The organism is Pantoea sp. GM_Pan_4 (assembly GCF_026541005.1).
GTDB lineage: Bacteria > Pseudomonadota > Gammaproteobacteria > Enterobacterales > Enterobacteriaceae > Pantoea > Pantoea dispersa.
On record NZ_JALNUZ010000014.1, the window covers coordinates 57,672 to 113,298 of the forward strand.

The following is a 55,627-nucleotide window of genomic DNA, read 5'->3' on the forward strand; positions in this document are numbered from 1 at the left end:
TTCACGCTCCAGCGTCATGGTGGCAGGCAGCACGATATCCGCATGGCGCGCGCTGGCGGTCCACGCGGTCTCGTGCACAATCAGCGTATCCAGCTGGCAAAACGCCTGCCGCAGCCGCGCCAGATCCTGATGATGATGGAACGGATTGCCGCCCGCCCAGTAGGCCAGACGGATGTGCGGATAGGTCAGACGCCGGCCGTTGTAATCAAACTGCGTGCCGGGATGCAGCAGCATATCGGCGATGCGCGCCACCGGAATCAGCCGGTCAATACCGTTCCTGCCCTGCGGCAGCGCCGGGAAACTCACCAGATTATGATGCTTACCGTAATGGCCGAGTGCGCCGAGCGCATAGGTGTATCCACCGCCCGGCAGCCCCGGCTGTCCCAGCGCGGCCGCCAGCACCAGCCCCAGCCATACCGGTTGCTCACCGTGTTCCGCGCGCTGCAACGCGTGCGCCACGGTAACCAGCACGCGCTTGCCGTGCAGCTGGCGGGCAAAATCGGTGATTGTTGCCGCGCTGACGCCACAAATCTCAGCCGCCCACTGCGCGTCGCGTCGCGTACCGTCCTCTTCGCCGCGAATATAGGCGACCATTTGCTGCCAGCCGACGGTGTAACGCGCGAGGAAAGCCTCATCGGTGCGCTGCTCGTCAATCAGCACCGACAGCAGACCGAGAATGAAGGCCGCATCGGTACCGGGGCGCAGCGCCAGCCACTCTCCCTGCGCCTCATCGGGCAGATCGCTCTGCAACGGGCTCACCGAAATAAAGCGTGCGCCGCGCTCTGCCGCCTGCTGCATAAAGCCGCGTTCGGTATGTTCGCTCAGACCACCGCTTGCCACCTGCGAGTTTTTCAGCGCCAGGCCGCCGAACGCCAGCACGATCTCGCTATGCCGGGCGATCTCTTCCCAGCTGACGCCGCGGCGGGCGATCTCATTCATGTCGCCAACGATATGCGGTAACAGCACCGAAGCCGAACCGGAACTGTAGCTGTTCACCGAGCGCACATAGCCACCCATCACCGTGTTAAGAAAGCGGTGCACCTGGCTCTGCGCGTGATGAAAACGGCCGGCACTTGACCAGCCATATGAGCCACCAAAAATGCCTTCCGGCCCATACGCATCACCGACGCGCTGCAGTTCGCGCGCCACCAGCGTGTAAGCCTGCTCCCAGCTCACCGCCACATAGTCGTCATTACCGCGACGTGGATCCGCGCCGGGCCCATTTTCCAGCCAGCCACGGCGCACCATCGGTTGCGCCACGCGCGCCGGGTGATGCAGGACATTGTGAAAGTTTTGCAGCAGCGGGCTGGGATCGGGATCGCCGTGAAACGGTTCGATGGTCAGCCGATCGCCCTGCTGGCGGGCAGTAAAAGCACCCCAGTGGGCGCTGTGCATCACCGGTTTTTGCGTCATCATGCTTCCTGGAGTCAAAAATGAAAAACGGTGCTTACAGCACCGTTGCAATAAAGTTTCTTACCCGTCCGTTTTCCGGATCGTCGAGCACCTGCTGCGTCGGCCCCGCCGCCACAATCCGCCCGCCTTCCATAAACACGATGTTATCGGCCACCTCGCGCGCAAAACCGATCTCGTGTGTCACGATCACCATGGTGATGCCGGAGTGCGCCAGCTGTTTGATCACCTGCAGCACTTCACCCACCAGTTCCGGATCGAGCGCAGACGTGGGCTCATCAAACAGCATCACGCCGGGATCCATCGCCAGCGCACGGGCGATCGCCACGCGCTGCTGCTGACCACCGGAGAGATTCTGCGGCCACTCTTCTTCGCGCCCGGCCAGCCCCACCTGCTTAAGCAGCGACAGCGCTTTGCTGGTCGCCTGCTGGCGGCTCTGTTTTTTCACCCGCATCGGCGCATCGACAATGTTTTGCAGTACGGTGCGGTGCGGGAACAGGTTGAACTGCTGAAACACCATGCCGATTTCGGCACGCTGACGCGCAATCTCGCTGCTGCTCAGCTCGTGCAGCGCATGGCCTTTCTGCTTGTAACCAATGATCTCGCCACCGATACGAATCGTGCCGCCATCCAGTTTTTCCAGATGATTAATGCAGCGCAACAGCGTCGATTTGCCTGAGCCGGACGGTCCGAGGATCACCGTCACCGAGCCAGCCGGGATATCAAGATTAACTTCATCCAGAATGGTGACGCCGGAAAAACGTTTGGTCACCTTACGTAAGGCGATCGCTTCAGCCATTGCTTACGCTCCTTTCGGCTTTAGGCGCGGAGAAACCGGGCAGCGACTTGAGCAAACTGCGCTTTTCACGGCGCGTGACGCCACGGCCAAAGTAGCGCTCGACGTAGAACTGACCAACCGACAGTACCGAAGTCATCAGCAGATACCACAGCGTCGCCACCAGCAGCAGCGGGATCACTTCATAGGTGCGCTGATAGATGATTTGCGCCGAAAACAGCACATCCTGCAGGGAGATCACCGATACCACCGCCGTGGTTTTCAGCTGGCCGATGATTTCGTTACCGGCAGGCGGCATGATGGCGCGCATCGCCTGCGGCAGTACGGTATGGCGGAAAATCTGCGCCGGACGGTAACCCAGCGCACGGGCGGCTTCCAGCTGGCCGTTGCCAACGCTCTGAATCCCGGCGCGCACGATCTCAGCCGCATAGGCGGACTGATGCATCACCAGCGCGATCACCGCCGCGCTGAACGGGCTGACCAGCGCATTAGACTGGGTACTCCAGATCTCACCCAGACCCGGCAGCGACAGCGAAATGGTCGGGTACAGCGCCGCGATGTTGTACCACAGGAACAGCTGTACCAGCATCGGCACGCCGCGGAAAAACCAGGTATAGAACCAGCTGACGCCGACCAGCACCGGGTTGGATGACAGGCGCATCAGCGCCAGCACCGTGCCAAAGGCGAAGCCCAGCACCACCGAAATCGCGGTCAGCTGCAGCGTCATCAGCACGCCCTGCAGGATCGACTCGCCGGTGAAGTTTTCCGCAATCACGCCCCATTCGAAGCGCGGATTGTTGATCATCGAATGCGCCATCGCCACCACGCACAACAGCACCACCAGCGCACTGAGCCAGCGTCCGTAGTAGCGTTTACCGACGATTTTCAGATCGTCGGTGTGGTCGTGAAAGTCACTCATTGAAAGATATCCTGATTACGTTTTGACTCTTTAACCGCGCCAAAGCCGATACCCCAGTTATCGAGGATCTTCTGGTAGCTGCCATCTTTAATCAGCGAGTTCAGTGCTGCCTGTACGGCAGGTTCAAGCGCGGAATCTTTCGGGAAGGCGACCGATACCGGCGCATCATGTACGGTGATTTCGCCGCTCATGGTCAGCGGTTTGATCACTTTCACCTGCCACAGCAGGCCTTCGTACGGGCCGAGGAACATCGGCACACGCCCGCTGACCACGGCCTGAACACCCGCCGGGCGATCCGGGAACACTGACACTTTAATCGGTTTTTTCCCGGCCGCTTCACAGGCTTTGCTGGCCTCTTCCAGACGGGTCACCTGGGTGGTGCCGGAACCGGCGCCGACTTCTTTACCGCACACCTCGTCGAGGGTTTTGAACGGCGCGACGTTGGCGTCTTTCCGCGAAATAATGCCGAGACGGCTGGCGTCGTAGTAACTCACGAAGTCGATAATTTTGGCGCGCGCCGGCGTGGCGTTGATGTTGGACAAGGCCACATCGTAGCGGCCGGTTTTCAGTCCCGGAATGATGTTGTCGAAGCCGCCGGTGTCACGCCACTGCACCTGAATGCCGAGACGCTCACCGACCGCGTTCATGATGTCAATTTCACGGCCGGCCAGCGTTTTGTTGTCTTCTTTATAGAAGGTGGTGGGCGGCGTGTTGGGGTTGGTTCCTGCCACAATATAGCCGCGCTTCGCCACGTCGGCGGGCACCAGGCTTTTCAGCGCGGCATCAGCCTGTACATGCAGTGAGCTGTCGGTTGGGACGGATTGTTCGGCGGCAAACGCGGTGTGCGCACTGAGAGCGAGTGCGAAAAGGGTGATACCTTTTGCGAATTTCACTGGAACCTTTCTCCTGATATTTAAAATGTTTCCCGGCAGGGAAAAGGCGTCGAGGTAGCGATGTATTTTTCCCTTTGCCCATGTCGCGTAAAGCCGCGTGGCGCAAAGGATTGTCATCCTCAAAACGTCCCGCAGCCATTCTCAGGAAGATAGGCAGCGATCACAAATGCGAAAAACAGATATCTATTGCCGAAATCCGGCAATAGGGTTCTTTGCTGGCCTGAATGCGGCCCTGTCGCCGCGCAAAAATCAGATTGTTATCGCAAATCAGGCACCTGCTAATGCTGCCATGCTGAATGATTTGCTTATTAGCCATAACGTTCCCGTCTAAGCATCTATGTTGCCCTCTTGACAAAAACTGACAAAAAAGCGGCACGGTGAGGCGATTTACGCAGGAATGTAAAGAAGTTGCACACCAATATACAATGCAAACCATTCTCATTATCATGCGCATTTGCTTACAAATGTTAACGCATCAGGGAGATGATATAAGTGAATGTAACTGTATGTGGCAAAAAGCGTCCGGTCGCACTGTGCCTGGCAGGCCTGTTAACCTCACCGGTGTTTGCCGCTGAACCCACGGAGAAGCTGGCCGACGATGAGTCGATGATTGTGACGGCAGAGCAGGAGCTGAAGCAGCAGCCGGGAGTTTCCACCATTACCGCTGAAGACATCAAAAAAAGTCCGCCCGTTAACGACCTCGCGGACATCATCCGCAAAATGCCCGGCGTTAACCTCACCGGTAACGGCGCCAGCGGCAGCCGCGGTAACAACCGCCAGATCGACATTCGCGGCATGGGCCCGGAAAACACCTTAGTGCTGATCGATGGCGTGCCGGTCACCTCCCGTAACTCGGTGCGCTACAGCTGGCGCGGTGAGCGCGACTCACGCGGAGATACCAACTGGGTACCGCCGGAAATGGTGGAACGCATTGAGGTGATACGCGGTCCGGCCGCTGCCCGTTATGGCTCCGGTGCCGCTGGCGGTGTGGTCAACATTATTACCAAACGCCCCACCAATGACTGGCACGGTTCGCTGTCGCTGTTCACTAACCAGCCAGAAGATGACAAGGAAGGCGCCACCCGCCGCGCAAACTTCAACCTCAGCGGTCCGCTGGCCGGTGAGGCACTCACCATGCGGCTGTACGGCAACCTGAACAAAACGGATGCCGACGCCTTCGACATCAATACCGCGCAAAATGGATCTTACGCCGCCGGACGCGAAGGGGTGCGTAACAAAGACATCAACGGCGTGCTGTCGTGGAAAATCACCCCGACGCAGATTGTCGATTTCAGCTATGGCTACAGTCGCCAGGGCAATATTTATGCCGGCGACACGCAAAACAGCAACAGCAATGCCAGCGCCAACGGGCTGGTGGAAGCGCTGTACGGCAGCGAAACCAACCGCCTGTATCGTCAGAACTACGGAGTGGTGCACAACGGCATCTGGGACTGGGGCACCTCTAAGCTTAACTTTAGCTATGAGAAAACCAACAATACCCGTCTGAAAGAAGGTTCCGGCGGCAGCACCGAAGGGATGATCAACAGCGATACGTACGCTACCAGCCGGCTGGAGAGCTATCGCGCCGGCGGCGAGATCAATTTCCCGCTGCAGCTGCTGGTCGATCAAACCGTTACGCTGGGTGCTGAGTGGAATCGCGATGAGCTTAACGATCCGGCATCGGTCCAGGCCACCAGCGCACCGGGCGTCGATTTCGGCGGCGTTTCCAGCGACGGTTCGCAGCGTGACAGTAAAAACAGCGCCACCATCAGCTCGCTCTATTTCGAAGACAACATCGCCGCCACCGACTCCACCGAAGTGATTCCCGGCCTGCGCTTCGACTATCACGATCAGTTTGGCGCTAACTGGAGCCCGAGCCTCAACCTGTCGCAGGGCCTCGGTGATTACTTCACGCTGAAAGCCGGTATTGCGCGCGCCTTTAAAGCGCCAAACCTGTATCAGTCCACTGAGGGTTATATCCTGTCGACGCGCGGCAACGGTTGTCCGATTGGCCTGTCACGCTGTTACCTGCTGGGCAGCAAAGACCTCGATCCCGAGATCAGCGTGAATAAAGAAGTGGGCATCGAGTTCAGTAATCAGGGCTATGTCGCGGGCATCACCTGGTTCCGCAATGATTACAAAAACAAAATCATCTCCGGCACCACGCCGGTGGCTTCAACCGGCTCGTATAACCTGCTGCGCTGGGAAAACGGCGGCAAGGCGATCGTCGAAGGGCTGGAAGGCAATCTGAGCATCCCGCTGATCGCCGACACGCTGGAGTGGCGCACCAATGCCACCTATATGTTCCGCTCGGAGAGCAAAAAAACCGGCAACCCGCTGACGGTAATTCCTGAATTTACCATCAACTCGCAGCTGGAGTGGCAGGCGACCGAGGCGCTCAGCGCCAACATCAACTGGACGCAATACGGTCGACAGAAGCCACGCCAGTATGCGGAAACCAGTCTCGAGGCCAGCCGTGGTCTGTCGCAGCGTGAAATCAGCCCGTATTCCATTGTCGGGCTGAACCTCAACTACGACATCACTAAAAACCTGAGCGCCAACGCCGGTATCAACAACCTGTTTGACAAGCGCGTTTATCGCGAAAATGCCGGGGCATCGACCTATAACGAACCGGGCCGCGCCTGGTACGCCGGTGTCACGATGTCGTTCTGAGGAATGGACGCGATTGGTTAGAGCGAGCGAACTTAGCTGAGGGGTTTAAGCACCGCCGCCTGTGTGGCTGGCCTGCGCGCCAGCCGGATGCTCAACAGCGCGCCGGCCGCCAGACAGATCGACATACACACTATCGCCACGATGAAGGCATGGGTAATCTCTCCCGGCCCCTTGCCCGTGCCCAGCACGGCATAAAAGATCCCGCCGATAATGGCCACGCTCAGCGCCGTGCTCAGTTGCAAGGTGGAGCTGGCGATACCGGCAATCATCCCGGCCCAGGCGGGTGCCACGCGTCCGGTGACGATGTGCATCAGCGTCGGCAGCGCCAGCCCCTGGCCAAACCCCACCACAAACAGTCCCAGAGCCAGCGGCAGCGCCGCTGGTGACATCCCAACCGGCGTGCTGGCCATCAGCCACGCCAGGCCCAGCAGGCCGACCACTTCCAGCACCATCCCAGTGGCGTTAACGTAAGGCCCAATCAGCCGTCGCGCAGAAGGCGTGGATAACGGCCCCAGCAGAAAACCCGCACCAAAGGGCAGAAAGATCAGCCCGGCGCTCAGTACGCCCTGATGCAGCGCGCCCTGTAAATAGATCGAGAACAGCAGGAAGAATACGCCAATCGAGTAGAACAGCAGCGCCAGCAGCAGGGACAGCCCCAGCCCCGGCACGCTGAAAATCGCCGGATCGATCAGCGGATCGCCGCCCTGCTTTGCCAGCCGGCTTTCATAGCGCCAGAACAGAGTGCCCAGCACCGGCACCAGCAGCAGCGATAGCCAGGCCCACAGCGGCCAGCCCGCTTCTCGCCCTTCAATCAGCGGCACGATCAGCAGACCCAGCGTCATTATCGACAGTCCCATTCCGCCAAAATCCAGCTTGCGCGCGTGCTGAGCACGCGTCTCTTTAATCAACGGGATGCCAAACAGCACCACCAGCAGCGCCACCGGCAGATTGACCAGGAAAATGGCGCGCCAGCCGCTATTGAACAGGTTGAGTGAGATCAGGATGCCGCCCAGCGCCTGGCCAATCACCGAGGCCAGACCAAATACCGCGCCGTACAGGCTCAGCGCGCGCGATTTCTCCGCCTCCGGGAAAATCGCCTGAATCGAGGCCAGCGCCTGCGGTGCCATAATCGCTGCAGTGATGCCCTGCAGCACGCGGCCAGCGATCAGCGCACCCGGTGACCAGGCAAAGCCACACAGCGCAGAAGCCGCTGCAAAACCGGTCAGGCCAACGAAGAACATGCGCCCGCGGCCAAACAGATCGCCGAGGCGACCGCCGGTGATCAGCGTGACGGCATAAAACCCGGCATAGGACGAGATGACAAATTGCTCCGCCGAGCCGGACGTGGCCAAATCGCTCTGAATCGACGGCAGCGCCACATTAACAATAAAGAAGTCCAGCGGGGGTAAAAATGCGCCTGTCAGCAGGACGATAAACATCGCCCAGCGGCGTGGCTCGGGATTTAACGCGTGCGGATCGGACATCACAACACCTCACTAAGGAACCGATTGGTTCCAATATGGATAAAAAAATTAGTCGAGCAGACGCATTGTGCAGTCCACTACGGCATTCATTTCAGCTTCCGTTGCCCCGGTTTTACCGAGGATGCGCATCCCTTCAATCTGGCAAACCAGTAAGCGGGCCAGCACCTGCTCATCACGCTCGGGCAGTTCTCCGCTCAGCTGACCACGCACCAGTGTTGCCGCATACAGCTGCTGCAAACGCCGGAACATGCGCCCCGTGCGTTCGGCAATCTGTTCATCATGCGCGGCCATCTCGGTGGTGAGTGAAACCACCAGACAACCGCGCCGCCCTCTCTCGCCGCTGGAGAGCGCGGCATAACGCAGCAGCGAGGCACGAATCGCCGCTTTAACCACGCCGGGCTGCGCCAGAATATCCGAGGTGGCTTTCAGACCTTCGGTCATGTAGATATCCAGCGCGGCCAGCAGCAGCCCTTTTTTATCGCCGAACGCCTTGTAGAGACTGCCGCGCGATAAACCGGTCCCGGCGATCAAATCCGGTAGCGACGCCGCTTCATAGCCGCGATCCCAGAAAACGTGCATGGCGCTGCGGGCGGCCTCTTCCAGCTCGAACTCGCGCGGGCGACCGATGACGGTCAGGTTCTTCATCACTGCCCTCCACTGCAATTATAAACCAACTGGTTCCTATCTTAGCCGCAATGCAGTGGCTATTGCAAGTCAGCCGCACCCCCTTCACGGCGCGGCCGCTTACGCATGGATAGTCAGGGTTAAGTGATGCGTTACACAAAAAACTGACGTAACGCGTCGGCCAGCGCCTGCGGTTGCTCATCCGGGATAAAGTGACCACAGTGCGCAAGACGAATCCCGCTGACATCGGCCGCAAAAGTGCGCAGCGGCTGTGCCATATCAGCAATTGAGCCCTGATCGGCGCTTACCGCCAGCAGCGGGATCGCCAGTTTGCCCCGGGTTTGCAACAACTGACGATTCTGCTCCGCCGAGGTGCTGACCTCACGGTACGCCGCCATGCCGGCGCGCAGCGCGCCGTTTTGCTGCAGCAGCCGCACATATTCCGCCATTTCTTCGTCACCAAACACCATCGGGCTGGCTGCCTTGCGCTGCAAAAACCACTGCAGATAGAGCGCTTCACGACCGGCGATCAGCGCTTCCGGCAGATCCGGCAACAGGTGAAAAGCAAAATGCCAGGTTTTCCAAGCTTTGTCCGGCGTCGCAGGCAGCGCATCCGGCAGCGTCACGCCGGGAATGCCGGCATCCAGCAGCGCCAGTTTGCTGATGGCATCACCGTGCAGCATCGCCAGCGGCCAGGCAACCCAGGCACCCACGTCATGCGCGGCCAGGTAGTAACGCTCAACCCCTAACTGCTGCAACAATCCCTGCACGCTGTGCGCCAGCGAGGTGGTGTCATAACCGCTGGCAGGCTTGTCGGAGTCGCCCTGGCCGGGCAGATCCGGCGCAATGATGAAATAGTCTGCCGCCAGCTGCGCCATCACCTTACGCCAGGCAAACCAGCTCTGCGGAAAGCCCGCCAGCAGTACCAGCACTGGTCCCTGCGCATTGCCGCCGCTGACGTAGTGCAGCCGCACGCCCGCGACCGTGGCGTAAGCATGGTTAAACTGCGGCAGGTGATCGACGGGCTGTGACCAGCGCGGCGCGGTGTTCAGGGCAGGCAGTGACATAAGCGTTCTCCGGTTATTTTGGTAAAGAGCATTTCCTTATTTGATGCGATTCTGCGCTACCGCGCCGTTAACGCAGACTCATTAAGGAAATGTTTATTTCCTTAATATTAACGACAGCCACGCGCGCCTTGCAAGCGAGTCTGTGAAATAGATCCGGAAGCGAACGGCGGAGTGAATCGTCCCGCCGCCGCGCCTGAGTGATGTGCGGTTAGCCCGCCTTCTTCGCCGTGGGTTTCAGCGATCGATTGAGATCCTGAATGCGTTTCATGGTTTTAACCGTGCGTGCCGAACTGGCGGAGGCCACCGCCAGAATCAGCATTTCGAGGCACACCAGCACCGTACCGTGCAGCGGCATGCGACCATTTTCACCGCCGCGCGGCACGTTAATCACCACATCCGCCTGCTGCGCAAACGCCGAATCCAGCGCGTGGGTCAGCAGAATCACCGGCATACCCAGCCGCTGCGCCTCTTTCAGCGTCGTCATGCCCTCACGGTGCGCCGATTTCTGCGCCATCATGATCAGTACATCGCCGCGCTGTAGCGTTATCAGCTGTTCTGCCAGCGCAATCCCGGCACGGTTAAGCGTCACCGCCGGCAGGCCGATGCGCCGGAACAGTCGCGCGCTGTACTCCGCCAGAATGCCGGAAGCGTTGATGCCAAACAGCGCCACCTGACGCGCTTCCAGCAGCAGTGTCACCGCAGCCGCCACCGCCTGACGGTTGACCGGTTCTGCCAGTACTTCGCAGGCGCGCTGATGGCCGCCCAGCACAAAATCGATGCCGGAGTTGATGTCACACGACAGTTCGCTGATGGTCGCGCTCATCTTCTCTTCCGAGTTTTGCGCCGGACCAAACCACGCTGCCAGCGTGGTTTTCAGATCGCGCAAACCGGCAAAGCCCAGCGCCTGAACGGTGCGCACCACGGTGGCGTCAGAGGTTTGGGTGGCCTGGGCGATATCCAATGCAGTCGCGTCTAATATAGCCTCACGATGTTCGTGGATATATCGCGCCACCGTTTGCAGGCTGGCCGATAATGTCGTGACGCGCGCACGGTAGCGTTCACCGAATACATCCACCCGATTTTTAATGTTATTTGCCGCCATTATGTTGCCTGTTAGTAATATCGCATCGTTGTGAACCGCGTCGGCAGGCCGGCTTGTAGTAAAAATTTGCGCCGCTACCGCTGAACACTCCCTTCTCGCCTGGCTTAACCCGGCCAGCCTCAAACCACAAAAAAGCATAATTAACTGATTGTAAATGATTTTCCTGACTGATCCGGTTTAAAATCCCCTGCCGCGTTCTGCTGTAGTATCCACACCATCATTTACGTTTACTACTACATTTTTTCATGTTTGAATGATTCTCAATTACATCTCAGCCGCCTTTTTCCGCTGACTGATGGCATAACAATGCCGGGCCGCGAATGTCCTGTTCGTCACCGGCAGCATTTTACTGATAGCTTCGTTGCGCGGAATAAATAATCCCGCAATTACACCAGGTTTATATTCGATGCAGAACAACTCACCGCGGGCGGTTAAATTATTGTGCCATCCGGCTATCCTTGCCGCTATTTACGGCGTAACGGCACTCAGCAGTACTGACAGCCTTGCCGCTGAACAAAACAGCACCCTCACCGTGACGGCGCAGCAGCAAAACAGTGACGACGGCTATAGCGCCACCAGCAGTTCGGTCGCCAGTAAAACGCCGGTGTCGCGCCTCAATGAAGCCCAATCGGTGAGCGTGGTGACGCAACAGCAGCTGGAGGATTATCAGGCCGCCAGCCTCGCCGACGCGCTGCGCTTTGTCAGCGGCGTAAGCGAAGGTAATACGCTGGCAGGTACCGAAGATGGCTTTGTACGGCGCGGCTTTGGCAGCAACTCGGATGGTTCCATCTATCGTGATGGCGTGCGCAGCAGCCAGGGGTTGAATTTCGACGCCACCACCGAACGTGTCGAGGTGCTGAAGGGCTCGGCTTCGCTGCTGTACGGTATCCAGAATCCCGGTGGCGTGATCAATATTGTGAGCAAAAAGCCGCAATACACCTGGCACACCAAAGTCAGCGGTCGCGCGGCCAGCGAAGGCGGCGGCGCGGGCACGCTGGACGTCACCGGCCCGCTCGGCAACGGTTTTGCTTTTCGCCTGATTGCTGAAAAGCAAAGTCAGGATTACTGGCGCAATTTCGGCAGCGATAAACACACCTTAATCGCCCCCTCGCTACAGTGGTATGGCGAGCAGGCCAGCTTCCTCATCAGCTACGAAGATTATCAGTACGATATTCCTTACGATCGCGGCACGGCGTTTGTTAACGGTCAACCGGTGGCGATTGGCTATAAAGATCGCCTTGACGATAAAGCTAACCATGCGTGGGGCCACAATAAAACCCTGAACGCGCACTACGACTGGCAGTTTAATGAGGCATGGAGCACGCGCCTGACTTTTGGCTGGAACCAGCGTCAGTACGACAACAACGAAGTGCGGGTCACGGCGCTCAATCCTGCCACCGGCGTGGTGACGCGCCGCGCCGATGCCAACCGCGGCTTCAACCATAAAACCAAATACGTAGCATGGGATGTGATCGGTTCGCCGCAGCTGTTTGGCATGACGCACGATGTGGTGTTCGGCACCGATTATGAAATGAACCAGACTTACCGTGCGCACCAGTATCAGGGCAAAGCGAACACCGCCTTCAACCTGTACGATCCGCAATACGATATGCTGGCACCGATCACCAACAGCAGCAGTGAAAACAGCGCCAACGCCAACCTGCTTAACCGCCTGCACAGTCGCTCGGTATACGCCAAAGACAGCATTTCGCTCACCGACGACTGGATTGCGGTGCTGGGCGGACGCTATCAGCACTATGAACAGCGCGCGTCAAAGGGCTTCGATCCGGTGGTGCAAACGCTGGACAGCGAGGGCAACAAGTTCCTGCCGCAGGCCGGGTTGATTTACAAACTGACGCCGGATGTCTCACTGTACAGCAGCGTGAGCAAATCCTTCACGCCGTCGACTGACGTCGACGATGACGGCAACGTCGGCAAGCCTGAACAGGGCACCACATGGGAAGTGGGCAGCAAGTGGCAGATTTCGCCCCGGCTGTTTGCCAGCGTAGCGCTGTACCGCATCGACGAACGCGATATGTCGCTTAATATCAACGGCACCACGCGCGCCATCAATAAAGCGCGTTCGAGCGGCGCTGAATTTGAGCTCAATGGTGAAGTGCTACCGGGCTGGGATCTGAGCGCCAACTACAGCTACGATAAAGCCGAAATCGTCGACGATGGCGTCAATCCGGCGAACAATGGCAACCGCCTGCAGAATGCACCGCGTCACGCCGGGGCGCTTTACCTGAGCCATAACCTGACGCTGAACGGCATTCCCGGTGACTTCCGCGTCGGCGGCGGTGCGCGCTACGTTGGCTCACGCGCCGGCGATCCGGAGAACAGCTTTACGCTGCCGGATTATGTGGTCGCCGACAGCTTTATCGCCTGGAATAATCAGCTGTTTGGCGAGAAAACCCAGCTGAAGCTTAACCTGAATAACCTGTTCAATAAGCACTACTACACCTCCAGCGGCGGCAACCTGCGCGTGCGCGAAGGGGAAACCCGTAACCTGATGGTCGAGGCCAGCGTTGAATTCTGATCGAGCGAAAAAGCCGCTGACGTGGCGAGCCTGGCTGGCTGCCCTCCTGCTGCTGGCGTTCAGCACCAGCGCGCTGGCCAGGGTGATCACCGATATTGACGGCAATCGGGTGGAGATTCCCGATAATCCGCAGCGCATCGTGCTGGGTGAGAGCCGCATGCTGTATACCCTGGCACTGCTGGCGCCGGATGACCCGTTCCGCCACATCGTCGGCTGGCCGCGCGATCTGCAAAAGTATGACAGCCAGACGTGGAACAGTTTTGCGCAGCGGTTTCCGCAGATGCTGAACATCCCGACGCTCGGATCGGGCGGCCCTCAGGCGATCAATCCGGAGCAGATTCTCGCCCTGCGACCGGACGTGGTCATTCTGCCGAGTCTGGCGCGCTACGATGATGCCGATCTGAGGCTGGTCAGCATCCTGAATGCTGCGCATATTCCGGTAGTGAAGATCGATCTGCGCGTACATCTGTTAAAGAACACCCGGCGCAGCGTAGAGATTTTTGGTGAGGTGCTGAATCAGCAGGCGCGCGCGGCGGCGTTCAACCGCTTTTACAGTGCGCATCTGCAGGTGATCGAGGAACGGCTGGCGCGCTATCACGGGCCGAAACCCACGGTGCTGTTGCAGTTGCATCTGGGACGGCGCAACGAGTGCTGCGTGACGGCGATTAACGGCAGTCTGGGCGAGCTGCTCAACGCCGCCGGCGGCGACAATATTGCTGGCAAAACCCAGCACGGCGTGTTTGGCCGTTTGAGTGAGGAGCAGGTGATCGCAGCCCAGCCTGAATATTACTTTGCCACCGGCTTTGGCGATAACGCCAGCGCAGGCCTGCTGCGCCTCGGACCGGACGTCGCGCCCGACGCGGTGCTAAGCAGTTTCCGCCAGCTCAGCGCAGCAGAACGGCTTGCGCGAGCTGAAAGCGATTCGCAACGGCCATGCGGCGGTCATCTGGATGAATTTTTATCTCAGCCCGTGGCACATTGCGGTGACCGAGTTCATGGCAAAAACGCTATATCCGCAGCTGTTCGCCGACATCGATCCGCAGCAGACGCTGGAAACCCTGTTCCGTGATTTCCTGCCGATCCCCTATCGCGGCACGCTGTTTATGCGCATTCCGGCGGTGGATTAACCGTGCTGTTCACCCTGATATTTCTGTGCAGCCATTCCGGTGCGCATGAATGCGCACCCTACAGATGACCTCAGATCCGATGCCGGTATTCATTAATGGCCCCCGGGAATGGTCCCTGTAGGGTCGCCATTTATGGCGACCGCTGCGCTGCCTGCGGCTGGCGCTTAAACACCCAGAACGCCCAGCTGTGGTACAGCAACGTCAGCGGCAACACAATCAATAAACCCGTCACCACAAACCCCTGCGTCACCGGCGAGGAGGCCTGCTGGTGCATCTCCAGCTGCCACGGCAGCAACCACGGATAAAGCCCGCACGCCAGCGCCGCGACCACCACGCCCGTCTGCACCAGCGTGATCATCAATAACGCCACCATCGCTTCCCGCCACAGCGTAAGCAGCTGCAGCAGCCACAGCGCAGGCAACAGGCTCAGCAACACTTTTCCCGGCCAGCGCTGCCAGCTCTGCTGCCACAGCGCCGGCTCCAGCAGCAGCACGGCAATAAAGCAGGCCAGCGTCACCACCCACCACAGCATGGCCAGCGCCCGCGCCCGCTCTACCACCGGCTCGCCAATGCGCCAGCACAGCCAGCAGCAGCCCAGCAGCAGATCAACCGCCACCAGCCCGAGGCCGCACAGTAGCGGCACCAGCGAAAAATCAATCACAATCCCGCTGGGCGGACGCGACACCAGCATCAACCCGCTCATCCAGCCTGGCAGAAACGCCGCCAGCAGCGAGCTGACCATCAGCAGCCGGTCCAGCCAGCGTCGCCCGGTCTCGTCAGGCTGACCGCGATACGCCAGCGCCAGCCCGCGCAAAAACAGCGCCAGCAGGAAGAGAAACAGCGGCACCTTCAGCGTCTGTAGCAGCAGACTGTACAGCGGCGGAAACAGCGCCAGCATGCCGCCTGCCAGCAACACCAGCCAGGTTTCATTGGCATCCCACAGCGGCAGCAGGCTATGCACCATCCACTGCCGTTCTTCTGGCTGGTCGAAACTGTACAGTAGCATCCCCACGCCGCTATCCGTGCCATCCAGCGCCAGATACATCAGCAGGGCAAACAGCAGGAGCACAGCAGAAAGTTCGACCAACATCCTCACCCTCCTCAGGCTGGCGTCTGTATGGTTTCCGCTACCGCCGTCGCCTGCGGATCCGGCAGCGGCGCCGCCAGGTGGCGCAGCAGATAACCCAGGCCAAAGGCAAAACTCAGTGCGTAAATCACCACCACCGACACGAAAATGGCGACGCTGCTGCCGAGGGACATTGGCGCCAGGCTGTCGGCGGTACGCAGCATGCCGTATACTGTCCACGGCTGCCGGCCAACCTCCGTCACCACCCAGCCCGCCAGCAGCGCAATAAAGCCAGCCGGTGACATCAGCGCCAGCAGACGCAGCACGCGCCGCGACTGATCAAGGCGACCGCGCCAGCGCTGCACATTGCCCGCCAGGCTGCTCAGCAGCATCAGCAGCGCCAGTCCCACCATCAGGCGAAAGGCAAAAAACACCGGCAGCACCGGCGGCAGGCTGTCGCGCGGAAACTCACGCAGGCTTTTGATGTGGCCGCTGAGGTTATGGCGCAGGTAGAGCGAACCGATAGCCGGGATCGCCAGCTCGGCGTGATTCCGCTGCTGCGCCTGATCGGGCAGCGCAAACAGCCGCAGCGGCTCGCCCTCCCCTGGCGCAGGCGGCTGCCAGCTGCCCTCGATGGCCGCCAGTTTGGCGGGCTGATAGTCACGGGTGTTTTCGCCGTGCAAATCGCCCACCACCATCTGCAGCGGCAGGATGCACAGCGACACCGTCAGCGCGCTGCGCAGCATCAGCCGGCTGGCGGCCTCGCCAGCATTACGCAGCAGGCGCCACGCCGCGACACCACCCAGCAAAAACGCCACGCTGATCCACGAGGCCAGCAGCATGTGCGCCAGCCGCCAGCCAAACGAGGGCGCGGAAATCAAACTCCAGGCGCTGTCCGGCGTGAACTGGCCGGCGTCGTTGAGCGTAAAACCGCGCGGCGTTTGCATCCAGGAGTTAGCGGCGAGGATCCAGAAAGCGCTAAAAATCGCGCCGAGCGCCACCAGACAGGTAATGGCGAAATGCACGCCGGGTTTCACCCGATCGATGCCAAACAGCATCACGCCGGTCAGCGCCGACTCGAGGAAAAAAGCGATCAGCACTTCATACAGCATCAGCGGACCGATAATGCCGCCCGCTTTGCTGGCAAACACCGACCAGTGGGTGCCGAACTGAAACTCCATGATCACGCCGGAGACGGTGCCAATCGCCACGGTGAGCGCGAATACCTTGATCCAGAAGTGCAGCGCCTGATGCGCTTCCGGCCGTCTGCCCCACAGCCAGCGCGCTTCAAACCACACCAGAAACGGGGCCAGCCCCAGCGTCAGCGCTGCCAGGGTAATGTGCATGCCCATTGTCAGGGCAAACTGACCGCGCGCGATCAGCAGCACCCACTCCTGGCTACTCACGGCTCGGCTTACCGCTGTAGCGGGTTATCGGCTTCTCCTCATCACCCTGCATTGCGCGCGCGAAGGTTTCCAGCGCCGCCAGCAGTGGCCGGATGCCCTGCCACAGCGCCTCATCATTCAGCAGTTTGAGCACGCCGCTGACGCCCGGCGCGCTTTTTTCCTGCTGCGCCGTGTCGCTGGCCGGCTTCATCGCCAGCAGGGCATCGCGCAGCGCCAGCAGCAAATGGTTGAAACGCTCCGGCGGTACGGTACTGAGGGTCATAAACAGCAGCGACAGGTTCTGAACCGCATTCTGCGTGCCGGGCCGGTTAAGCCCGGCGGCGACGATTTTGCCGATGTCATTGTTGGCTTTTACCATGTCATTAGCCAGGCGCAGGAAACCGTGCTGATGCAGATTCTCCAGCAGTTCGTTCAGCGCTTCCTGCGCGCTGGGTTCGGTGCGCGTCGGAGTGGGTTGATAGTGCAGCGGTTCGGCCATTAGCTTTTCTCCGGATGCGAAACGTGTTCAGGCGGCAGCCGGTATTCAGGCTGCTGCCATTTTTGTTCAACGGGCAGATGATCCAGCGGCGTGCGCTGGCCGTGGCGGAAGTTGTGCAGCGGAATCGGGTGCGGCTGTGGCGCATGCGCCAGTTTGCGCATCATCACCGCAATTTCCTTGTAGGCGGGCGTGTTGACGTCGGGATCGTGATGTTCACCGGTCAGCCCGTTAATGCCCGGTTTGCCATGGTGAATAGGAATGAACAGCACATTTCCGGCCATCCGTTCGGTCACCACCACCGGCACCTCCACGCTGCCCCGGCGCGAACGCAGCTCCACCCAGTCGCCCTGCTGTAATTGCCGCTCCTGCGCCAGCTGCGGCGAAATCTCAACAAACCAGTTGGGCGACAGCGATTTGATGCGTCCGCCCTGCCCGGTCTGATTAGTCGACTGGAAATGCTCCAGCATACGTCCATTGTTCAGCAGCAGATCGTACTGCTCATCGGGCGCTTCCATCGGTGGCTGCCACGTCAGTGGATACAGACGCGCTTTGCCATCAGGAAAGGCGAACGCCTCGGTATACAGCAGCGGCGTGCTGCTGCCGTCGGCGTTTACCGGCCACAGCTGTGACTGCCAGCCGACGAGGTTCTCATAGCTGACCCCGGCAAATAGCGTGGCGATACCCGCAGCTTCTGCCATGATGGCGCCGGGATTCGGGTAGTGCCAGTGATGGCCGAGACGCGCCGCGACCTCAGTCAATATCTGCCAGTCAGGCCGGCTGTCGCCGAGCGGCGCAAACGCAGGCGAGAAGTGCTGAATGCGCCGTTCGGTATTCACGAAGGTGCCCTCTTTCTCCAGGCTGGGGCAGCCAGGCAGCACCACATCCGCGAACTGAGCGGTGCGACTCATGAAGATGTCCTGCACCACCATGAAATCCAGCCGGCTGAAGGCTTCGTGCACTTTGGTCGAGTCCGCATCAGAAAAGGCGGTCTCTTCGCCGATGATGTACATGGCGCGCACCCGCTGTTCATGCGCGTCTTCCACCATCATGAAGTTATCCAGCCCGGCTTCATCGGAAAGCGCTTCCGGTGCCACGCCCCAGGCGCGCGCCCATTTTTCCCGCACCTGCGCATCGGTCACTTTTTCGTAGCCGGGATAGACATTGCTTAAGCAGCCAAAATCACTGGCACCCTGCACATTATTGTGACCGCGCATCGGGTAGCCACCGGTGCCGGGGCGACCGTAGTTGCCGGTGACCAGCAGCAGATTGGAAAGCGCGGTGCTGGTATCCGCACCGTGGCTGTGCTGCGTAATGCCCATCGCCCACAGCAGGCAGGCGCTGCCCGCGTTGCCAATCATCTCGGCGGCTTCGGTCAACTGCGCCACGCTCAGACCGGTGACTTCACTGGCCATCTCAAGCGTAAACGGAGCCAGCGAGGCGCGATATTCCGCCACCTGATTAACGCGCGTGCGCAGGAATGCTTCATCGGCATAACCGTGATCGAACATGTAGCGCGCCATCGCCGATGCCCACACCATGTCGGTACCGGGACGGATGCGCAGATAACAGTCGGCGCGCTCAGCCATTTCGTGACGGCGCGGATCGACCACCAGCAGCTTTTGTCCGCGATGTTTGTGGCTCTGCTTGATATGTGAAGCGAAAACCGGGTGGTTTTCCGCCAGGTTGCTGCCAACGGTGATGATCAGGTCGGTCTGCTGCAGATCGCGCAGCGTACCGGCATCGCCGCCGTAGCCCACGGTGCGAAACAGCCCTTCCGTCGCCGGGTTCTGGCAATAGCGCGAGGAGTTGTCCACGTTGTTGGTGCCGAAAATCAGACGGGCGATCTTCTGCGTCAGGTAGGCTTCCTCATTGCTGGCTTTACTGGAACCAATAAAACCAATCGCGTTACCGCCGTGCTGGCGTGCAACCGCGCGCAGGCCGTCGGCCACGCGCTGTAGCGCCTCTTCCCAGCTGGCCGGGCGGAACTGGCCGTTTTCACGAATCAGCGGCGTGGTCAGCCGGTTTGGGCTGTTCACAAAATCCCAGCCAAATTTGCCTTTGACACAGGTTGAGATGCCGTTAACCGGCGCATCGGCCACCGGCTGGATTTTGAGGATGTGGCGATCGCGCGTCCAGACTTCAAAACTGCAGCCGACGCCGCAATAGGTGCAGACGGTTTTGGTTTTTTTGATTTCGACTTTGCGCAGCGCATCATCGATCAGCGAAATTCCGGTGATCGGCTCCATGCCGATGCTGTTTTCCAGCGATTTGACGAAATCAATCAGCGGCCGCTTCAGGTCTTCATCCATCGCGGTGAAGGGTCCGGCGTCGGGCTGCATGGTTTTTTCCAGCAGCGCGTTGCACGGGCAGACGGTCACGCAGTGCCCGCAGCTGACGCAGCTGGAACCGGCAATCTGCGTTCCGCCATCCCACAGCACGCGCGGGTGATCGGCGCTGTAATCAATCGACAGCGTCTCATTTACCTCGACATTCTGGCAGGCTTCCACGCAGCGTCCGCACAGAATGCACTGATCCGGATCGTAGGTATAAAACGGATTACTGTGGTCTTTGCTGTCCGGTTTGCGCTGGTAGGGGTAATACTGAATCGGAATGTGCATGTCCGCGACGGTGTTATGCAACGTGCAGTCGCCGGTGTTGTGCTCACACACCGTGCAGTAGAGTTCGTGGCGATTGAGAATGCGGTCCATGCCCTCCTGCTGTGCCGCCTGCAGTACCGCACTCTGGCTGACCACGCGCAAGCCCTCGGCGCTGCGTAACGTGCAGCCGCGCACCGCTTCGCCATCCACCTCCACCCAGCAGACATCACAGGTTTGCAGCGGCGGCAGCGCCGGGTGATAACAGACGTGAGGCAGTTTTTTTCCCTGCTCCTGCAGAAAATCAATTAACGGTTGATTTGCGGTTCCGCTTAAGCGCTCACCATTAAATATAATGGTACATTGTGCTTCGCTCATTTAACGCCTCGTTTAAGCCATCGCTCATAATTATTCGGGCCGGCCAGCGCCGGTTATTATGTAAAGTTATGCATAGAGCTTAGGAACAAATTTTTATCCCGCAAGCAGGCCGATTCGCTTAATAATGCGCACAGCTTACGCAGCGCTAAAATAATCATTACGTTAGTGATTTTGTAACTAAAAATATCATTTCATCCACTGCCGCCACGCTTTAATAAAGCGCGACTGCTTATTTTTTGACGTGACAAATATCACATCTCTGCCAGGCTTAATTTACTCGTTCCACTGTACAAGGAGATAGGTATGACTTCATTTACTAACAAAACGCTGATTACCCAGGAATATCCAAAGCCGCCATTCAAAAAGCAGCATCAGCCCATTCCGGGATTAGCCAGTAAGATGGAACCCCGTCCCGATCACGGTGAAACCAGCTATCGCGGCACTGGCCGTTTAACCGGGCGCAAGGCGCTGATTACCGGTGGCGACTCCGGTATTGGTCGCGCGGTAGCCATTGCGTATGCCCGCGAAGGGGCAGACGTGGCGATCAACTACCTGCCAGAAGAGGAGCAGGACGCCGCTGAAGTGGTGCAATTAATCGAAGCGGAAGGCCGTAAAGCGGTGGCGATTCCGGGTGATATTCGCTCAGAATCTTTTTGCCAGCAGCTGGTAAAAGAGGCAGCAGAAAAACTCGACGGCCTGGATATTCTGGTGAATAACGCCGGTCGCCAGCAATTTAATGAGTCTATCCGTACGCTCTCAACGGAAGATTTTGACGCCACCTTTAAGACCAATGTTTATGCGATGTTCTGGATCACCAAAGCGGCACTGGAATATCTGCCTGCCGGATCATCCATTATTAATACCTCGTCGGTTCAGGCGTATGAACCGAGCGCCATCCTGCTGGATTATGCGCAAACCAAAGCCGCGATCGCCGCCTTTACTAAAGCGCTGGCGAAGCAGCTGGGCGAGCAGCAAATTCGCGTCAATGCTGTAGCACCAGGACCGTACTGGACCGCGCTGCAGGTGTGCGGCGGTCAGCCGCAGGAAAAAATCGAGAAGTTTGGTGCCAGCGCGCCACTGGGGCGTCCGGGTCAGCCGGCTGAAATCGCGCCGTTGTACGTGACCTTCGCTGAAACCACCAACAGCTTCACCTCAGGTCAGGTGTGGTGCTCCGATGGCGGTACCGGTACCGTCTGACCGGGGAATTCCACCCGCATCACGTGGCTGCCAGCAGGCGGCCACGCTGCCGTTTCTGCTGACAGGGAAGATCCATGAATAACCAAACGTTCCAGTCGCCGGTGCGCGAACGGGGCTTCGCGCGTCTCGGTGACTACGCGGCCATCGGCGAGGGCCGGTCGGTGGCGCTGATCGCGCCCGACGGCGCGATTGACTGGTGGTGCGCGCCCAACCTTGACTCCGCCCCGTTGTTTGATCGCCTGCTCGATCCCGAGATCGGCGGTTTTTTCCAGATCGAACCTGATGCCCCTTATCGTACCGAACGCGCCTACCGTGCTGACAGCAACGTACTGGAAACCCGCTTTTTTACCGATAACGGCAGCGTAATGCTGACCGAATCGCTAAACAGCACGCTGGCCGGCCGTCTGCCGTGGAGTGAACTGGCGCGGCGCGTGGAAGGCGTTGATGGCGAAGTGACACTGCGCCTGACGCTACGCTTTGGCACCGTTGCCGAAACGCGCTCGCCGTGGCAGGACAGCACCGAACAGGGCGACGTGTACCATATCGGCGATCTGATGGCGATGCTGCGCACCAGCGAGGACTGGCAGATTGAACAGCGTGACGATGAGCAAATCAGCGCTACGCTGCGAACGGCTGCGGACAGTCGATCGCTGGTGGCGTTGCTGGTCACCGAGCGCGAACCGCTGGCGGTGCCGCCGCTGGAGGCGATCGATACCCGGATTGAAACCAGCCATACCGCCTGGTGCGACTGGACCCGCAGCCTGAGCTATCAGGGGCGCTTTGCTGAGCACGTGCGCCGCTCGGCGCTGTCGCTGAAATTTTTATGGTATTCCCCCACCGGCGCGCTGGCGGCGGCAGCCACTACCTCGCTGCCGGAAGGCATTGGCGGGGAAAAGAATTATGACTACCGCTATGCATGGGTACGCGATGCCTGTCTGATCATCAAAGCCTTTGTTTTTCTCGGTGCGCTGGAAGATTGTAAAGCGGCGTTCTCCTGGCTGTCGAAAACCATTATCCGCCACGGTACCGCGCTGCGCACCTGCTACACGCTGGAGGGTAACGAAGTGCCTGCCGAACGCTTTGTGCCGCTGCGTGGCTATCATCATTCCCAGCCGGTACGCGTGGGCAACAACGCCCGCGACCAGCTGCAGCTGAGCATGTACGGCGATATGCTGGCGACCGCCGAGTTGTTTATACGCGCCGGGCACGTACTGGATTTAGCCACCTCGCGCATGCTGGGTGCGCTGGCCAATCACTGTGCCGATCGGTGGCGGCTGAAAGACAGCGGTATCTGGGAACTGCCGGAGCAGCAGCACTATACGCATTCAAAGATGGCCTGCTGGCTGGCCCTCGACCGTGCCGTGGCGCTGGCCGAAGCGCGCCACATTGAACCGACCTGGCTGAAACGCTGGCAGCGCGAGCGCGACCGCATCAGCAGCTGGATTGAAGCGCACTGCTGGAACGAAGAGAAACAGGCGTATGTGTTTTATCCCGATAGCAACGGCAGGCTGGACGCTGCGCTGGCGCTGGTGCATCCCTATGGCAGCCGCGTCAACCCGGCACGTATGCAGGCCACCTACCGTGCCATTGAGCAGGAACTGGGACACGGTAGCGCCATGCTGTATCGCTACAGCGGCACGGAACAGGAAGAGAGCACTTTTATCGCCTGCTCGTTCTGGCTGGTGGAAGCCTGGGCGGCGCTGGGCGAGACAACGCGTGCCGAAAGCGCTATGCAGCAGATCCTCGACAAGCTGTGCCAGCGCGGCAACGTGGAAACCTTCAATGAAATGTTCGACGTGCGCAGCGATGAGTGGCGCGGCAATATGCCGCAGGGCCTCAGTCATCTGGCGTTGATTTGCGCCGCACAGGCGTTGACCGATCATGGCTGAAATGCCCCGCCGGCTGGCGGGGCATGATGTTAACGCGAAGGCTGTGGCGCACGAAACACCAGCAGGATACCCGCCAGAATCGCCGCCATGCCCAGCAGGCTCAGCCACGGCAGTCGGTTACCCAGCAGCAGATAGTCGAGCAGCGCGGTAATCACCGGCACCAGATAAAACAGGCTGGTGACGTTAACGATACTGCCCGCGCTCAGTAAGCGATACAGCAGCAGCTGGGCCACCACGGAGATCATCACGCCGAGGAACAGCGCGGCCAGCCAGAAATGTAGCGTGAAGCTGACATGAAAAGGTTTAACCGGCAGCAACAGCAGGCACAGCAGTAAACTCACACCGTACTGCAGCGGCAGCACCTGCGCCGGATGCTGCGTCACCCGCTGCTGCATGATGGCACCGAAGGTCATGCACAGCAGCGCGGCCAGCGCAAACAGCACGCCGCTGAGCGGCAGCTGCGACGCCGCCAGACTGCGCCACACCAGCAGTATCAGCCCCGCCAGCGCGACCGTTAAGCCCAGCAAGCGCCTGCCCGGCAAACGCCGCTCCACCAGGCACAGCGTCAGAATAGGCTGGATGCCCATGATGGTGGCGATCAGCCCTGGCGTCACGCCCTCCGCCATCGCCTGGAAATAACACAGCGAATAAGCGCCGATCAACACCAGGCCGGTCAGCATCACGCGCGGGCGCGTACCGGGCTGCGGCAGCCAGCGGCGGCGAAACAGTCCCACCAGCAACAGTGCGACCAGCGCGATGCTAAAACGCACCACCAGCAGTGCCAGCGGTGAGGCATTATCCAGCCCGAGACGCGAGAAAATGGCTGCGCTGCCCCACAGCAGCACAAAGCCTGACGTCGCTGCCTGCGAAGTCAGCGAAGAAGAAGAACGCATAGCATTGCTCCTGAAACAAACGTTGTTAGCGCGCTCGCTAAGCGAGGCGCAGAAAGTTCGATACTTAGCGAATCACAACGCGTGCCGGAGGTGGCGGGCAGCAAGGCGCATACAGGCGAAAGTCAGATGACGATGCGGAGTCAGCAGAGAGTGTCATAAACGCGCCTGTAGCATGGGGTTGAGGCCAAACGTTAACAGATTGTTTACACCCTGTCATCCATTTAGCCGTTGCGGAAACACCTCACGCAGCCAGTCGATCAGTACCCGCAGGCGCTGGGTGAGATGGCGGCTTTGCGGATAAACCACGTGGAACGGATAGTCGGACGGACGCCAGTCGGCGAGGATCTCTACCAGCCGTCCGGCCTGCAAATCCGCGGCCGCAGCGTAACGGAACGTCTGAATGATGCCCAGACCCGCCACCGCCGCGGCAAGGTGCGCGTTGCTCTCATTGACGCCAACGCGATGCGCGGTCTTTACCTCGATTCGCTCTTCGCCGTGGCGGAAGCGCAGCGGAAACGCGCGCCCGCTCTGCGGCGACAGATAGCTGATGATGCGGTGGCCATTGTTCAGCTCCTGCGGATACGCCGGAATGCCGTAGGTCCGCAGATAGCCGGGCGTGGCACAGGTGATCATTTGCGCATTGCCTAAATGCCGTGCCACCAGTGACGAATCGCTCAGCGGACCGCCGCGCACTACGCAGTCCACGTTATCACTGATGAGATCCACGGTGCGATCGGACACGCCAAGGTCCAGGGTGATGTCGGGAAACCTGGCGACGAAATCGGGCAGCGCCGGCAGCAGCACATCGCGCGCCGTTGAGCCGCCGATATCCATACGCAGCTGACCGTGCGGTTTCGTCGTGACGCTATTGAACGCACAATCGATATCTTCCAGATCGCGCACGATGCGCAGCGCCCGCTCGTAGTAATCGCGCCCTTCTGCCGTCACCGTGACCCGGCGCGTGGTGCGCTGCAACAGGCGCACGCCGAGATGCGCTTCCAGCTCCTGCACCAGCTTACTCAGGGTAGCGTTAGGCATATCCAGTGAATTGGCCGCCCGGGTAAAGTTGCCTGCCTCAACCACGCGGGCGAACGCCCGGATTGCCAGCAATTGATCCATTGTCGCCCCTTACCTGATTATCCACCCAGAGAAATAGTCCTTTCGATTTTACACCATTTATCCGTAAAAGCGGCAGCGCTACAGTGCACTTCAGCGACGGCAGGCCGTCACCACTTAATCTGATCAACTGTGGAGTACATACTATGAACCTGATTCTGCAAGACAAAATTGCTTTAGTGACCGGCGGCACCTCCGGTATTGGCCTCGCCACCGCTCAGGAACTGGCGGCACAGGGCGCACGCGTGTTTATCACCGGTCGTCGTCAGGCTGAGCTGGATGCGGCCGTCGCCAGCATCGGCGGCGGCGCCACCGGCATTCGCGCCGATGCAGCAAAGTTAAGCGATCTGGATGCCGTCTATGCGCAGATTGCGCGCCAGGCCGGCCGGCTGGATATCCTGTTTGCCAACGCCGGTGGCGGCGACATGCTGCCGCTGGGGGCCATCACAGAAGAACATTTTGATCGTATCTTCAGCACCAACGTCCGCGGCGTGCTGTTCACCGTGCAAAAAGCGCTGCCGCTGCTGAGCGATAAGGCGTCGGTGATTCTCACCGGCTCCACCGCCGCAATTCAGGGTACGCCGGGCTTCAGCGTTTACAGCGCCAGTAAAGCGGCGGTGCGTAACTTTGCCCGCTCGTGGGCGCTGGATGTGAAAGATCGCGGCATCCGCATTAACGTGGTGAGCCCTGGCCCGGTGCAGACGCCAGGCTTAGGCGGCCTGGTGCCGGAGGATCAGCGCCAGGGGCTGTTCGATGCGCTGGCCGCACAGGTGCCGCTCGGTCGTCTGGGTGAGCCGGGAGAGATTGGCAAGGTGGTGGCGTTTCTCGCCTCCGACGCAGCCAGCTTTATTAATGCAGCCGAGCTGTTTGTCGATGGCGGTATGGCGCAGGTGTAAGCGGGTATTGCACCGGTGCGCCGCCTGGCGCACCGGCTTTCTGCCTGAAGCATGGCTGCGGTTACCGCAGAGAATGCTCACCTGCCACCGCAGCCGGCTCGCCTGCGGTGAGCTGCTGCTCCAGCAGCTCCAGCGATATGCCTTTGGTCTCCGGCACGCGACGCAGCACAAAGACAAAGCCCGCCGCACAAATCACGCCATACAGCATAAAGCTGCCCGCTGCACCAAGTCCGGCATTGAGGATGGGAAAGGTATAAGTCAGCACAAAACAGGCAATCCACAGCGCCAGCGTGGCGACCGACATCGCCAGACCGCGAATCCGGTTAGGGAAAATTTCCGCCAGCAGCACCCAGGTGACCGGCGCCAGCGTCAGCGCGTAAACCGCAATCGCCGCCAGTACCAGAATCAGCACCGGCCAGCCGGTGATGCCCAGCGTGTAGGCACCGGCAATCAGTGCATAACACAGCGTCAGTCCTCCGGCACCGATCAGCATCAGTTTGCGGCGGCCGAGCCGGTCCACCAGCGGCAGCGCCAGCACTGTTGCCAGCAAATTGATCAGGCCGGTGGCCACGATCGACTTCAGCGTGCCGTTGATATCGAAACCAGCCGAAGCAAAAATCTCCTGCGCATAATTGAAAATCACGTTGATACCGCACCACTGCTGGAAAATCGCCAGCACGATGCCGGTGATGACAATCGGCAGCGTGCGCGGCGCCAGCAGCGAGCCGGCGCGGGCGCGCGTTTGCTGGCGATCCTGTTCCAGCGCGCGGGCAATCTCGCGCTGCGTCTGCTGCGCATAAGCAGGCGAACCAATTTTGTTCAGCATCGCCAGCGCGCGCTGCGGCTGGCCCGCCAGCATCAGCCAGCGCGGTGATTCCGGCACCCACATCATCAGCAGCAGAAATGCCAGCGACGGCACGGCGGCCGAGGCGAACATCCAGCGCCAGCCAACCTGACCGTTCCAGGTTTCACGCAGCGCCGCATGGGTTGATGCGCCGACGACCGGATCGGCAATCATCAGGTTGATCAGCTGCGCCGCCAGCACGCCAATAACGATTGTCAGCTGGTTAACCGCGACAAACTTGCCGCGCTTGTCTGCCGGGCTGATCTCCGCGATGTACATCGGGCTGAGCGCCGAGGCGATACCAATGCCGACGCCGCCGAGAATGCGCCACCAGACAAACAGCGTAAAGCTGCTGGCCAGCGCGGTGCCGATCGCCGACACCACAAACAGCAGTGCGGCGACAATCAGCGGCAGCCGCCGCCCCAGCTTGTCCGCTGACCAGCCGGACACCAGCGCGCCAAATACGCAGCCCACCAGCGCCGAGCTCATCGCCCAGCCGGATGCCGCCGGATCGGTGACGTTGAACCAGGCCTCATAGAAGGGTTTGGCCCCGCCAATCACCACCCAGTCATAGCCAAACAGCAAACCGCCGCAGGCTGCCACCAGACAGATGCTCCACACGTAACGCATATTCAGATGTTGATGATTGTTCACGGCCACTCTCCGCACCAGGGTCAAAGTGCGGCTATCTCACCACCGATACCGCAGGGTGAAAGTTCAGGCCCTCACAGATTTTAGTAACAGGAGTTTAGTAAACTACGCCGTACCGGGATCGGCCTCGACATAGAGATAACCGATGCCGAGGACCTGACGGGCGCGATCCAGCTGACCAAAATGCACGTTGGTGGCTTTGCTTTTTAGCGCATCGCGCGGATCAAAAGGATTGAAATCAATCTGGTGCACGATGGTCTGCAGCCAGCTCTCACCAAAAGTACAGCTGCGACCGTACAGCCAGATTTGATTGATATTCAGCGTATTAAGGAAATTGTACAGACTCATGCCGATGGCTTCCGCGCTGCGCTGCGCCCACTCGACGATCCACGGCTCGCCGGCCTGCCAGGCAGCCAGCAGCTGACGGCTGGTGGGCTGCACCGCCTGCGGCGCGCGCTGATGCGCCAGCCGCTTCAGCGTGCTGAGCGAGGCGACCGTCTCCAGGCAGCCCTGCCGTCCGCAGTTACAGCGCTCCCCGTGCGGATCAATAATGGTGTGGCCAATCTGCCCGCTGCCGTACAGGTTGCCGCGAAAGATCTCGCCGTTGATGACAAATGATGAGCCGATGCCGTAATCGACATTGATGACGCAGAATTCGGCCAGCGCATTGCGGTTCAGCCACTTTTCCGCCAGCGCCAGCATCACGCAGTCGTTATCGACGCGGACGTCAACTGCCAGCTTCTCCTCCAGCAGAAACTTCAGCTGCAGCGGGCTGCGCCACGCCGCCTGCGGCATATGCTGCGAGACGCCGGTTACCGGATCGACCTGCCCGTGCACCGCCAGCGCCAGATTAATCTGCCGCTTCGGCCAGCGTTTACAGGTCGCGCGCCACACCGTTTCAATCTCTGCCAGCAGCTGCTCTGGCGTCTGCGCGTTGATGCTGATTTGCTGATAGTCGCCCTGCGCCACCAGCTGCGCATCCGCCAGCTGCAGTTCAATGCTGGTCGGCTTGACGCACAGGCACAGCGTCCACGCGCCTTGCGCTGGCAGCTGAAAACTGCCGTTGCTGTTGCCGCGCGTGCTCAGCGTGGCGCTGGAGTGCTGCACGTGGCCCTGCTCCAGCAGCTCCTGCAAAATCTTGCTGGCTGCCGGTATGGTCAGGCCGCTGAGCTGCGCCAGCTGCGATTTGCTCAGACGTTTATGACGCCACATCAGCTGCATAAACAGCGCTTTGTTGTGCTTACGCACCTGGAAATTATTCAGTCCGACGGTTTTCACGCGGCCTCCTTTCGCTTCATCCGCGCTCATCTTACTAAACAGTGTTTACTGACTTCTGTGATGGTTGCGCCATCCTGCACGCCTGCCGTGCTTTAGAGTCCCTGCTCATAACAACCCGTTCGCGCTATCCCGATAAAAAACGTTCAGATAATGCCGGGCGAACGCTTTATCTGGCTGTGCTGACACCAACCCTATTGAGAAAACATAATGACAACATCACCTGCAACCCATCCGTGGCTGATCCGCCTCGGCATTCCGCCCGCGCTGGCCTGGGGCTATCTGGCAGTCCTGCTGTTTATGATTGGCGACGGCGTCGAGTCCAACTATCTCGCGCCCTATCTGCACGAAAACGGCTTCTCCCTGAATATCGCTGCCTGGGTAATCGCCTTTTACGGCGTCACCGTCACGCTGGGCTCATGGCTGGCCGGTTCGCTGTCAACGCTGATCGGCCCGCGTAAAGTGATGCTGGCGGGCGGCCTGATCTGGATTGTGTTTGAAGTGCTGTTCCTGGCCGTGGCGCTGCCGTCGCACAGCGTGCTGCTGCTGGCACTAACCTATGGCCTGCGCGGCGTGGCTTATCCGATGTTTGCCTACGCCTTTCTGGTGTGGATTCAGTCGGCGGCCCCGGCGGAGATGCGCGGCTCCGCCACCGGCTGGTTCTGGCTGGCATTTACCGGCGGGCTGCCGACGCTCGGTTCGCTGGTAGCGATCTTCTCTATCCGCCTGGTGGGCGAATACGCCACCTTCTGGCTGTCGCTGGGTCTGGTGGCGATCGGTCTGCTGGTGATGCTGCTGGCGCTGAAAGAGCGCAGCGGTTATCAGTCGCTGCTGGATGCCGAACATCGTCAGCAGGGCACGCTGCGCACGCTGATGGGCGGCATCGATATTCTGTGGCGTGAGCCGCGCATCGCTGCCGCGGCAGTGGTGCGCATCATCAACACCACGCCCTACTTCGGCTTCTTTATTTTTTTGCCGGGCTTTTTCACCGAACAGATTGGCTTTTCCCAGACCGAATACCTCAGCCTGATCACCATCATGGGACTGGTGGGCATGAGCTTTAATCCGATCGTTGGCAAGCTGAGCGACCGCATCGGCTGGCGCAAAGTGCTGACGGTGTTCGGCGGCCTGGGTTCCGGCGTCTCGATGCTGCTGATGTACTTTGTGCCGCAGTGGAGTCACGGCAGCTTTGTGCTCAGCGTCATCTGCGCCTGCCTGTACGGCATCACGCTGTGCGGCTACGTGCCCGCCGCCGCGCTGTTCTCCTCGCTGTGCCAGCCGAAGGATAAAGGTAACGCCATGGCGATTTACTGCTTCGCCGCCGGCTTGTCCACTTTCTTTGGACCGGCGCTGTACGGCGCAATCAATGCGCTGCTCGGCACACTCGGGGTGGTTTGGGGCTACGCCTTCCTGTATCTGGTGAGTGCGTTTATCTCGTGGCGTTATCTGCTCAGTCCGCTCGATCCGGGCGAGCAGCACAACCCGGCGGCGCAGCGCCTGCGCCGGTTAGATTCCATCGCATCGGAGTAAACGGAGCGTTATGAAAGAGTACGATTACATTGTGGTGGGCGGCGGGAGCGCGGGCTGTATCGTTGCCGCGCGCCTGGTCAGCGAAGGAAATGCGCGCGTGCTGCTGCTGGAGGCCGGGCGCGACGAATACCATCCGGTGCTAAAAATGCCCGCCGGCTATATGAAGTTTCTCGCCAGCGACCGGTTTCTGACTATGCATCAAACCGAAGCGCAGCCGCAGCTCAACGGACGCGGCGTGATCGTGCCGCAGGCCAAAGTGCTGGGCGGCGGTTCGACTGTCAACGCCATGGTCTACATGCGCGGCCATAAACAGGATTACGCCGACTGGAACCGCGCGCTGGGCCATCAGGGCATCGACTGGTCGTGGGAGGCGCTGCTGCCGCACTTTACCGCCATCGAAGATAATGATCACCTCGGCGCACCCAATCACGGCGTCGGCGGCCCGATGAAGGTGTCGCATCTCGGCCACTTCAGTCCGCTGAGCCGCGCCTATGTCAAAACCCTGCAGGGGCTGGGTATTCCCTACACGGCGGATTTTAACAGCGGCAATCCGTCTGGCGTCGGCTTCATGCAGCACACCATTGACGGTCAGACACGGCAGCGCTGCAGCGTGGTCGATGCGTTTATCAACCCGCTGCGCCATGACGCACGGCTGACGCTGGTTACTGGTGCACAGGTTGAAGAGGTGCTGTTTGACGGCACCTGCGCCAGCGGCGTGCGCTATCGTCAGGATGGCCAGCCGCAACAGGCGCGCGCCAGCCGCGAAGTGATTCTGGCCGCCGGTGCCTACCAGACGCCAAAACTGCTGATGCTCTCCGGCATCGGTCCGCAGGAGCAGCTGAAACAGCATGGCATAGCCGTGCGCCATGCCTTGCCGGGCGTGGGTAAAAACCTGCAGGACCATTACGAAGTACCGGTGGTTGCCAGCACGCGCGGTGCGTTTGGCTACTACGGTCAGGATCGCGGCTGGCCGATGCTCAAAGCCGGACTGCAATATCTGCTGTTCAAAAGCGGCCCGGTGACCACCACCGGCGTGGAAACCTGCGCCTTTTTCGATCCGCTCGATTTCACGGCGACGCCCACCATTCAGATGTTCTGCGTGCCAACGGTATATCTCGATCGCGATGTAATGGGTGCCGATCCCGGTGACGGTGTCACGGTGAATTCTCTGCTGCTGCGCCCCAAAGCCACCGGTGAAGTCACGCTGCGCGATAACAACGCCAGTAGCCTGCCGGTGATCGATACGCAGATTTTCGGCCATCCGGACGATTTAGCCCGCACCCTCGCCGGCTTTCGCTTTGCACGTCAGGTGCTGGCCGCCGCGCCCATCCGTGAGATGGTCAATCAGGAGATTTTCCCTGGTGCAGAAGTCACCAGTGATGACGCGATTGGCGCCCACTGCCGGCGCATGGTAAAGACCGGCTATCACCCGGTCGGCACCTGTCGCATGGGCCACGATGACGATCCGCTGGCGGTGCTGCACGATGACCTGCGCGTGCGCGGCGTACAGCGGTTGCGCGTGGTGGATGCCTCGATGATGCCGAATATTATCAGCGGCAACACCAATGCGGTGGTGATGGCCGTGGCGCATCGCGCTGCGCAACTGGTTCTGCAGTCACAACTTGTCGAGCACAAGGAGGCCGTGTATGAGTGACAAACTGGCGCGCCTGCAACAGGCGCTGGCGCACTGGCAGCTGGATGCAGTATTGCTGACGCGCCGCGATAACATCGCCTGGCTGACCGACGGGGCCAGCTATTATGTGGTGGATCGCGCCGAGACCGGCGTTGCCAGCCTGCTTATCGGCCGCGACAGCGTGCTGCTGCTGGCACCGGACAATGAGCTACCGCGCATTCTGGCCGAAGAGCCGCTGCCGTTCAGCTGTGCGACCCGGCACTATCCGTGGTACCAGTCGCTGAGCAGCGTGCTGCCGGCGGGCAATATCGGCAGCGATACGCCCATGGCAGGATTGAGCGATATCCAGCCGCAGATGATCACGCTGCGCCAGGGGCTGAGCGCAGCGGAACAGCAGCGCTTTCGCACGCTGGGACAGGAGACAGCGCAGATTGTTGAAACGGTGGCGCGCCAGCTGCGCGCGGGCGTCAGCGAATGGCAGGTCGAAGCCGAGATTGCCGCCGGCTGTCTGGCGCGCGGCATTCGCCCGATGTGCACGCTGGTGGCCGCCGATGAGCGCATCGCCGCATTTAAACATCCGGTGCCGACGCGCAAAACGCTGCAGCGCATGATGCTGATCACCCTCGGTGCTGAACGGCACGGTTTGCATGTCAGCCTGACGCGCCTGGTGCATCTCGGCGAACCCGACGCGGCGCTGCGCCAGCGCATTCTGACGCTGGCGGAGATCCACGCCGATATGCTGTATGCCACTCAGGCGCAGCGCAGCTGGTCAGCGGTTTTTGCCGACATCACTCAGGCTTATCAACGCCACGGTCACGCTGAGGCGTGGCGCGATCATCATCAGGGCGGTCCGGCCGGCTATGGCTGCCGCGACTGGATTATTACCCCGGAGAGTCGCGGCGAGGTGCAGCCCGACACCGCCGTGGCGTGGAACCCGACGCTGAGCGGCGTGAAAAGCGAAGATACTTTTTTGCTCAGCCGCAGCGGGCTGGTGCCGCTCACACGCAGCGACAGCTGGCCGCTGATTCGCCTGCAGCGCGGTGATAATACCCTTGAGCTGGCCGACTGGCTGATTCTCCCGACATCCTCATAAGGAAGCGACTATGTCCCCACGTTTAGCCAATAAAACCGCCATCATTACCGGTGCCGGCAGCGGCATCGGCAGCGCCATCGCCACCCTGTTTGCGCGCGAAGGCGCCCGCCTGGCGCTGTTTGATCGCGACGCACACAGCAGCGAAGCGCTGGCGGCGCAGCTACAGCAGCAGTCCGGCCAGCGCTGTCTGGCCTGCGCAGCCGATGTCACGCAGCCTCAGCAGGTTAGCCGCGCGGTACAGCAGGCACAGCAGGCGCTGGGGGATATTGATATCCTGATCAACTGCGCTGGCGTAAACGTTTTTCGCGATCCGCTGAAGCTGGACGAGGATGACTGGCAGCGCTGCATGGACACCAATCTGAAAGGACCTTACAACCTGATACGCAGCGTCCTGCCGGCGATGCTGGCCCGTCAGTACGGCAACATCGTTAACGTTGCCTCGGTGCACGGGCACAAAATCATTCCCGGCGCGTTCCCTTATCCGGTGGCTAAACACGGGCTGATCGGCCTGACTCGTTCGCTGGGCGTGGAGTACGCCGCGCAGGGCATCCGCGTAAACAGTATTTCGCCCGGTTTGATCATGACGCCAGCCGCTGAAGCCTGGCTGGCGAGCTGTCCGGATCCGCAGGCCGAGCGCGCGCGTCAGGCGGCGCTGCTGCCGTGTAAACGCATCGGCGAGCCGGATGAAGTGGCCTACACCGCGCTGTTTCTCGCCAGCGACGAGGCGCGCTTTATCAATGCCACCGATATCCTGATCGACGGCGGCCGCAGCCAGATGTATCACGAGTAGAGCGGAAGCACCGGTTACGGATGCACGCGCCGGCAATGATCGGCACCCGCCGCCACCGGATGGGCGGCGATATCAGCGCGGTCAGTGCGGATTGTCGCAGTATCGACGTCAAAGCGCTTGTCGCGGTCAGCCAGCAGCGCCGGATTGAGCTGGCCGTCGGCGGTAAAGCCCATCATCAGCGTCGGCGCGCCCAGCGGCAGCGTTTTATCGCGGTCGGTATGCCAGGTGTGCCAGGTTTTTCCGTAGGTGTTGACAATTTTGCTCATCAGCGCGTGCTCCGCGGCCGGCGGCAGGCCAGGGGCAATCAGCGTACCGGATTTCACTTCATAGCGATGGCTGTGCCAGTACTGCTTTTCCTGCGCCGGCAGCTGCTTAAATAAACGTTCGCTGATGATATATTCCACGCCCATTAATTTGGCGTCTTTTTTGTTACCGTCATAAATAACCGCCTGCATCACATCGTCATTAAGAATGGTGACGTAGTGATGGGCCTCCATCTGTCCCTGCTGATTTCCGCAGTAATAATGAAAACCATCCAGATACGTATTGATCGCCTCAATCGGCGGCCGCGACTGCAACGCCGCCGCCCCGCTCTCCAGCAGCGCGGTTTTCCCCGCCTCCGGCGCACCAGGTGCCGTAACCGGCGAGGCACTGTTATTCGCGCCACAGCCGGATAATAACAATAACGCCAGCGCGCTAAATACACGGTTTCGCATTTCATCACCCCATTCTTTTATTGAGTGATAAACATAGTTAATCAGTGTCAGGACGCGAGCGCAGCGGGAACACTATCCGGCTGCGAATTAAAACCGCCACGCGGTAAATAACCAACCATTCAGCTGGCCGCCGATTCAGTGATGAATGTGTCGGCCACTGTCAGCAAAGTGACAGGCTGTGAGGCTAAACTGGAGGGTGGGTGAATAAGTTTCGTGAGCGAACAGACGATTCCGCTATCATGAGTGAACGCTCATAAAACAAGGCTGCACCGATGAGAGAGTTACCGCCTACCGCCATGCTGCGCGCGTTTGAAGTGGCAACGCGCCATCCGACCTTTACCGCCGCCGCGGAAGAGCTGTTTATCACCCAAAGCGCCGTCAGCCATCAGCTCAAAAACCTGGAAGAGATCTGGGGCGTACAGCTGTTTCAGCGCGGCAAAACGCTGAGTCTGACGCCGGCCGGTGCGGCGCTGGCACCGATTGTGCGCGAGTTTTTCAGTAATCTGGAAACCACCTTAGCCGACTTGCGCGAGCAGAAAGGCCGCGTGCGGCTGCGCGTAAATACCACTTATTCATTTGCGCTGAAGTGGCTGTTGCCGCGCCTGCCGGACCTGACGCGCCAGCACCCGGAAATTCTGGTAACGCTGGAAAGCACCGATGATGCGATTACCTTCTCGCGCCAGGATTCTGACGTGGCGATCCGCTTTGGCCATGGCAATTATCCGGCGCTGCACAGCGAATTTATGTTTCGTGAACAGCTGTTTCCGGTCGCCAGCCCGGCGCTGCTGCAGCGCTTCGGCACGCCGCAGGAACCGGCAGAACTGCTGCGCTACCCGCTGCTGATGCGTGATGGCGCCGATCTGGTGCCAAAGTGGGAGATCTGGTTTAAACAGGTCGGCCTGACGCTGGATGCCTTACAGGAGAGCGTACGTTTTGCCGACACCAATATGACGCTGGAAGCCGCGCTGCTGGGGCAAGGCGTGGCGCTGGCGCGCAGCGGTCACGTTGAAAAAGAGCTGCGCGACGGCAGCCTGGTGCGGCTGTTCAACGTCGCGTTTTCCTCGCCCGCCGCCTACTATTTCGTCTGTCCGCAGGGTATTGAAAGCCAGCCGCACATCGTTGATTTTCGACGCTGGCTGCTCGCCGAATCACGTCAGGCGCAGCAGGATTATCAGTGAAGTATGAGTATTTACTCATAGCGCAATGATAAATCTTCGCTTTCCAATCCTTTTGCGGCTGCATAGCATCAGCCTATGCCTGATTACATTATTGTCTTAACGCTGTGCGCCGCGCTGCTGCACGCCAGTTGGAACACTTTACTGCGCGGCGGATCCGATCGCCTGTGGTCAATGACCATTATGTGCGTGGCGATCGCGCTGGTGTGTGCGCTCAGTACGCTGTTTCTGCCGCTGCCGGCGCGCGCCAGCTGGAAATATGCGCTGCTTTCGGCGCTGCTGCACGTCGGCTATAACCTGTGCCTGGTGCGCAGCTACCAGAGCGGCGATCTCGGCCAGACCTATCCGATTGCGCGCGGATCGTCGCCGCTGCTGGTGACCTGCGCCGCCGCGCTGTTTGCCGGCGAGCACATCGCCTTTACTACGCTGTGCGGCATTGTGCTGGTGTCCGCTGGCATTGTGTCGCTGGCGCTGCGCGGCGGCAAACTGGCGCTGCCGGGCCTGCGCTACACGCTGGCGACCGGTGCCTTTATCGCCGCGTACAGCGTGGTGGACGGCATGGGCGTGCGCGTTGCCGGCAATGCGTTTGCGTATACCGCGTGGATGTGCAGCTTGTGGGGCATATTAATGCCGGCGGTCTACATCGCGCTGCGCGACAGCAAAAGCCTGCTGCAGTGGCGACCGGGCGTGCTGAGCGCCGCGGCGGGTGGCCTGGTTTCGCTGCTGGCCTACGGCATCATCATTTACGCCATGACGGCAGCGCCGATGGGCGCGGTGTCGGCGCTGCGTGAAACCAGCGTTCTGTTTGCCGCCGTGCTGGGCGCGCTGTTTCTCGGTGAAGCATTAACGGTAAGAAAAATGCTGGCGTGCGTGGTGATTGCACTCGGCACGCTGATGATCGGTTAAGCGATGAGGAGATGGCAGTATGTCTGAACGTTGTAAAATCGCCCTGCTGGGCCCCGGTGCAATTGGTACCACCGTCGCGGCGGTACTGCATGAAGCCGGGCGCACCCCGCTGCTGTGCGGCCGCACGGCCCATGCCCAGTTAACGCTGCGCCACGATGCGGGCGAAATCAGCGTGCCTGGTCCGGTATTGCATGATGTCTCGCACGTGACACAACGCTGCGATTTGCTGTTCGTGGCGGTTAAAACCACCCAGGTCGCGGACAGCGCCGCGTGGCTGGCCACCCTGTGTGATGAAAAAACCGTGGTGTGCGCGCTGCAAAATGGCGTCGAGCAGCAGAGCCAGCTGGCGCCTTACGTCAACGGCGCCACGGTATTACCTTCGGTGGTGTGGTTTCCGGCGCAGCGCGAGCCGGATGCGTCAGTCTGGCTGCGCGCTCAGCCTCGCCTGACCTTGCCGGATGTGCCGCAGGCCGCGCGCGTAGTGGATGCGCTACGCGATACGCGCTGTGAGGTGGCACTGGCCGCGGATTTTCTCTCCATCGCCTGGCGCAAGCTGTTACAAAATGCCGTCGCCGGTTTGATGGTGCTGGCCAACCGTCGCGCCGGCATGTTTAGCCGCGGCGATATCACGCAGCTGGGATTAGCCTATTTACAGGAGTGCCTGACGGTGGCACGCGCGGCCGGCGCGGTGCTCGACGACAGCGTGCCGCAGGAAATTATTGATGGCTTTCATCGCGCGCCGCCCGATCTGAGCACCTCGATCCTCGCCGATCGCCAGGCCAACCGCCCGCTGGAGTGGGATACCCGCAATGGTGTGGTACAGCGCTATGGCCGTCAGCATGCTATTGCTACGCCGATTAGCGATGTCGTGGTGCCGCTGCTGGCAGCGGGCAGCGAAGGGCCGGGCTGATAAAATAGGTTGCCTGACGCGCGGGGAGAAACAGCTATGCTGCGAATTGTTTATACAACGGCCAGGTTTTGATCGCGGCGCAATGTGTTGCGCGATAAATAGGATGCGATGTTGAGCTGATTTAAACCATCGCCTTCCCGGCATAATCACGATGACGGCAACAGGACGCACTTATGACAGGTTACGTTTTTTACCGCAAACAACAGGTTATCGCCACGCTGGAACGATCGGATGTGGAACGTGCCCGGTTGCTGATGGCGGACGGTTACAGCAAGATGGATGAAGAAATTAATGCAGCCAGCGCACAGGCGGCGCTGCGGCGGCTGGCTGATATTCGCCATGAAGAGCACATGACCGAACACGCTTTTGCCACCGGTTCGGTATTCAGCGCGGTGGTCAGCGCCCTGTTCAGACACTGACGTTATGCGCCAAACGCCCCATCAATGGTGTGCATGGCGCCGGTGACGAAACCGGCTTCGGGTCCTGCCAGCCACGCCACCATGCCAGCCACCTCTTCAGAACGGCCATGGCGTTTAATGGCCATGAAGCTGTGCATCAGATCTTTCATCGGACCATTTTCCGGATTGGCATCGGTATCAATCGGGCCCGGTTGCACCACGTTGATAGTGATGCCGCGCGGGCCGAAATCCCGCGCCAGGCCGCGCGCCAGCCCCTGTAAAGCGGATTTACTTAGCGCATAAGACGCCATACCGGGAATCGGCATGCGGTCGCCATTGACCGAACCGATGATGATGATGCGGCCGCCGGCTGGCATCTGTCGGGCGGCTTCAACCGCAGCATGATACGGCGCGTGAATGTTAATGCGGAACAGGCGATCGACCGCGTCCGGATCCTGTTCCAGCGCATCGCCAAACAGGGCGATGCCAGCATTAACCACCAGCACATCCAACGGTCCACTGTCGCGCACGGTGGCAATCACCGCATCGCGCTCTGAGCTGTCGGTATGAACGGCAGCCGAACCGGTTTCGTGCGCCAGTTTTTCGGCGGCCTCGGGCGAACCGGAGAAGGTGAAGGTCACGCTGGCACCCTCATCAGCAAAGCGACGCACAATAGCCGCACCAATACCGCGACTGCCGCCCAGAACCAGAACCTGCTTATCTTTAAATACGCTCATTTGCATCTCCACGTGTGATTTCTTAGTATGCATTACAAAATGAGCCCGAATTAATGTCAATGCGATTTTGTAGCGAGCACTATAAAATATGAAATCACCTGGTCGTCCCCGTAACTTTGACCCCGAACACGCCGTAGCGGTCGCGCAGGGGTTATTTCATGCCAAAGGTTATGACGCCGTCAGCGTCGCCGATGTCACTGACGCGCTGGGCATCAATCCGCCGAGCTTTTACAGCGCCTTCGGTAATAAGGCCGGATTGTATGCCCGCGTTCTCGATCGCTACGCCGCTACCGGCTCGATTCCTCTGGCTGAGATACTGCGCGACGACCGCCCGGTGGCCGAAGCCCTGGATGCATTACTGAAAGCGGCGGCGCTGCATTATGCCCGGGATGAGGTGTGTGCGGGTTGTCTGGTGCTGGAAGGGATTCGCTGTCAGGATCAGCACGCGCGTGAGGCGGCCAGGGTGTTTCATCGCGCCGCTGAGGATACCATCCGGCGCTATATCGCGGCCCGCTACCCACAGGACGCACCGCGCCTGACCGATTTTGTCAGTACCGTGATGTCCGGACTTTCTGCCAGAGCGCGTCAGGGCCACAGCGTTGAGCAACTGCTGGCCAGCGCGGAGCTGGCGGGTCTGGCGGTGGTTGCAGCGCTTGAGGCGTGACCGCTTTTCAGCGATGTTCTGACTGCGAAGTGATGCCGGTTAACTGGCTGAGTCGGTGTCCGCCACCGACCGCTGGAACATGCGCATAATGCCGCCAAGATGCCAGTGCAGAAGTTCCAGCGCCTGTTCATCCTCGTAATTAGTTAACCGCGCCACAATCGCCTCATGATCGTTTTGCGAACCCTGAAACTCATCCGGCGTGCGCGTCAGGTGATTGAGAAAGGCACGAATGCGGTTGATGCTGGTTTTGTAAAAACCGACCAGCTCACTATTCTGGCTGGCTTCAACCAGTGCCATATGAAACGCCGCATCGGTTTCGCGGTAGGTCTCCGGCGCGTTTTGTAATGCATCGCGTCCACGCGTCAGCTGTTCGTTCAGGCGCGCGATCAGCGCCTGACGATCGTGTTGCAGCGCCAGCTTTAATGCGCCTGATTCCAGAATCTGCCGCATCTCACAGGTTTCGCGCATCTCCCGCTCATTGAACGAAAACACAAAAGTGCCGCGCTGCGGGATAATCTGCACCAGACGCTCCATCTCCAGCTTTTGCAGCGCCGCTCTTACCGGCGTCCGGCTCACGTTAAGCTGGGTGGCAATATCGTTCTCGGAAATTAATGCACCGGGTGCAATCTGGCAGTTCACGATCAGGTCACGAATATGATCGGCCAGAATGCTGCTCAATGACTGCGGGCGGAGGATGTTTTTCGATGACCAGTCAATGATGAGTTTATCGGCGGGCATAGCGTGGCGAGCGTCCTTTAAACAGCGAGCATTTAGGGGGTCAGAATGACGATGGGCACTGTGTTTTGTAGTATACAAGAGACAGATCCCCCAAACAATAACGGGCCTGTTTGAGGGAACGTTGGGTTATGAGGTGAACAAGTATGTCTGCTGCTGGATATGCGCTGGATTAAGTGCCATGCCCATGCCGGGTCCCTGCGGTACCGGGATTAACCCGTTCTGCGGCACCAGCGGATCGCGCAGGAAGTACTGATGAATATCGTTCCATTTCACCAGATACTCCTGATAAGGCGTGTGGATTGGCGATTGCGTGGTGCTGAAATGGGCCGTTGCGATGCTGGAATGACCGTGCGGGATCACCTGCAGATCGTACAGGGTGGCGATAGCGGCAATTTTTAGCGTTTCTGAAAGCCCACCGCACCAGTAAATATCAGGCTGAATCACATCCAGCGCCCCGGATTCAAAGAAGCGTTTGAAGCCCCAGCGCGTGTACTCATGTTCGCCTCCCGCCATCGGGATGGACAGTTTATCTTTGAGTCGTTGCATACTGCTGATTCTGTCGGCCATCACGCACTCTTCCAGCCAGCGCGGGCGATACGGCTCAATGCCCTTCGCCAGTTCAAGCAGATACGTCACATCCATCGACTGCCAGCAATCAAACATCAGATCGTAATCATCCCCCACGGCTTCGCGCAGCGTTTTTGCCAGTTCGATGTTTTTCTTCAGCCCTTCCCTGCCGCTCATCGGGCCGTGGCGGAAAAACCATTTTTGTCCGCGATATCCCAGCGCCTTATACTCCAGCGCCCGCTCGTGCACCCGCGCCATATCCTGCACCGCAAAGCCCAGCATCGATGCGTACGCCGGAATTTCTTCCCGTAACGAACCGCCCAGCAGGCGAAACACCGGTTGCTGCATCCATTTGGCACGCAAATCCCACAAGGCACAATCCACCGCGCTGATCGCCAGCATGCCATCGCCCTGACGCCCATGAATCTGCACCCGGTACATCTGATCCCATAAACGCTCGGTGTCGCGCGGATCCTGCCCCAGCAACAACGGCCGCAACTGGCCGTGAATGATTGATGCAACGGCATGCGGCACCGGCCCTGCCAGCCCGTCCACGCCCTCATCCGAAACGATCTCAAGAAACACAGTGGTAATGGCAAAACCGTCTTCCAGCTGAACGCCACCGTCATGATTATTCACGGTACGAAACTGCGCATAGACATCGGTGGGACGCGCGAGACGCTCCTCCCAGAAATCGCCCTCTCCCGGCATCACGCCTTTCACCTGAAGTAACCGGACATCAATAATCTTCATACTACTGCCCCTCACGTTGTTCATTGCTGGCCTGGTAAGCCGGTAAACGCTGACGACGGAAGATGATGCTCAGGGTAATGATCGAGAGCATCGCCATCGCCGCCAGCCAGTAAAATCCGCCGTTATAACTGCCGCTGCGGTCGCGTATCACGCCGATGACCCACGGATTCACCACACTGGCAATACTGCCCAGCGCATTGATCAGGGCGAGGCCACCCGCCACCACGGACGCCGGGATAAACTGCGCGGGCAATCCCCAAAACACCGGCATCGCGCCGAAAAAGCCAAATGCCGAACAGCACAAAAACATCATTTTCACCAGCGAGTTATCGAACCACGCGACGCATAACAGCCCGACAAAGGAGAAGATCAGCGCCAGATAGTTGGCCAGCAGTCGCGACCCGGGGCGATCGGCTATGCGTCCCAGCACCAGCATGCCGGCCAGACCAAATACGTAAGGGATGATGGTGATGAACCCGGTCTGAACATGACTTAAGCCGGTTTCGCTGATGATCAGCGGCAGGAAGGTGCTCACCGCACCGTTGAGGTTCGCCAGTCCGTAATAGGTGAGGCTGAACAACAACACCAGCGGGCTGAACAGCGCTTTCAGCAGACCGCCGTGGCCGCGCGACGGCAGTTTTTGCCGCTCAGCAGCCAGCGTTGTCACCAGCCAGTGCTGCTCATCTGCGCTGAGGAAGCGGGCATCTTCCGGCCGATCGGGCAAAGCAAAGGGGACGATCAATCCCAGCACAATCGCCGGAATAGCCTCAAGCAGAAACATCAGCTGCCAGCCGCGTAGCCCCAGCCATCCGTGCAGCTCTAACAACAGGCTGGAAACCGGTGTGCCGATAATCAGCGCAATCGGAATGCCGGTCATAAACGAGGCGATAATGCGTCCGCGCCACGCCACCGGAAACCACAGGGTGAGATAAAACACGATGCCGGGGAAGAAACCGGCTTCAGCGGCACCCAGCAGCGCGCGCATCACATAGAGGCTATTTTCACTCCACACAAACATATGCGCACCGGAGATGATGCCCCAGGTCACCATAATGCGGGCGATCCACCAGCGCGCGCCTACCCTTTCCATCAGCAGATTGGAGGGCAGTTCAAGGATGGCGTAAGGCAGGAAAAACAGACCGGCGGCGAGGCCAAAACTGGCGGCGCTGATGCCGAGATCGGCATTCATGGTGAGGGCGGCCACGCCGATATTGGCGCGATCGATCACCGCAATCACGTAGCAGCCAATCAGGAGCGGAATCAGTCGCCACGACAGTTTACGGATCACCCGCTTTTCAATTTCAGTATCTGTACTTTGCATGGTCTTTCCCGATGTTGGTGTCATGGATAAAAAATGCACTTGTATACAAGTTCTGTTGTATACATCCGTTGACCACTCTTCAATGGCCTGAGTACGGAAATGAGATATGAAACGTTTCAGCGTGAAGCCGCTGGTAAACGTTTATAAGAGGATTGAGCCGGGCGAAGATGAGCCAAAAACGTGGTGATTAATCGAAGTGAACAGAGTGCGCTGGCACACTCCGGGCAGGGTTATTTTATGCGCAGCCATTGTATGAACGCGCGCATGGCAGGTGACATGGCTTTACCTGCTATCCAGCAAAGTGAATAACCCGGGAATTCCATCTCCCAGGGTTGCAGAAGGCGACAAAGCTTGCCGGCGGCCAGCGATGCACTGACCCGTTCCGCCGTTAACTGAGCAATCCCTGCGCCAGCAATAGCGGCCTGCCGCTGCCTTTCGCGATCGTCTACCACCAGATTTCCATGCACGGGAATATCAAAAATTTTCCCCTCATTTAAAAACTGCCAGGGCTCTACCCTGCTACTTCCCGGCCAGCGCCAGCCGATGCAATTGTGATTGAGCAGATCTTCCGGGACTTCAACCGCACCATGCTTTGCCAGATATGCTGGCGCAGCGACCACAATCTGATGGAGCGGCTTGCCTAATGGAATAGCAACAAATCCCGGTTCCAGCACCTCGCCTAAGCGCAGTGATAAATCATAGCCGCCGCGGCTCAGATCGACCGGCGCATCGCTGGTTGTGATATCCAGCTGCACGTTGGGATAATCAGTAAGAAACCCGGCAATATTGTGATCAAGAAACATTTCAGCCCCCGATCGAAAAGCATGAACGCGAATCAGCCCCTTAATATCCTGGCTTCTGGCGTGTGCCTGCTGCAGGGTCTCATGCAGATTAGTCATAATGGGTGCAGTCTGAAGAAACAGGGACTTGCCATCATCGGTAAGATATACCGCCCGGGTGGTCCGGTTCAGCAAACGTTGCCCGAGTTGTGCTTCCAGCGCGGTGATTTGCTGACTGACGGCTGACGCAGATACCCCTAATATTTCCGCAGCGGCTCTGAAATTCAGTTGCTGAGCAACCACGACAAAAGCCCGTAAAGCCAGATACTCCGCGCTGTTAATCATTATTGATGTCCTTTATTAATTGCCACTTAACACACCATTAAGATACAGGAACTTCACGCCTGTAAGTATCTCGTTATAATCACTCAAATCATAATTAATAAATAATATCAGGAGCACTTTATGCTGCAGGAAAACCTTGAATTAGCGCAGAGATTACAAATTATCGAAGACAAACTGGCTATTTATGAATTGATTGCGTCACATCCCCCCAGCGCAGATACTGCAATGGCGGAATATACATTATCGGTTTATCTGGAAAAGAGTGAATTCAATCGCGGCCCTCATCTTGATGGCGCGGAGGGTGCAGAGGCGATAGCCGCCTTTATTTTGCGGCCTGAGCATGAGGAAGCACTGGCTAGCGGATTAGCGCATTTTACCGGATTACCCCTGATTGATCTGCGCGGAGACAGCGCGGTAGTGACCTCTTATTTACAGTTAATTTATCTGGATGATAAAGGCGAATCACGTATGCTGGCCAATCACGGCAGCTCTCCTGGCTATCGCATACACCGTGTTGTCGTGAATCGCTGGGAGTTAAAACGCATTGCGGGCCAATGGAAAATTCATCGCAGGACGTTGATTCCTGTGGACGGTAGCGGTTTATCACGCGCATTGCTTTCCCAGGGGCTGAAAGATGTATTCAGCCGGCAATCACGATAATTAACGTGACAAGACATTCATTGAGCCAGACCACGATATGCAGCGACGTCATGAATGACAATCCGCTACGAGACTGGCGGCGCAGGTTGGTGTCCAGCATGGCAACAGTCTGGCTATTCCTTTCAGCCAAATCCTTTGGTGATGTACTTGCCAGTAACGTATGAAATTTATCAAAGTCGACATTCTTATCCTGTAGCAATGCAGCATATTTCCCTATAAATCATCGTCTCACCAAAGAATATCATGTGCAGAATGCTATCAGCTTTAAGCATCAGCATAATGGGTTATTTCAGCCGCTGCGCCTTTTGACAGTCTCATACTCTAACGCTACGCTTAATTGCAAGGATATATGTCGCAAACTTGCGTAAAGATAAAATATTTCCTAAGGTGACCGCCTTTCAGCCTCTTATAGCTTTCATTTCCCTTTGTGAAGTGCCGGCTGCGAAAGCTATAAGATCGCTCCAATTTTACTCATGGGGAGTTTATGAGCACCGGAACGATGACCAATAAACCTGATTTGACCGTTGACGATATTACCGTCATTGACAACAAATTATTGAAACGCGCCGTCAGCGCCGCAGCGCTGGGTAATACCATGGAGTGGTTTGATTTCGGCGTTTATAGTTACCTTGCCGTGATTATCGGCCAGGTATTTTTCCCGGACGCCAGTAATACTGCGCAGCTTATTGCGTCGTTTGGTACTTTTGCGGCCGCGTTTTTAGTGCGCCCGATTGGCGGCATGGTATTTGGTCCACTCGGCGATCGCTTTGGCCGGCAGAAAGTGCTGGCCTTCACCATGATTATGATGTCGATTGGCACCTTCTGTATTGGCCTGATTCCCAGCTATGCCAGTATCGGTATTGCCGCGCCGATCCTGCTGTTGCTGGCGCGTCTGGTGCAGGGCTTTTCCACCGGCGGTGAATATGGCGGTGCCGCCACCTTTATTGCGGAATACTCCACCGACAAACGCCGCGGCTTTATGGGCAGCTTCCTGGAGTTTGGTACGCTCGCCGGTTATCTGCTGGGCGCCAGCCTGGTGACAGGTATGATTGCGCTGCTGCCGCATCAGGCGATGATGGACTGGGGCTGGCGCATTCCGTTCTTCCTGGCCGCGCCGCTGGGGCTGTTTGGCCTATATATCCGCCTGAAGCTGGAAGAGACACCCGCGTTTAAAGAGCACATGGATAAGCGTGAAGAGGCCGAACATAACAAGCCGCAGCTCACGCTGTGGCAAATGCTGCGCACGCAGAGTAAGCCGCTATTGAAGTGTATTGGTCTGGTGCTGCTGTTTAACGTGTCTAATTATATGCTGACCGCCTATATGCCAAGTTATTTAACCGGCATTCTGGGGCTGAGCGAAATATCCGGTCTGCTGCTGGTGATGGTAGTGATGTTTATCATGATGCCACTGACCCTAATGTGGGGCCATTTTACCGACCGCATCGGCCGTAAACCGGTGATTGGTTTCGGCGCACTGGGATTATTAGTGCTGGCGATCCCGGCGTTCATGCTGATTGGTTCTGGCAACATGCTATGGGTATTTGCCGGTCTGGCCGTGCTGGGCTTACTGCATACCTGCTTTAGCGGCACCATGCCAGCAACATTACCGGCACTGTTTGTCACCGATATTCGTTACAGCGCGCTGGCTATCGGCTTTAATTTGTCAGTCTCGCTGTTCGGTGGTACCACACCGTTAATTACCGCATGGCTGGTCGACACCACGCACAATACCATGATGCCGGCGTATTACATGATGGGTGCCGGCGTGATTGGTTTGTTAACGGTATTGACGCTGAGTGAGACAGCACGTAAGCCACTGAAAGGTTCATCCCCTGCGGTGGCAACTAAAGCCGAGGCGCATAAACTGATTGATAAACTGCGTAAACAGCGCAGCCGTAAAAAACAGCAGCCAGCATAATCCTCGCTGATATTCACATCAGGTGCGCTCAATGCGCACCTTTTTTTGTGCCCTGCGTCAGACTTATAGCTCAGATAATCGCCCCGGGCTGCGGTAGACTGACCCTCTCTGACTGTTTTTTACTCATTAAGGGATAATGATGTCATCTGCAGAAGCTCCCGCCGTTAATCAAAAGCGCGTACTGATTGCCGGATCCGTCGGCAATTTTATCGAGTGGTATGAATTCGCCGTGTACGGTTTCATGGCCACGCTGATCGCTAAACATTTCTTCCAGCTCGAAGGAGAAAGCGCCCTCACCAGCCTGATCCTCACCTATGCGGCCTTTGCGGTGGCGTTCTTTTTTCGCCCGTTAGGGGCGGTGCTGTTTGGCCGCTTGGGCGATCGCTATGGCCGTAAACCGGTGCTGATCGCGGTGCTGGTATTGATGACGCTGGCCACCGTCGCCATCGGTCTGGTCCCGGTTTATGCCAGCATTGGCGTGGCTGCGCCGCTGCTGATTACACTGCTACGCATTTTGCAGGGACTGTTTGCCGGCGGAGAATACGGCGGCGCGGTCTCGCTGATGACCGAATCGGCGCCGCCCGGCAAGCGCGGATTTTATGGCGCGTGGCAGTCGCTGACGGTGGCGCTCGGACTGCTGGCGGGCGCGGGCGTGGTGGCAGTACTGCCGCTGCTGCTGGGAGACGCCGCCATGAACGCCTGGGGCTGGCGCATTCCCTTCCTGCTGGCGTTGCCGCTCGGCGCGGTGGCGCTGTGGCTGCGCAGCGGACTCGACGAATCACCGCAGTTCAGCCAGACACCGGCGGCACCACAACAGCAGGCGTCGCTGGGTGTCACGCTGCGCGCTATCGTGCTGGGCATTGGCCGGTTAATGGTATGGTCGGCCGCCGGTTATACCTACCTGGTGATCATGCCTACCTATCTGCAGGCCGCGCTGCATACCGGTTTTAACCAGGCGCTGCTGATTGCAGTGATCTCTAACCTTGGCTTTGCCGCCACCATCCTGCCGGCCGGCATACTCAGCGATCGCTATGGCCGCCGCACATTAATGCTGCTGGCGACGTTTTTGCTGCTGGTGCTGGCTTTCCCGCTGCTGAAAGTTTTGCAGCATCCGGAGAGCGGTATGGCGATCAAAGCGATGGTGGTATTTATCGCCGGTGCGCTGGTGGGCATGCTGGCCGGACCGGGACCGGCAATGCTGGCCGAGATGTTCCCGACCCGCGTGCGTTACACCGGGCTGGGGCTGGCCTATTCGCTCTCCAACGCGCTGTTTTCCGGCTGCGCGGGTCTGATCATTACCGGCCTGATGAAGCAAACCGGCAACGCCGACATTCCCGCCTGGTATGTGATGGCCACCGCCGTAGTGAGTTTTGTCGCGCTGCTTTCGCTCAATAAGGACGATCACCGCAGACCCCTTTGAGAAAAAGCGTTTGTGCAGGTAAGCACCTATCATTGGTCGCCATCAATGGCGACCCTACAGGGGCCGAAAAATTTTTTTTACAGGAGTGATGAATACATAGGCATATATATGTCTAAAACAACATAGAAAATAAATCAAGACATGCCTGATATTTTATCCAGCTCAAAAACAGTGCCATTATAAATAACAAAACCCCGGCACATCAGTGTACCGGGGATAACCAACACTACCAGTTAAATTTATTACTATCTTCCCACTCTTTGACTTCCTTCTCTGCTTGATCTTTACCGTAGCCGTAGCGCTCCTGAATGCGGCCGACTAATTGATCGCGTTTCCCTTCGGCTACGTCTAAATCGTCATCTGTAAGCTGGCCCCATTTCTCTTTCACTTTTCCTTTGAACTGCTTCCAGTTTCCGCTGATACGATCTTCGTTCATCAGTGTTCTCCTCATTTAGGTGACAGTGCCGCCTGGCATTATTTCGCGCAGCGGTTAACTGCGCAGAGATAAGCGTAGCCTATGACTGAGATTAAAAGGTGCTTAAGCGAACAAATCGGAAAATTTACGTAACGGTACTGTTTAAAGCGCAGCGGGAATTAAATCTGAAAATATAGGCTATGATTTTTCAGGGTACTCAGTGATTTATCTGCGTACCCGTTTGCTACCAGGGCATTTAGTCTTTTGTATTCAGAGAGTAAATGGTTTTAAGGAACGCGAATCGCTTGATGTCGTCCATTCCCCGTGCGGGGCTTAACGAGGCAATAGAATGGAATCCACAACGTTGGAAAAATCCTGGGGTGCTGAAATCCTTGCTGACGGCAGCGTGCGGTTTCGCCTTTGGGCACCCGGTCAGCAGCAAATTACCCTTCACGCCGATGGTCAGCAGCATGCCATGCAGCCGCAGCAGGATGGCTGGTTCAGCCTGACGCTGCGCGGGCCTGGTCACGGCAGCGCATATCACTACGAGCTGGCCGATGGCAGCACGGTGCCCGATCCGGCCGCGCGGGCACAACGCGCCGATGTCAACGGCCCTTCTCTGGTTATCGACCCTCACCATTACGACTGGCAACAGCGCGACTGGCAGGGACGGCCCTGGCATGAAACGGTGGTCTACGAGCTGCACATCGGCACCTTTACCGCCGAAGGCACCTTCCGCGCGGCTATCGAAAAACTCCCCGCGCTGGCCGACCTCGGTATCACTATGATCGAAGTGCTGCCGGTGTCGCAGTTTGGCGGCACGCGCGGCTGGGGCTATGACGGCGTTCTGCTGTATGCGCCGCACGCGGCGTATGGCTCACCGGATGATTTCAAAGCCTTTGTCGATGCCGCGCACGCATTGGGACTGTCGGTGGTGCTGGATATTGTGCTCAACCACTTTGGTCCGGAAGGCAATTACCTGCCGCTACTGGCACCGGCCTTTTTCCACGAAGAGCGCATGACGCCGTGGGGCGCCGGGATTGCGTACGATGTCGACGCCGCGCGGCGTTATATCGTCGAAGCGCCGCTCTACTGGCTGAAGGAGTTTAACCTCGACGGCCTGCGCTTCGATGCCATCGACCAGATTGAGGATACGTCCAGCAAGCATGTGCTGATTGAGATTGCCGAACGCATTCGCAGCGAAATCCACTCCCGCCCGATCCATCTCACCACTGAAGACAGCCGCAACGTGATCTTCCTGCATCCGCGCGATGCGGACGGTAACGCGCCACTGTTCAGCGGTGAATGGAACGACGATTTTCATAATGCCATTCATGTCTTTGCCACCGGCGAGACGCATGCGTATTACCAGGATTTCGCCGACGTACCGGAGAAATTAATCGCGCGCATTCTCACGGAGGGCTTTGCTTATCAGGGCGAGCTGTCGCCACAGAGTGGCCAGCGGCGCGGCGTACCCAGCGCAGGCCAGCCGCCGGTCGCGTTTGTCGATTTCATCCAGAACCACGATCAGGTGGGCAATCGCGCCCAGGGCGAACGCCTGATTAGCCTGGCCGGTGTCGATCGCACCAAAGTGCTGCTCGCCACCCTGCTACTGTCACCGCATATTCCGCTGCTGTTTATGGGCGAAGAGTACGGTGAAACCAACCCGTTCCTGTTCTTTACCGATTTCCACGGCGATCTGGCGAAAGCGGTGCGTGAAGGACGGGCGCGCGAATTTACCGGTCACGCCGGTCATGACGATACGGTACCGGATCCCAATGCTGAAGAGACCTTCACGCGTTCGAAACTGGACTGGCGCAAAGTGGAAAATCCCGCAGGCCAGGCGTGGCTGACGCTCACGCGCCAGCTACTGGCGTTGCGCCAGCAGCACATCGTGCCGCTGCTGCCGGATGCACGCCAGCACAACGGCCAGGTGCTGCGCACCGCACCGGGCTTTGTCGCCGTTAGCTGGCAGTTCCCGCAGGGCCAGCTGTCACTGGCGCTGAATATTGGACAGCAGAGCCAGCCGCTGCCCGCTATGCCCGGCGAGACGCTCTTTGCGTGGCCACAGGAAAGCGGCGAACTGCCGCAGCACTCTCTCATCGTGCGTCTGGCAAAAGGAGCAGCGCAATGAGCATTCCAACCGCGACTTACCGCATCCAGTTCCGTAACGGCATGACCTTTGACCGCGCAGCGCAGCTGGTGCCCTATCTGCAGCAACTGGGCATCAGCCATCTCTATGCCTCGCCGATCTTTACCGCCACGCGCGACTCGACGCACGGCTATGACGTCACCGATGCCAATGAGATTGACCCGGCGATTGGCGGACGCGCCGGTTTTGACCGCCTCAGCGCGGCGCTGCAGCAGGCCGGGATTGGCCTGATCCTCGATATTGTGCCTAACCACATGGCGGCGTCGCTGGAAAATGCCTGGTGGCGCGATGTGATTGAACACGGGGAAGCCAGCCGCTACGCGCGCTACTTTGATATCGACTGGTCGCGCAGGCTGACGCTGCCGTTCCTTGGCGATGATTTTGACCGCGTGCTGGCCAATGATGAACTCAGTATCAAGGCCGATCCGCACAGCGGCAATCCGGCGCTGGTCTATTACGACAGTTACTACCCGCTGACGCCCGCCAGCTGGCAGCAGCGTAAAGACGAGGTGCTGGCGCTGCGCGATCGCGCGGCCATCGCGGAACTGCATGCGCAACAGCCGTGGCAGCTAATGAACTGGCGTGAGGCGCGCAGCGCGCTCTCCTACCGCCGCTTCTTTGAAATTACCGGGCTGGTCGGCGTGCGCGTCGAAGATGAAGAGGTGTTCGCGGCTTCGCATCGCCTGATTCTTGAACTGGTACACAGCGGTGTGGTGAGCGGGCTGCGCGTCGATCACGTTGACGGGCTGGCCGATCCGCTCGGCTATCTGCAACAGCTGCGTCAGGCCGCGGGCGACGCGTGCTATATCACGGTGGAGAAGATTCTCGCAGACGGTGAGCAACTGCCCGCCGACTGGCCGGTGTCCGGCACCACCGGTTACGAGTTTATCGCCGCGCTGTCGCATGCGCTGATTGATGATAATCAGATCGATATGCTGCATCTGGCCTATGAAGCGGTATCCGCTGAACGTAACGACGTGGCGGCTGGCCTGCGTGCGGCACGTGAACTGATGGTCGATCGTAACTTTGCCGGGGAATTCAGCCGCCTGCTGGCGCTGGCTACCGAGGCAGCCGATCTGGTGCATCGCAACTTCAGTGAGGCTGAGCTGCACGTGGCGCTGCGCGAGCTGCTGATCGCCTTCCCGGTGTATCGCACCTACGGCCGGAAAGCCGGTATGCCGCTGGAAGGCGAAGCGTTGCTATTACAGGTGCTGGAGCAGGTTAAACACAGCGCCTCGCCTGCGGCGCTGAGCTTTTTGCAGGCATTACTGCTGGGGGCGATCACTGAACAGGGCGAGCAGGATGCGGCGGAATTTCGCGCCCGCTTCCAGCAGCTGACCGGCCCGCTGATGGCGAAATCGGTCGAAGACACGCTGTTTTTCCGCAATCACGTGGCGCTGGCGATCAACGAAGTGGGTGCCGAACCGCTGCCGCATGCGTTTTCGCTTGAACGCTTTCATCGCGAAATGCAAACCCGCCTGCAGCACCAGCCGGATGGGCTGTCGGGTACCTCCACGCACGATACCAAACGCGGTGAGGATGCACGTGCACGGCTGTATACCCTGAGTGAAGCGCCGGCGCTGTGGGCGGAGAATGTGACGCGCTGGCGCCAGATGAATCAGCCGCACGTGGTCGCGCTGGCGGACGGCCCGGCGCCCGAACCGCCGGTAGAGTGGATGCTGTACCAGGCGCTTGCCGGCGTCTGGCCCACCACGCTGCAGCCGGAGGACACGGCGGCATTGGACGCGCTGCGCGATCGCTTTTTGCCGTTTGTGGAAAAAGCCCTGCGCGAAGCGAAGTTACGCACCGACTGGGCGGACAGCAATGAAGCTTATGAAAATGCCGTGCTGGAGTACGCCCGCCAGCTGCTGTCACCCACCAATCCGGCGTTTCTGCAGGACTTCAGCCACGCACTGCAGCCGTTCATCCGGGCCGGACTGGTTAACAGCCTGAGCCAGACGGTGATCAAACTGACCGCGCCGGGCGTGCCAGATATCTATCAGGGCTGCGAAGCGCTGGATTTCAGCCTGGTCGATCCGGATAACCGACGCGAGCCGGATTTCGCTCAGCTGACGGCGCAGCTGGATGTCCACGCCGCGCCGGACTTCGCCAGCCAGCAGGACTGGCTGAGCGGTCGGCTGAAACAGCAGATGGTTGCGCGCCTGTTGCATCTGCGCCGCGACCATCCGTCGCTGTTCCGCTTTGGTGATTATCAGCCGCTGAGCGCATCGGGTGAACACGCAGAAAAAGTGATCGCCTTTGCCCGTCAGGACAGCGACTACGCGCTGCTGGTGATTACGCCACGGCTGATTTTCAATGGTGCACAGTGGAATCACACCCGACTGGCACTGCCGGAATCGCTGGCGCATCGCCACTATCGCAATGTGCTGACCGGTGAAACCGTAGTGATTAATGACGATATTACGCTGGACAATGTGAGCTATAGCGCGCCGCTGGTGCTGATTAGCCAGTAGCGTCCCCGATAAACCTGTTGTTTTACATGACTATCTATTCACTGGATGGAGAGGATTGAATGTCTAACGGTAAACCTATGGAAATCACCGCCGGATCGGGGCACCAGCTTGGCGCCAATTATGATGGCGCAGGCGTCAACTTTGCGCTGTTCTCAGCACACGCGGAACGGGTCGAACTCTGTCTGTACGATGAGAGCGGCCAGCACGAAATTGCCCGCTTCGATCTGCCGGAATATACCCACGAAATCTGGCACGGCTACGTGCCCGGGCTGAAACCCGGCGCGCTATATGGCTATCGCGTTCACGGACCGTTCGATCCGGAAAACGGTCACCGTTTTAACCCGAGTAAATTACTGATTGATCCTTACGCCCGCGAACTGCAGGGCAACATCGACTGGAACGAAGCGCACTTCGCTTACGATTTATTGCACGAAGATAAAGATCTGACGCTGGATACCCGTGACAGCGCGCCGTTTACCCCCAAGTGTCGGGTAATTGATACCAATGAGTTTGACTGGCAGGACCATAACCGCCCCAGCATTCCGTGGTCCAGCACGGTGATTTATGAAACCCACGTCAAAGGTTTCACCCAGCTTAATCCGGCGATTCCGGCAGAGATGCGCGGCACCTATGACGGCATGAGCCACAAATCTACCGTCGATTACATCAAAAGCCTTGGCGTGACCTCAGTGGAATTGCTGCCGGTGCACTGGTTCCCGGACGATCAGCATCTGCTGGATCGCGGACTGAAAAACTTCTGGGGCTATAACTCGCTGGCCTTTTTCGCGCCAGCCAGCCGCTATTTTGGCCCGCGCGGTATTCAGGGCTTTCGCGACATGGTGCGCGCTTTCCACGATGCCGGCATCGAAGTGATTCTCGACGTAGTTTATAACCACACTGCAGAAGGCAACGAACTGGGGCCGACGCTGTCGTTTAAAGGCATTGATAACTTCTCCTATTACCGCACGCTGCCGGATCAGCACCGTTATTACATCAACGATACCGGCACTGGCAACACGGTGAATACCTCCCATCCGCGCGTGCTGCAGCTGGTGACGGATTCGCTGCGCTACTGGGCAGAATCGATGCATATCGACGGTTTTCGCTTCGACCTCGGCACTATTCTCGGCCGCGAGCCGGAAGGGTTCGATCAGCGCGGCGGCTTCTTTGATGCCATGACGCAGGATCCGGTGTTGTCAAAGCTGAAGCTGATCGGCGAACCCTGGGACATCGGCCCTGGTGGCTATCAGGTGGGTGGTTTCCCGCCCGGTTGGGCTGAGTGGAACGACAAATATCGCGACACGGTGCGTGAGTACTGGAAAGGCGACAACGTCTCAACCGACTTTGCCGCGCGCCTGCTTGGTTCCGGCGATCTGTACGATCAACGCGGCCGCCGCCCGTGGGCCAGCGTCAATTTTATCACCGCGCACGATGGCTTTACGCTGAACGATCTGGTCTCGTACAACGACAAGCACAACGATGCCAACGGGGAAGATAACAACGACGGCCATAACGATAACCGTTCATACAACTACGGTGCCGAAGGCCCCACCGACGACGAAGGCATCAACGCGGTGCGCGAGCGGCAGAAGCGTAACTTCCTCGCCACGCTGTTTTTCTCTCACGGCACACCGATGCTGCTGGCGGGCGATGAGTTTGGCCGCAGCCAGATGGGCAACAACAACGGCTATTGTCAGGACAGCGAGATTTCCTGGCTGCACTGGGAAGATCTGCCGGCTTCCGCTGATGCGTTACGCGATTTCACCCGTCAAATCATCGCACTGCGCGCGCAGCAGCCGCTGCTGCGACGTGAAAGCTGGCGCGACGGCATGGAGATCAAATGGTTTAACGCCGGCGGCGGTTTTCAGCAGGCGGAACAGTGGGACGAGGGCTCGACGCTCGGCGTGTACATTGGGCGTCCGGATCTGCAAACCGAAGAGGGTATCTGGCACGATGTGCTGATGCTGTTCAATCCGTTTGAAGGCAATGTGCCGTTCCGCATCCCGCAGTTTGGTGAAGGCGGCTGGGTGCTGGAGCTGACCACCTCCGACAGCGCCAGTAAGGGATTGGTGATTACCAAAGAGAAGGATTTTGAGCTGGAGGGTCGCAGCCTGGCGCTGTTCCGCCGGCCGTGAATTAAGCGCGGGGTGCCGGTTTCCAGGTGCGCATGAATGCGCACCCTGCGGAAACAACGGGACATGCACTCCCTGTTTCCA

44 protein-coding genes and 1 pseudogene (1 of these 45 running past the window's edge) are annotated in these 55,627 nt (G+C 59.0%); 21 read left to right on the forward strand and 24 right to left on the reverse strand.

Annotated elements, in window-relative coordinates; genetic code table 11:
- The 4 genes in view from OXR61_RS20665 to OXR61_RS20680 are tightly spaced (at most 34 nt apart) and all read right to left on the reverse strand, a layout consistent with a single transcriptional unit that may run on beyond the window.
- On the reverse strand, window positions 1-1,413 hold the 5' portion of the coding sequence (locus OXR61_RS20665) for a molybdopterin-dependent oxidoreductase (RefSeq protein WP_021509531.1). Its footprint begins 900 nt before the window's first position; the window shows 1,413 of its 2,313 coding nt (coding positions 1-1,413); it begins with the start codon at window positions 1,411-1,413; its stop codon lies off the left edge, out of view.
- A 34-nt stretch (window positions 1,414-1,447) separates the two neighbouring features.
- Window positions 1,448-2,209: an amino acid ABC transporter ATP-binding protein gene (locus OXR61_RS20670; protein ID WP_021509532.1), complete on the reverse strand. Its 762-nt coding sequence runs from the start codon at window positions 2,207-2,209 to the stop codon at window positions 1,448-1,450.
- Window positions 2,202-3,125, reverse strand: a complete 924-nt coding sequence (locus tag OXR61_RS20675; RefSeq protein ID WP_021509533.1) for an amino acid ABC transporter permease — start codon at window positions 3,123-3,125, stop codon at window positions 2,202-2,204. Before OXR61_RS20675 ends, OXR61_RS20670 begins: the two co-directional genes overlap by 8 nt.
- The gene (locus OXR61_RS20680; protein ID WP_021509534.1) at window positions 3,122-4,018 is read right to left on the reverse strand and encodes an ABC transporter substrate-binding protein; all 897 of its coding nucleotides are present in this window, start codon (window positions 4,016-4,018) and stop codon (window positions 3,122-3,124) included. The genes OXR61_RS20675 and OXR61_RS20680 overlap by 4 nt, the downstream gene beginning before the upstream one ends.
- Window positions 4,019-4,510: 492 nt before the next feature.
- Here OXR61_RS20680 and OXR61_RS20685 point away from each other — a divergent pair, with 492 nt between their 5' ends.
- Window positions 4,511-6,691, forward strand: a complete 2,181-nt coding sequence (locus OXR61_RS20685; RefSeq protein ID WP_021509535.1) for a TonB-dependent siderophore receptor — start codon at window positions 4,511-4,513, stop codon at window positions 6,689-6,691.
- A gap of 32 nt (window positions 6,692-6,723) precedes the next feature.
- Here OXR61_RS20685 and OXR61_RS20690 read toward each other — a convergent pair whose 3' ends face one another.
- The 4 genes from OXR61_RS20690 to OXR61_RS20705 form a co-directional block, all read right to left on the reverse strand.
- Window positions 6,724-8,175, reverse strand: coding sequence for an MFS transporter (locus OXR61_RS20690; RefSeq protein WP_021509536.1), 1,452 nt, complete (start codon window positions 8,173-8,175; stop codon window positions 6,724-6,726).
- Between the two features lie 48 nt (window positions 8,176-8,223).
- Complete coding sequence (locus tag OXR61_RS20695; protein ID WP_021509537.1) at window positions 8,224-8,820, reverse strand: TetR/AcrR family transcriptional regulator; 597 nt, start codon at window positions 8,818-8,820, stop codon at window positions 8,224-8,226.
- Window positions 8,821-8,951: 131 nt separating this feature from the next.
- Complete coding sequence (locus tag OXR61_RS20700) at window positions 8,952-9,866, reverse strand: alpha/beta hydrolase (protein ID WP_021509538.1); 915 nt, start codon at window positions 9,864-9,866, stop codon at window positions 8,952-8,954.
- 208 nt (window positions 9,867-10,074) lie between these two features.
- Window positions 10,075-10,968: a MurR/RpiR family transcriptional regulator gene (locus OXR61_RS20705; protein WP_021509539.1), complete on the reverse strand. Its 894-nt coding sequence runs from the start codon at window positions 10,966-10,968 to the stop codon at window positions 10,075-10,077.
- A gap of 406 nt (window positions 10,969-11,374) precedes the next feature.
- Between OXR61_RS20705 and OXR61_RS20710 the strand changes: the two genes are divergently transcribed.
- On the forward strand, window positions 11,375-13,507 hold the full coding sequence (locus tag OXR61_RS20710) for a TonB-dependent siderophore receptor (protein WP_021509540.1): 2,133 nt from the start codon (window positions 11,375-11,377) through the stop codon (window positions 13,505-13,507).
- 34 nt (window positions 13,508-13,541) lie between these two features.
- Window positions 13,542-14,634: pseudogene (locus OXR61_RS20715) on the forward strand (ABC transporter substrate-binding protein).
- A 130-nt stretch (window positions 14,635-14,764) separates the two neighbouring features.
- Here OXR61_RS20715 and OXR61_RS20720 read toward each other — a convergent pair.
- Genes OXR61_RS20720 through fdhF form a run of 4 tightly spaced genes read right to left on the reverse strand, consistent with a single transcriptional unit; the run spans window position 14,765 to window position 20,556 of the window.
- On the reverse strand, window positions 14,765-15,724 hold the full coding sequence (locus tag OXR61_RS20720; protein ID WP_021509542.1) for a cytochrome d ubiquinol oxidase subunit II: 960 nt from the start codon (window positions 15,722-15,724) through the stop codon (window positions 14,765-14,767).
- Between the two features lie 11 nt (window positions 15,725-15,735).
- On the reverse strand, window positions 15,736-17,106 hold the full coding sequence (locus OXR61_RS20725) for a cytochrome ubiquinol oxidase subunit I (RefSeq protein ID WP_031280112.1): 1,371 nt from the start codon (window positions 17,104-17,106) through the stop codon (window positions 15,736-15,738).
- The gene (locus OXR61_RS20730) at window positions 17,099-17,584 is read right to left on the reverse strand and encodes a hypothetical protein (protein ID WP_021509544.1); all 486 of its coding nucleotides are present in this window, start codon (window positions 17,582-17,584) and stop codon (window positions 17,099-17,101) included. Before OXR61_RS20730 ends, OXR61_RS20725 begins: the two co-directional genes overlap by 8 nt.
- Window positions 17,584-20,556 carry a formate dehydrogenase subunit alpha gene (gene fdhF / locus OXR61_RS20735; protein WP_021509545.1) on the reverse strand — a complete coding sequence of 991 codons (2,973 nt, stop codon included), beginning with the start codon at window positions 20,554-20,556 and terminating at the stop codon, window positions 17,584-17,586. The genes OXR61_RS20730 and fdhF overlap by 1 nt, the downstream gene beginning before the upstream one ends.
- A gap of 303 nt (window positions 20,557-20,859) precedes the next feature.
- On the opposite strand from fdhF, the gene OXR61_RS20740 reads away from it, so the two are divergent.
- Both OXR61_RS20740 and OXR61_RS20745 read left to right on the forward strand, forming a co-directional pair.
- On the forward strand, window positions 20,860-21,753 hold the full coding sequence (locus tag OXR61_RS20740) for an SDR family oxidoreductase (protein ID WP_021509546.1): 894 nt from the start codon (window positions 20,860-20,862) through the stop codon (window positions 21,751-21,753).
- Between the two features lie 74 nt (window positions 21,754-21,827).
- Window positions 21,828-23,642: a glycoside hydrolase family 15 protein gene (locus tag OXR61_RS20745; protein ID WP_021509547.1), complete on the forward strand. Its 1,815-nt coding sequence runs from the start codon at window positions 21,828-21,830 to the stop codon at window positions 23,640-23,642.
- Window positions 23,643-23,671: 29 nt separating this feature from the next.
- Here OXR61_RS20745 and OXR61_RS20750 read toward each other — a convergent pair whose 3' ends face one another.
- A complete protein-coding gene (locus OXR61_RS20750) occupies window positions 23,672-24,535 on the reverse strand; it encodes a DMT family transporter (protein ID WP_021509548.1) in 864 nt (287 codons plus the stop codon).
- Between the two features lie 213 nt (window positions 24,536-24,748).
- Window positions 24,749-25,654 (reverse strand): LysR family transcriptional regulator, encoded by a 906-nt coding sequence (locus tag OXR61_RS20755; protein WP_021509549.1) that lies wholly within the window; start codon window positions 25,652-25,654, stop codon window positions 24,749-24,751.
- 143 nt (window positions 25,655-25,797) lie between these two features.
- Here OXR61_RS20755 and OXR61_RS20760 point away from each other — a divergent pair, with 143 nt between their 5' ends.
- Complete coding sequence (locus tag OXR61_RS20760; RefSeq protein ID WP_021509550.1) at window positions 25,798-26,547, forward strand: SDR family oxidoreductase; 750 nt, start codon at window positions 25,798-25,800, stop codon at window positions 26,545-26,547.
- A gap of 61 nt (window positions 26,548-26,608) precedes the next feature.
- On the opposite strand, the gene OXR61_RS20765 is transcribed toward OXR61_RS20760, so the two are convergent.
- Window positions 26,609-28,045: a sugar porter family MFS transporter gene (locus OXR61_RS20765; RefSeq protein ID WP_021509551.1), complete on the reverse strand. Its 1,437-nt coding sequence runs from the start codon at window positions 28,043-28,045 to the stop codon at window positions 26,609-26,611.
- Window positions 28,046-28,147: 102 nt separating this feature from the next.
- Window positions 28,148-29,320: an ROK family protein gene (locus tag OXR61_RS20770; RefSeq protein WP_031280115.1), complete on the reverse strand. Its 1,173-nt coding sequence runs from the start codon at window positions 29,318-29,320 to the stop codon at window positions 28,148-28,150.
- 207 nt (window positions 29,321-29,527) lie between these two features.
- Between OXR61_RS20770 and OXR61_RS20775 the strand changes: the two genes are divergently transcribed.
- The 4 genes from OXR61_RS20775 to OXR61_RS20790 are packed head-to-tail and all read left to right on the forward strand — an operon-like array spanning window position 29,528 to window position 34,363.
- Complete coding sequence (locus tag OXR61_RS20775; RefSeq protein WP_021509553.1) at window positions 29,528-30,847, forward strand: MFS transporter; 1,320 nt, start codon at window positions 29,528-29,530, stop codon at window positions 30,845-30,847.
- Between the two features lie 10 nt (window positions 30,848-30,857).
- Window positions 30,858-32,501, forward strand: a complete 1,644-nt coding sequence (locus tag OXR61_RS20780) for a GMC family oxidoreductase N-terminal domain-containing protein (protein ID WP_021509554.1) — start codon at window positions 30,858-30,860, stop codon at window positions 32,499-32,501.
- Window positions 32,494-33,573, forward strand: coding sequence for a M24 family metallopeptidase (locus OXR61_RS20785; RefSeq protein ID WP_021509555.1), 1,080 nt, complete (start codon window positions 32,494-32,496; stop codon window positions 33,571-33,573). Before OXR61_RS20780 ends, OXR61_RS20785 begins: the two co-directional genes overlap by 8 nt.
- 10 nt (window positions 33,574-33,583) lie before the next feature.
- The gene (locus OXR61_RS20790; RefSeq protein WP_021509556.1) at window positions 33,584-34,363 is read left to right on the forward strand and encodes an SDR family oxidoreductase; all 780 of its coding nucleotides are present in this window, start codon (window positions 33,584-33,586) and stop codon (window positions 34,361-34,363) included.
- Between the two features lie 14 nt (window positions 34,364-34,377).
- On the opposite strand, the gene OXR61_RS20795 is transcribed toward OXR61_RS20790, so the two are convergent.
- Window positions 34,378-35,079 (reverse strand): OBAP family protein, encoded by a 702-nt coding sequence (locus tag OXR61_RS20795; protein ID WP_021509557.1) that lies wholly within the window; start codon window positions 35,077-35,079, stop codon window positions 34,378-34,380.
- Between the two features lie 272 nt (window positions 35,080-35,351).
- Between OXR61_RS20795 and gcvA the strand changes: the two genes are divergently transcribed.
- From gcvA to OXR61_RS20815, 4 genes are all read left to right on the forward strand, one after another.
- Window positions 35,352-36,257 (forward strand): transcriptional regulator GcvA, encoded by a 906-nt coding sequence (gene gcvA / locus OXR61_RS20800; RefSeq protein ID WP_031280119.1) that lies wholly within the window; start codon window positions 35,352-35,354, stop codon window positions 36,255-36,257.
- A 75-nt stretch (window positions 36,258-36,332) separates the two neighbouring features.
- Entirely contained in the window at window positions 36,333-37,160 is an 828-nt protein-coding gene (locus OXR61_RS20805) for a DMT family transporter (protein WP_021509559.1), read from the forward strand.
- 19 nt (window positions 37,161-37,179) lie between these two features.
- Window positions 37,180-38,070 (forward strand): oxidoreductase, encoded by an 891-nt coding sequence (locus tag OXR61_RS20810; protein ID WP_021509560.1) that lies wholly within the window; start codon window positions 37,180-37,182, stop codon window positions 38,068-38,070.
- Between the two features lie 173 nt (window positions 38,071-38,243).
- Entirely contained in the window at window positions 38,244-38,489 is a 246-nt protein-coding gene (locus OXR61_RS20815; RefSeq protein WP_021509561.1) for a hypothetical protein, read from the forward strand.
- A 2-nt stretch (window positions 38,490-38,491) separates the two neighbouring features.
- Here the strand turns inward: OXR61_RS20815 and bdcA are convergent, their stop codons facing one another.
- Entirely contained in the window at window positions 38,492-39,205 is a 714-nt protein-coding gene (bdcA, locus tag OXR61_RS20820; RefSeq protein ID WP_021509562.1) for an SDR family oxidoreductase, read from the reverse strand.
- A gap of 88 nt (window positions 39,206-39,293) precedes the next feature.
- Here bdcA and OXR61_RS20825 point away from each other — a divergent pair, with 88 nt between their 5' ends.
- On the forward strand, window positions 39,294-39,869 hold the full coding sequence (locus tag OXR61_RS20825) for a TetR/AcrR family transcriptional regulator (RefSeq protein ID WP_021509563.1): 576 nt from the start codon (window positions 39,294-39,296) through the stop codon (window positions 39,867-39,869).
- 39 nt (window positions 39,870-39,908) lie between these two features.
- Here the strand turns inward: OXR61_RS20825 and OXR61_RS20830 are convergent, their stop codons facing one another.
- The 4 genes from OXR61_RS20830 to OXR61_RS20845 form a co-directional block, all read right to left on the reverse strand.
- On the reverse strand, window positions 39,909-40,607 hold the full coding sequence (locus OXR61_RS20830; RefSeq protein ID WP_021509564.1) for a GntR family transcriptional regulator: 699 nt from the start codon (window positions 40,605-40,607) through the stop codon (window positions 39,909-39,911).
- A gap of 126 nt (window positions 40,608-40,733) precedes the next feature.
- Window positions 40,734-41,927, reverse strand: coding sequence for an enolase C-terminal domain-like protein (locus OXR61_RS20835; protein WP_267412531.1), 1,194 nt, complete (start codon window positions 41,925-41,927; stop codon window positions 40,734-40,736).
- A gap of 1 nt (window position 41,928) precedes the next feature.
- Window positions 41,929-43,248 (reverse strand): MFS transporter, encoded by a 1,320-nt coding sequence (locus tag OXR61_RS20840; protein WP_021509566.1) that lies wholly within the window; start codon window positions 43,246-43,248, stop codon window positions 41,929-41,931.
- A 230-nt stretch (window positions 43,249-43,478) separates the two neighbouring features.
- Window positions 43,479-44,372, reverse strand: a complete 894-nt coding sequence (locus tag OXR61_RS20845; RefSeq protein WP_021509567.1) for a LysR family transcriptional regulator — start codon at window positions 44,370-44,372, stop codon at window positions 43,479-43,481.
- A 120-nt stretch (window positions 44,373-44,492) separates the two neighbouring features.
- Between OXR61_RS20845 and OXR61_RS20850 the strand changes: the two genes are divergently transcribed.
- Window positions 44,493-45,032, forward strand: coding sequence for a nuclear transport factor 2 family protein (locus OXR61_RS20850; protein ID WP_021509568.1), 540 nt, complete (start codon window positions 44,493-44,495; stop codon window positions 45,030-45,032).
- Here OXR61_RS20850 and OXR61_RS20855 read toward each other — a convergent pair.
- Window positions 45,013-45,231, reverse strand: coding sequence for a hypothetical protein (locus OXR61_RS20855; protein WP_127834821.1), 219 nt, complete (start codon window positions 45,229-45,231; stop codon window positions 45,013-45,015). The genes OXR61_RS20850 and OXR61_RS20855 overlap by 20 nt on opposite strands.
- A 285-nt stretch (window positions 45,232-45,516) precedes the next feature.
- Between OXR61_RS20855 and proP the strand changes: the two genes are divergently transcribed.
- The gene (gene proP / locus OXR61_RS20860) at window positions 45,517-46,950 is read left to right on the forward strand and encodes a glycine betaine/L-proline transporter ProP (RefSeq protein WP_031280122.1); all 1,434 of its coding nucleotides are present in this window, start codon (window positions 45,517-45,519) and stop codon (window positions 46,948-46,950) included.
- Window positions 46,951-47,086: 136 nt separating this feature from the next.
- Complete coding sequence (locus tag OXR61_RS20865; protein WP_040679895.1) at window positions 47,087-48,370, forward strand: MFS transporter; 1,284 nt, start codon at window positions 47,087-47,089, stop codon at window positions 48,368-48,370.
- 226 nt (window positions 48,371-48,596) lie between these two features.
- On the opposite strand, the gene OXR61_RS20870 is transcribed toward OXR61_RS20865, so the two are convergent.
- Entirely contained in the window at window positions 48,597-48,806 is a 210-nt protein-coding gene (locus OXR61_RS20870) for a CsbD family protein (protein WP_021509571.1), read from the reverse strand.
- Between the two features lie 328 nt (window positions 48,807-49,134).
- On the opposite strand from OXR61_RS20870, the gene treZ reads away from it, so the two are divergent.
- From treZ to glgX, 3 genes are read left to right on the forward strand one after another with little or no spacing between them, the layout of a single operon-like run.
- On the forward strand, window positions 49,135-50,919 hold the full coding sequence (gene treZ / locus OXR61_RS20875; protein WP_031280123.1) for a malto-oligosyltrehalose trehalohydrolase: 1,785 nt from the start codon (window positions 49,135-49,137) through the stop codon (window positions 50,917-50,919).
- Complete coding sequence (treY, locus tag OXR61_RS20880; RefSeq protein ID WP_021509573.1) at window positions 50,916-53,411, forward strand: malto-oligosyltrehalose synthase; 2,496 nt, start codon at window positions 50,916-50,918, stop codon at window positions 53,409-53,411. Before treZ ends, treY begins: the two co-directional genes overlap by 4 nt.
- A 59-nt stretch (window positions 53,412-53,470) precedes the next feature.
- On the forward strand, window positions 53,471-55,546 hold the full coding sequence (glgX, locus tag OXR61_RS20885) for a glycogen debranching protein GlgX (protein WP_021509574.1): 2,076 nt from the start codon (window positions 53,471-53,473) through the stop codon (window positions 55,544-55,546).
- Window positions 55,547-55,627: the final 81 nt, after the last annotated feature.

Excerpts from the sequence above, each read along its gene's own strand:
- OXR61_RS20675 (WP_021509533.1), bottom strand. The coding sequence starts at position 3,125 with ATGAGTGACTTTCACGACCACACCGACGATCTGAAAATCGTCGGTAAA.
- OXR61_RS20730 (WP_021509544.1), bottom strand. The coding sequence starts at position 17,584 with ATGGCCGAACCGCTGCACTATCAACCCACTCCGACGCGCACCGAACCC.
- OXR61_RS20705 (WP_021509539.1), bottom strand. The coding sequence starts at position 10,968 with ATGGCGGCAAATAACATTAAAAATCGGGTGGATGTATTCGGTGAACGC.
- OXR61_RS20840 (WP_021509566.1), bottom strand. The coding sequence starts at position 43,248 with ATGCAAAGTACAGATACTGAAATTGAAAAGCGGGTGATCCGTAAACTG.
- OXR61_RS20755 (WP_021509549.1), bottom strand. The coding sequence starts at position 25,654 with ATGGATCAATTGCTGGCAATCCGGGCGTTCGCCCGCGTGGTTGAGGCA.
- treZ (WP_031280123.1), top strand. The coding sequence starts at position 49,135 with ATGGAATCCACAACGTTGGAAAAATCCTGGGGTGCTGAAATCCTTGCT.
- OXR61_RS20710 (WP_021509540.1), top strand. The coding sequence starts at position 11,375 with ATGCAGAACAACTCACCGCGGGCGGTTAAATTATTGTGCCATCCGGCT.
- OXR61_RS20845 (WP_021509567.1), bottom strand. The coding sequence starts at position 44,372 with ATGATTAACAGCGCGGAGTATCTGGCTTTACGGGCTTTTGTCGTGGTT.
- OXR61_RS20805 (WP_021509559.1), top strand. The coding sequence starts at position 36,333 with ATGCCTGATTACATTATTGTCTTAACGCTGTGCGCCGCGCTGCTGCAC.
- OXR61_RS20740 (WP_021509546.1), top strand. The coding sequence starts at position 20,860 with ATGACTTCATTTACTAACAAAACGCTGATTACCCAGGAATATCCAAAG.
- proP (WP_031280122.1), top strand. The coding sequence starts at position 45,517 with ATGAGCACCGGAACGATGACCAATAAACCTGATTTGACCGTTGACGAT.
- OXR61_RS20775 (WP_021509553.1), top strand. The coding sequence starts at position 29,528 with ATGACAACATCACCTGCAACCCATCCGTGGCTGATCCGCCTCGGCATT.
- OXR61_RS20815 (WP_021509561.1), top strand. The coding sequence starts at position 38,244 with ATGACAGGTTACGTTTTTTACCGCAAACAACAGGTTATCGCCACGCTG.
- OXR61_RS20670 (WP_021509532.1), bottom strand. The coding sequence starts at position 2,209 with ATGGCTGAAGCGATCGCCTTACGTAAGGTGACCAAACGTTTTTCCGGC.
- OXR61_RS20785 (WP_021509555.1), top strand. The coding sequence starts at position 32,494 with ATGAGTGACAAACTGGCGCGCCTGCAACAGGCGCTGGCGCACTGGCAG.
- OXR61_RS20690 (WP_021509536.1), bottom strand. The coding sequence starts at position 8,175 with ATGTCCGATCCGCACGCGTTAAATCCCGAGCCACGCCGCTGGGCGATG.
- OXR61_RS20750 (WP_021509548.1), bottom strand. The coding sequence starts at position 24,535 with ATGCGTTCTTCTTCTTCGCTGACTTCGCAGGCAGCGACGTCAGGCTTT.
- bdcA (WP_021509562.1), bottom strand. The coding sequence starts at position 39,205 with ATGAGCGTATTTAAAGATAAGCAGGTTCTGGTTCTGGGCGGCAGTCGC.
- OXR61_RS20810 (WP_021509560.1), top strand. The coding sequence starts at position 37,180 with ATGTCTGAACGTTGTAAAATCGCCCTGCTGGGCCCCGGTGCAATTGGT.
- treY (WP_021509573.1), top strand. The coding sequence starts at position 50,916 with ATGAGCATTCCAACCGCGACTTACCGCATCCAGTTCCGTAACGGCATG.
- OXR61_RS20790 (WP_021509556.1), top strand. The coding sequence starts at position 33,584 with ATGTCCCCACGTTTAGCCAATAAAACCGCCATCATTACCGGTGCCGGC.
- OXR61_RS20850 (WP_021509568.1), top strand. The coding sequence starts at position 44,493 with ATGCTGCAGGAAAACCTTGAATTAGCGCAGAGATTACAAATTATCGAA.
- OXR61_RS20700 (WP_021509538.1), bottom strand. The coding sequence starts at position 9,866 with ATGTCACTGCCTGCCCTGAACACCGCGCCGCGCTGGTCACAGCCCGTC.
- OXR61_RS20695 (WP_021509537.1), bottom strand. The coding sequence starts at position 8,820 with ATGAAGAACCTGACCGTCATCGGTCGCCCGCGCGAGTTCGAGCTGGAA.
- OXR61_RS20745 (WP_021509547.1), top strand. The coding sequence starts at position 21,828 with ATGAATAACCAAACGTTCCAGTCGCCGGTGCGCGAACGGGGCTTCGCG.
- OXR61_RS20825 (WP_021509563.1), top strand. The coding sequence starts at position 39,294 with ATGAAATCACCTGGTCGTCCCCGTAACTTTGACCCCGAACACGCCGTA.
- glgX (WP_021509574.1), top strand. The coding sequence starts at position 53,471 with ATGTCTAACGGTAAACCTATGGAAATCACCGCCGGATCGGGGCACCAG.
- OXR61_RS20720 (WP_021509542.1), bottom strand. The coding sequence starts at position 15,724 with ATGTTGGTCGAACTTTCTGCTGTGCTCCTGCTGTTTGCCCTGCTGATG.
- OXR61_RS20870 (WP_021509571.1), bottom strand. The coding sequence starts at position 48,806 with ATGAACGAAGATCGTATCAGCGGAAACTGGAAGCAGTTCAAAGGAAAA.
- OXR61_RS20760 (WP_021509550.1), top strand. The coding sequence starts at position 25,798 with ATGAACCTGATTCTGCAAGACAAAATTGCTTTAGTGACCGGCGGCACC.
- OXR61_RS20795 (WP_021509557.1), bottom strand. The coding sequence starts at position 35,079 with ATGCGAAACCGTGTATTTAGCGCGCTGGCGTTATTGTTATTATCCGGC.
- OXR61_RS20865 (WP_040679895.1), top strand. The coding sequence starts at position 47,087 with ATGATGTCATCTGCAGAAGCTCCCGCCGTTAATCAAAAGCGCGTACTG.
- OXR61_RS20835 (WP_267412531.1), bottom strand. The coding sequence starts at position 41,927 with ATGAAGATTATTGATGTCCGGTTACTTCAGGTGAAAGGCGTGATGCCG.
- fdhF (WP_021509545.1), bottom strand. The coding sequence starts at position 20,556 with ATGAGCGAAGCACAATGTACCATTATATTTAATGGTGAGCGCTTAAGC.
- OXR61_RS20780 (WP_021509554.1), top strand. The coding sequence starts at position 30,858 with ATGAAAGAGTACGATTACATTGTGGTGGGCGGCGGGAGCGCGGGCTGT.
- OXR61_RS20830 (WP_021509564.1), bottom strand. The coding sequence starts at position 40,607 with ATGCCCGCCGATAAACTCATCATTGACTGGTCATCGAAAAACATCCTC.
- gcvA (WP_031280119.1), top strand. The coding sequence starts at position 35,352 with ATGAGAGAGTTACCGCCTACCGCCATGCTGCGCGCGTTTGAAGTGGCA.